Annotated in this window: 61 protein-coding genes, 1 pseudogene and 1 riboswitch (2 of these 63 cut by a window edge); of the genes and pseudogenes, 48 read left to right on the forward strand and 14 right to left on the reverse strand. The window is 50.9% G+C overall.

Translation table 11 applies throughout. From position 1 onward, the window contains the following. Positions 1-106: the end of a helix-turn-helix domain-containing protein gene (locus ACQY6I_RS18490; protein WP_428242986.1), read on the forward strand. It extends 194 nt beyond the left edge of the window; the window shows 106 of its 300 coding nt (coding positions 195-300); its start codon lies off the left edge, out of view; the stop codon is at positions 104-106. A gap of 24 nt (positions 107-130) precedes the next feature. On the opposite strand, the gene ACQY6I_RS18495 is transcribed toward ACQY6I_RS18490, so the two are convergent. Continuing rightward, positions 131-445 carry a hypothetical protein gene (locus tag ACQY6I_RS18495; RefSeq protein ID WP_428242987.1) on the reverse strand — a complete coding sequence of 105 codons (315 nt, stop codon included), beginning with the start codon at positions 443-445 and terminating at the stop codon, positions 131-133. 57 nt (positions 446-502) lie between these two features. Here ACQY6I_RS18495 and ACQY6I_RS18500 point away from each other — a divergent pair, with 57 nt between their 5' ends. The 21 genes from ACQY6I_RS18500 (at position 503) to ACQY6I_RS18600 (ending at position 13671) form a co-directional block, all read left to right on the forward strand. Further along, a complete protein-coding gene (locus ACQY6I_RS18500) occupies positions 503-1432 on the forward strand; it encodes a hypothetical protein (RefSeq protein WP_428242988.1) in 930 nt (309 codons plus the stop codon). Positions 1433-1434: 2 nt separating this feature from the next. Continuing rightward, positions 1435-3159, forward strand: a complete 1725-nt coding sequence (locus tag ACQY6I_RS18505; protein WP_428242989.1) for a hypothetical protein — start codon at positions 1435-1437, stop codon at positions 3157-3159. Beyond that, the gene (locus tag ACQY6I_RS18510) at positions 3159-4316 is read left to right on the forward strand and encodes an ExeA family protein (RefSeq protein WP_428242990.1); all 1158 of its coding nucleotides are present in this window, start codon (positions 3159-3161) and stop codon (positions 4314-4316) included. The genes ACQY6I_RS18505 and ACQY6I_RS18510 overlap by 1 nt, the downstream gene beginning before the upstream one ends. 12 nt (positions 4317-4328) lie before the next feature. Further along, positions 4329-4535 carry a hypothetical protein gene (locus ACQY6I_RS18515; protein WP_428242991.1) on the forward strand — a complete coding sequence of 69 codons (207 nt, stop codon included), beginning with the start codon at positions 4329-4331 and terminating at the stop codon, positions 4533-4535. Then, positions 4535-4813: a hypothetical protein gene (locus ACQY6I_RS18520; protein WP_428242992.1), complete on the forward strand. Its 279-nt coding sequence runs from the start codon at positions 4535-4537 to the stop codon at positions 4811-4813. Before ACQY6I_RS18515 ends, ACQY6I_RS18520 begins: the two co-directional genes overlap by 1 nt. Then, positions 4810-5502, forward strand: a complete 693-nt coding sequence (locus ACQY6I_RS18525) for a hypothetical protein (protein WP_428242993.1) — start codon at positions 4810-4812, stop codon at positions 5500-5502. The genes ACQY6I_RS18520 and ACQY6I_RS18525 overlap by 4 nt, the downstream gene beginning before the upstream one ends. 42 nt (positions 5503-5544) lie before the next feature. Next, positions 5545-5757 carry a hypothetical protein gene (locus tag ACQY6I_RS18530; protein WP_428242994.1) on the forward strand — a complete coding sequence of 71 codons (213 nt, stop codon included), beginning with the start codon at positions 5545-5547 and terminating at the stop codon, positions 5755-5757. A 186-nt stretch (positions 5758-5943) separates the two neighbouring features. Further along, the gene (locus ACQY6I_RS18535) at positions 5944-6555 is read left to right on the forward strand and encodes a DUF3164 family protein (protein ID WP_428242995.1); all 612 of its coding nucleotides are present in this window, start codon (positions 5944-5946) and stop codon (positions 6553-6555) included. 1 nt (position 6556) lies between these two features. Continuing rightward, the gene (locus ACQY6I_RS18540) at positions 6557-7213 is read left to right on the forward strand and encodes a DUF2786 domain-containing protein (protein ID WP_428242996.1); all 657 of its coding nucleotides are present in this window, start codon (positions 6557-6559) and stop codon (positions 7211-7213) included. Positions 7214-7246: 33 nt separating this feature from the next. Beyond that, entirely contained in the window at positions 7247-7498 is a 252-nt protein-coding gene (locus ACQY6I_RS18545) for a hypothetical protein (protein ID WP_428242997.1), read from the forward strand. Then, entirely contained in the window at positions 7488-8090 is a 603-nt protein-coding gene (locus ACQY6I_RS18550; RefSeq protein ID WP_428242998.1) for an HNH endonuclease signature motif containing protein, read from the forward strand. Before ACQY6I_RS18545 ends, ACQY6I_RS18550 begins: the two co-directional genes overlap by 11 nt. A 1-nt stretch (position 8091) precedes the next feature. Further along, a complete protein-coding gene (locus tag ACQY6I_RS18555; protein WP_428242999.1) occupies positions 8092-8553 on the forward strand; it encodes a gp16 family protein in 462 nt (153 codons plus the stop codon). Continuing rightward, positions 8537-8887 (forward strand): Mor transcription activator family protein, encoded by a 351-nt coding sequence (locus tag ACQY6I_RS18560; RefSeq protein WP_428243000.1) that lies wholly within the window; start codon positions 8537-8539, stop codon positions 8885-8887. Before ACQY6I_RS18555 ends, ACQY6I_RS18560 begins: the two co-directional genes overlap by 17 nt. 215 nt (positions 8888-9102) lie before the next feature. Continuing rightward, positions 9103-10080, forward strand: a complete 978-nt coding sequence (locus ACQY6I_RS18565) for a hypothetical protein (protein ID WP_428243001.1) — start codon at positions 9103-9105, stop codon at positions 10078-10080. 11 nt (positions 10081-10091) lie between these two features. Next, complete coding sequence (locus ACQY6I_RS18570) at positions 10092-11012, forward strand: hypothetical protein (RefSeq protein ID WP_428243002.1); 921 nt, start codon at positions 10092-10094, stop codon at positions 11010-11012. Positions 11013-11023: 11 nt separating this feature from the next. Then, positions 11024-11446: a hypothetical protein gene (locus tag ACQY6I_RS18575; RefSeq protein ID WP_428243003.1), complete on the forward strand. Its 423-nt coding sequence runs from the start codon at positions 11024-11026 to the stop codon at positions 11444-11446. Next, the gene (locus ACQY6I_RS18580) at positions 11443-11775 is read left to right on the forward strand and encodes a DUF2190 family protein (protein WP_428243004.1); all 333 of its coding nucleotides are present in this window, start codon (positions 11443-11445) and stop codon (positions 11773-11775) included. Before ACQY6I_RS18575 ends, ACQY6I_RS18580 begins: the two co-directional genes overlap by 4 nt. Positions 11776-11778: 3 nt before the next feature. Next, positions 11779-12282, forward strand: a complete 504-nt coding sequence (locus tag ACQY6I_RS18585; RefSeq protein ID WP_428243005.1) for a phage protein Gp36 family protein — start codon at positions 11779-11781, stop codon at positions 12280-12282. Next, the gene (locus tag ACQY6I_RS18590) at positions 12282-12713 is read left to right on the forward strand and encodes a phage tail terminator protein (protein ID WP_428243006.1); all 432 of its coding nucleotides are present in this window, start codon (positions 12282-12284) and stop codon (positions 12711-12713) included. The genes ACQY6I_RS18585 and ACQY6I_RS18590 overlap by 1 nt, the downstream gene beginning before the upstream one ends. 8 nt (positions 12714-12721) lie before the next feature. After that, the gene (locus ACQY6I_RS18595) at positions 12722-12913 is read left to right on the forward strand and encodes a DUF7210 family protein (protein ID WP_428243007.1); all 192 of its coding nucleotides are present in this window, start codon (positions 12722-12724) and stop codon (positions 12911-12913) included. Next, positions 12913-13671 (forward strand): hypothetical protein, encoded by a 759-nt coding sequence (locus ACQY6I_RS18600; protein WP_428243008.1) that lies wholly within the window; start codon positions 12913-12915, stop codon positions 13669-13671. Before ACQY6I_RS18595 ends, ACQY6I_RS18600 begins: the two co-directional genes overlap by 1 nt. A gap of 55 nt (positions 13672-13726) precedes the next feature. Here ACQY6I_RS18600 and ACQY6I_RS18605 read toward each other — a convergent pair whose 3' ends face one another. After that, on the reverse strand, positions 13727-13963 hold the full coding sequence (locus tag ACQY6I_RS18605; RefSeq protein WP_428243009.1) for a hypothetical protein: 237 nt from the start codon (positions 13961-13963) through the stop codon (positions 13727-13729). On the opposite strand from ACQY6I_RS18605, the gene ACQY6I_RS18610 reads away from it, so the two are divergent. Genes ACQY6I_RS18610 through ACQY6I_RS18640 form a run of 7 tightly spaced genes read left to right on the forward strand, consistent with a single transcriptional unit; the run spans position 13962 to position 25679 of the window. Beyond that, complete coding sequence (locus ACQY6I_RS18610; protein WP_428243010.1) at positions 13962-17804, forward strand: phage tail tape measure protein; 3843 nt, start codon at positions 13962-13964, stop codon at positions 17802-17804. The genes ACQY6I_RS18605 and ACQY6I_RS18610 overlap by 2 nt on opposite strands. Continuing rightward, on the forward strand, positions 17791-18171 hold the full coding sequence (locus ACQY6I_RS18615; RefSeq protein WP_428243011.1) for a hypothetical protein: 381 nt from the start codon (positions 17791-17793) through the stop codon (positions 18169-18171). Before ACQY6I_RS18610 ends, ACQY6I_RS18615 begins: the two co-directional genes overlap by 14 nt. Next, the gene (locus tag ACQY6I_RS18620) at positions 18172-21690 is read left to right on the forward strand and encodes a hypothetical protein (protein ID WP_428243012.1); all 3519 of its coding nucleotides are present in this window, start codon (positions 18172-18174) and stop codon (positions 21688-21690) included. After that, positions 21690-22799 carry a hypothetical protein gene (locus ACQY6I_RS18625; protein ID WP_428243013.1) on the forward strand — a complete coding sequence of 370 codons (1110 nt, stop codon included), beginning with the start codon at positions 21690-21692 and terminating at the stop codon, positions 22797-22799. The genes ACQY6I_RS18620 and ACQY6I_RS18625 overlap by 1 nt, the downstream gene beginning before the upstream one ends. Beyond that, positions 22799-23545 carry a hypothetical protein gene (locus ACQY6I_RS18630; protein ID WP_428243014.1) on the forward strand — a complete coding sequence of 249 codons (747 nt, stop codon included), beginning with the start codon at positions 22799-22801 and terminating at the stop codon, positions 23543-23545. The genes ACQY6I_RS18625 and ACQY6I_RS18630 overlap by 1 nt, the downstream gene beginning before the upstream one ends. An 8-nt stretch (positions 23546-23553) precedes the next feature. Further along, on the forward strand, positions 23554-25443 hold the full coding sequence (locus ACQY6I_RS18635; protein ID WP_428243015.1) for a hypothetical protein: 1890 nt from the start codon (positions 23554-23556) through the stop codon (positions 25441-25443). A gap of 2 nt (positions 25444-25445) precedes the next feature. Further along, a complete protein-coding gene (locus ACQY6I_RS18640; RefSeq protein ID WP_428243016.1) occupies positions 25446-25679 on the forward strand; it encodes a hypothetical protein in 234 nt (77 codons plus the stop codon). A gap of 517 nt (positions 25680-26196) precedes the next feature. On the opposite strand, the gene ACQY6I_RS18645 is transcribed toward ACQY6I_RS18640, so the two are convergent. Further along, on the reverse strand, positions 26197-26676 hold the full coding sequence (locus ACQY6I_RS18645) for a DUF3368 domain-containing protein (RefSeq protein ID WP_428243017.1): 480 nt from the start codon (positions 26674-26676) through the stop codon (positions 26197-26199). Continuing rightward, positions 26677-27729: a helix-turn-helix domain-containing protein gene (locus ACQY6I_RS18650; RefSeq protein ID WP_428243018.1), complete on the reverse strand. Its 1053-nt coding sequence runs from the start codon at positions 27727-27729 to the stop codon at positions 26677-26679. It abuts the gene before it with no gap. Positions 27730-28282: 553 nt separating this feature from the next. On the opposite strand from ACQY6I_RS18650, the gene ACQY6I_RS18655 reads away from it, so the two are divergent. Continuing rightward, positions 28283-28420, forward strand: a complete 138-nt coding sequence (locus ACQY6I_RS18655; RefSeq protein ID WP_428243019.1) for a hypothetical protein — start codon at positions 28283-28285, stop codon at positions 28418-28420. Positions 28421-29313: 893 nt separating this feature from the next. Here ACQY6I_RS18655 and ACQY6I_RS18660 read toward each other — a convergent pair. From ACQY6I_RS18660 to ACQY6I_RS18690, 7 genes are all read right to left on the reverse strand, one after another. After that, the gene (locus ACQY6I_RS18660) at positions 29314-31239 is read right to left on the reverse strand and encodes a DUF2357 domain-containing protein (protein WP_428243020.1); all 1926 of its coding nucleotides are present in this window, start codon (positions 31237-31239) and stop codon (positions 29314-29316) included. Further along, on the reverse strand, positions 31173-34313 hold the full coding sequence (locus ACQY6I_RS18665) for a DUF3427 domain-containing protein (RefSeq protein ID WP_428243021.1): 3141 nt from the start codon (positions 34311-34313) through the stop codon (positions 31173-31175). The genes ACQY6I_RS18660 and ACQY6I_RS18665 overlap by 67 nt, the downstream gene beginning before the upstream one ends. Positions 34314-34323: 10 nt before the next feature. Further along, positions 34324-34656: a MarR family transcriptional regulator gene (locus ACQY6I_RS18670; RefSeq protein ID WP_428243022.1), complete on the reverse strand. Its 333-nt coding sequence runs from the start codon at positions 34654-34656 to the stop codon at positions 34324-34326. A gap of 334 nt (positions 34657-34990) precedes the next feature. After that, entirely contained in the window at positions 34991-35482 is a 492-nt protein-coding gene (locus ACQY6I_RS18675; RefSeq protein WP_428243023.1) for a hypothetical protein, read from the reverse strand. Positions 35483-35521: 39 nt separating this feature from the next. Beyond that, entirely contained in the window at positions 35522-36391 is an 870-nt protein-coding gene (locus ACQY6I_RS18680; protein ID WP_428243024.1) for a DUF927 domain-containing protein, read from the reverse strand. Continuing rightward, entirely contained in the window at positions 36388-36795 is a 408-nt protein-coding gene (locus ACQY6I_RS18685; protein ID WP_428243025.1) for a DUF927 domain-containing protein, read from the reverse strand. Before ACQY6I_RS18685 ends, ACQY6I_RS18680 begins: the two co-directional genes overlap by 4 nt. Then, positions 36782-36958 carry a helix-turn-helix transcriptional regulator gene (locus tag ACQY6I_RS18690; protein ID WP_428243026.1) on the reverse strand — a complete coding sequence of 59 codons (177 nt, stop codon included), beginning with the start codon at positions 36956-36958 and terminating at the stop codon, positions 36782-36784. Before ACQY6I_RS18690 ends, ACQY6I_RS18685 begins: the two co-directional genes overlap by 14 nt. 513 nt (positions 36959-37471) lie before the next feature. Here ACQY6I_RS18690 and fic point away from each other — a divergent pair. Continuing rightward, positions 37472-38575 carry a protein adenylyltransferase Fic gene (gene fic / locus ACQY6I_RS18695; RefSeq protein ID WP_428243027.1) on the forward strand — a complete coding sequence of 368 codons (1104 nt, stop codon included), beginning with the start codon at positions 37472-37474 and terminating at the stop codon, positions 38573-38575. Positions 38576-39311: 736 nt separating this feature from the next. Further along, positions 39312-39680 (forward strand): DUF4143 domain-containing protein, encoded by a 369-nt coding sequence (locus tag ACQY6I_RS18700; protein ID WP_428243065.1) that lies wholly within the window; start codon positions 39312-39314, stop codon positions 39678-39680. 34 nt (positions 39681-39714) lie between these two features. On the opposite strand, the gene ACQY6I_RS18705 is transcribed toward ACQY6I_RS18700, so the two are convergent. From ACQY6I_RS18705 to ACQY6I_RS18715, 3 genes and pseudogenes are all read right to left on the reverse strand, one after another. Continuing rightward, a complete protein-coding gene (locus ACQY6I_RS18705) occupies positions 39715-40650 on the reverse strand; it encodes a hypothetical protein (RefSeq protein WP_428243067.1) in 936 nt (311 codons plus the stop codon). Between the two features lie 9 nt (positions 40651-40659). Beyond that, positions 40660-40722 (reverse strand): annotated as a pseudogene (locus ACQY6I_RS18710) (SEC-C metal-binding domain-containing protein); the annotation flags it as partial. A gap of 256 nt (positions 40723-40978) precedes the next feature. Next, a complete protein-coding gene (locus tag ACQY6I_RS18715; RefSeq protein ID WP_428243028.1) occupies positions 40979-41377 on the reverse strand; it encodes a hypothetical protein in 399 nt (132 codons plus the stop codon). A gap of 256 nt (positions 41378-41633) precedes the next feature. Next, positions 41634-41827, forward strand: a riboswitch (cobalamin riboswitch). Between the two features lie 36 nt (positions 41828-41863). Here ACQY6I_RS18715 and ACQY6I_RS18720 point away from each other — a divergent pair. The 16 genes from ACQY6I_RS18720 to cobN all read left to right on the forward strand — a co-directional run. Then, positions 41864-42046 (forward strand): CbtB domain-containing protein, encoded by a 183-nt coding sequence (locus ACQY6I_RS18720; RefSeq protein ID WP_428243029.1) that lies wholly within the window; start codon positions 41864-41866, stop codon positions 42044-42046. Between the two features lie 72 nt (positions 42047-42118). Next, a complete protein-coding gene (locus tag ACQY6I_RS18725) occupies positions 42119-42880 on the forward strand; it encodes a CbtA family protein (protein WP_428243030.1) in 762 nt (253 codons plus the stop codon). Next, positions 42864-44555: an AAA family ATPase gene (locus ACQY6I_RS18730; protein ID WP_428243031.1), complete on the forward strand. Its 1692-nt coding sequence runs from the start codon at positions 42864-42866 to the stop codon at positions 44553-44555. The genes ACQY6I_RS18725 and ACQY6I_RS18730 overlap by 17 nt, the downstream gene beginning before the upstream one ends. Beyond that, positions 44552-46099 carry a cobyrinate a,c-diamide synthase gene (locus tag ACQY6I_RS18735; RefSeq protein WP_428243032.1) on the forward strand — a complete coding sequence of 516 codons (1548 nt, stop codon included), beginning with the start codon at positions 44552-44554 and terminating at the stop codon, positions 46097-46099. Before ACQY6I_RS18730 ends, ACQY6I_RS18735 begins: the two co-directional genes overlap by 4 nt. Continuing rightward, entirely contained in the window at positions 46089-46706 is a 618-nt protein-coding gene (locus ACQY6I_RS18740; protein WP_428243033.1) for a hypothetical protein, read from the forward strand. Before ACQY6I_RS18735 ends, ACQY6I_RS18740 begins: the two co-directional genes overlap by 11 nt. Positions 46707-46729: 23 nt before the next feature. After that, a complete protein-coding gene (locus ACQY6I_RS18745) occupies positions 46730-47839 on the forward strand; it encodes a cobalt-precorrin-5B (C(1))-methyltransferase (protein WP_428243034.1) in 1110 nt (369 codons plus the stop codon). Beyond that, positions 47836-48591 carry a precorrin-6A/cobalt-precorrin-6A reductase gene (locus tag ACQY6I_RS18750; protein ID WP_428243035.1) on the forward strand — a complete coding sequence of 252 codons (756 nt, stop codon included), beginning with the start codon at positions 47836-47838 and terminating at the stop codon, positions 48589-48591. Before ACQY6I_RS18745 ends, ACQY6I_RS18750 begins: the two co-directional genes overlap by 4 nt. An 11-nt stretch (positions 48592-48602) precedes the next feature. Further along, a complete protein-coding gene (locus tag ACQY6I_RS18755; protein ID WP_428243036.1) occupies positions 48603-49634 on the forward strand; it encodes a sirohydrochlorin chelatase in 1032 nt (343 codons plus the stop codon). A 10-nt stretch (positions 49635-49644) separates the two neighbouring features. After that, positions 49645-50286 carry a precorrin-8X methylmutase gene (locus ACQY6I_RS18760; RefSeq protein ID WP_428243066.1) on the forward strand — a complete coding sequence of 214 codons (642 nt, stop codon included), beginning with the start codon at positions 49645-49647 and terminating at the stop codon, positions 50284-50286. Next, positions 50286-51560 (forward strand): precorrin-6y C5,15-methyltransferase (decarboxylating) subunit CbiE, encoded by a 1275-nt coding sequence (gene cbiE / locus ACQY6I_RS18765; protein ID WP_428243037.1) that lies wholly within the window; start codon positions 50286-50288, stop codon positions 51558-51560. Before ACQY6I_RS18760 ends, cbiE begins: the two co-directional genes overlap by 1 nt. Continuing rightward, positions 51550-52275 carry a precorrin-2 C(20)-methyltransferase gene (cobI, locus tag ACQY6I_RS18770; RefSeq protein WP_428243038.1) on the forward strand — a complete coding sequence of 242 codons (726 nt, stop codon included), beginning with the start codon at positions 51550-51552 and terminating at the stop codon, positions 52273-52275. The genes cbiE and cobI overlap by 11 nt, the downstream gene beginning before the upstream one ends. Then, on the forward strand, positions 52272-53057 hold the full coding sequence (locus ACQY6I_RS18775) for a cobalt-precorrin 5A hydrolase (protein ID WP_428243039.1): 786 nt from the start codon (positions 52272-52274) through the stop codon (positions 53055-53057). Before cobI ends, ACQY6I_RS18775 begins: the two co-directional genes overlap by 4 nt. Further along, positions 53054-53836, forward strand: a complete 783-nt coding sequence (cobJ, locus tag ACQY6I_RS18780; protein ID WP_428243040.1) for a precorrin-3B C(17)-methyltransferase — start codon at positions 53054-53056, stop codon at positions 53834-53836. Before ACQY6I_RS18775 ends, cobJ begins: the two co-directional genes overlap by 4 nt. Further along, positions 53833-54621 carry a precorrin-4 C(11)-methyltransferase gene (gene cobM, locus ACQY6I_RS18785; RefSeq protein WP_428243041.1) on the forward strand — a complete coding sequence of 263 codons (789 nt, stop codon included), beginning with the start codon at positions 53833-53835 and terminating at the stop codon, positions 54619-54621. The genes cobJ and cobM overlap by 4 nt, the downstream gene beginning before the upstream one ends. Positions 54622-54640: 19 nt before the next feature. After that, complete coding sequence (gene cobW, locus ACQY6I_RS18790; protein WP_428243042.1) at positions 54641-55738, forward strand: cobalamin biosynthesis protein CobW; 1098 nt, start codon at positions 54641-54643, stop codon at positions 55736-55738. Next, positions 55738-57311, forward strand: the 5' portion of a protein-coding gene (gene cobN / locus ACQY6I_RS18795) for a cobaltochelatase subunit CobN (RefSeq protein WP_428243043.1). The gene runs 2293 nt beyond the window's last position; the window shows 1574 of its 3867 coding nt (coding positions 1-1574); its start codon is at positions 55738-55740; its stop codon lies off the right edge, out of view. Before cobW ends, cobN begins: the two co-directional genes overlap by 1 nt.

Raw genomic sequence — 57311 nt, forward strand, 5'->3', positions numbered from 1 at the left:
CAGCGTGCGCGTGGCGCAGCGCGCGATGGGCGTACTGCAAGAATTTGACCGTGCACAGCAACGCCTTGGCGAGCTGCGCACCCGCATCACCACCCCGATTAATTGAGGTGAATTATGACTAAACAAACACTTATTCAGACAGATCAGGCTTATACCAAGGATGAGATGGGTCTCGGTTTTGGCCGTCCTTATGTTGGAGATAGAAAAAATCATAAAGAACATCATCAGCCATATTCTCAAGTTGAAACGCAACCTGGTCATCCACATCCGCATTGCGCTCCAGTTCCTCCACCGCTCTGCGCATCATCGCCTGCAATATCTGAAGATCAATGTGTCCACTCTTCGAAAGCTCGCGAGCCAATATGCGATAGCTATAAGCCAGCGCCAGGCTTAGTTGTTTTTGCGCGTAAATTTCTTCGCGTAATGCTTGGAGTTCGTCGTTCATGAAAAACCTCTTATGTCCATTAAATCGTGATTAACCCTAACGAATCGAGGATAACACATGCCCCGCAAAGCAACCCCCCAAGGTATTGAAGCCGAAGTCATCGCCGCAGGTGATGATATTAGTCATGTCGGCGATGCCGCCAACGAGCTGGTGCTGGCACAGCAGCGCATCAACGAAAGCGCTGTGGCCCTGGCACACCAGCTCAAGTATGACGGACCATTGACGCCCGATGCGCTGGAAACCGGGATCCGGGACAGTCAGCAGCGCGTCAGCCTGGAGCTGTTCAACATCGGCCAGCGGTTATTGCTGCTCAAAGAGCAGTGTGCTCATGGCGAGTTTATGGAACGTATCGAGCGTTTAGATCTTTCTTATCGTATGGCAGCAAAATTTATGCAGGTCAGTCTCAAGTTCTCAAATGTGCCGTCAACGGCACATTTGCAGAAGCTCGGTAAAACCAAGCTGATTGAACTGTTAGCACTGGATGATGAGGAAGTTGAAGCACTGACAGAGGATGGCTCTGTGCGTGGCATCACCCTGGATGAAATAGACAGCATGTCATGCAGTGAACTGCGCAAACAGTTACGCGAATCCCGCAAACAGGGCGAAGCCAAAGACAAGTTACTGGCCACCAAAAACCAGAAGATTGACGAACTGTTTCAGGCCAGCCAGACCGACTTAACCTCAGCGGACGAACACCTTCAGCAACTGCATACCAAGTTAGCCGGGCTGACCGGCAAGATCAGCGCAACATTGCTCACTGACGTGCGTAGAACGATGACCGAGATTACCGATCACCACACCCTGCACGGTGGTGATTCCGGCCAAATCATGAACGGACATTTGCTGCAAATCAGTTGTGAAATTGCCGACCTGCGCGATGGCTTTGCCTTACACACCATGGCCGATGGCCGGGCGGAATGGGAGGGCTATGATGGCGAGGGCGATGCCCACCTGCAAGATGACCTTCTGGGCGAGCAGGAGGCTTAATCATGGGGCTGTCGTCTGAGGTACTGGTAGATGCCTGGCGTCAGGCGGAAGCCGCCGGTCATGGTAAAAAGCAGGACATACTGAAGGCAGCTGCCAAACGCCTGGGTGTCTCGTTGTCTACGCTTTACCGGGAACTGGAAACCGCTGGCCTGAAAAAGCCACGGCAGCAGCGGTCAGACGCTGGTGACTTTGTGTTAAGCCGTATCGAAGCACAGGTGTTGAGTGCCTTCCTGATGCAGGCGTACCGCGCCAATAACAAGAAACTGTGCTCAATCGCCAATGCCCTTGAAGTGCTCCGTAAGAACGGTGAACTGATCGCGGGCCGAGTGGATGACACCACCGGCGAAATAACCTACCTGTCAGAGAATGCCTGTTCCCGTGCTCTGCGTCATTACGGACTGCATCCTGAACAGTTACGCCGCCCATCGGCCAGTATTCGTCAGCGCAGTTTGCACCCGAATGATGTCTGGCAGATCGATGCGTCGATCAGCACGCTGTTTTATGTACCGGAGTCAGGTCTGGCGGACATGGCACCGGGGGAGTTTTACAAGAACAAACCCGGTAATTTTGAGAAGATCAAGCGCCAGCGGCTAACCCGCTATGTCGTCACCGATCACACCAGTGGCGCGGTGTTCTGCTGGTATGTTGCTGGCGGCGAATCGATTGCAAACCTCGGTGAAAGCTTGCTCGAAGCCATGCGTGATAAACCCGGCGAATCGCTCTATGGCGTTCCGTTTCATCTGTATTACGACCCCGGTTCAGCGGCGACCAAAACGTTTAAACGCTTCCTGTCTGCCTTGGGCGTAATACCGGTAGTGCATAGTGTCGGAAATGCCCGTGCCACTGGGCAGGTTGAAGTGACACACAACCTCATCGAGACTCAGTTTGAAGTCGGTTTTAAATACACTACCGTGCCCGGTATCGACTGGATCAATACCAAGGCCCGCCAGTTCTGCCGCTGGTTTAACGCTAAACGGGTGCACTCCCGCCACGGTAAAACCCGGCTGGCCAAGTGGATGGAGATTGCCCAAGAGCAGTTGCGTATCGTTGATATCGATCTGGCCCGTGAACTGCTGAACCGTGAACCGGTGCCGGCGAAGGTATACGACGATATCCGCATCCAGTTTAAAGGCCAGCGTTACGATGTGTCAGGCGTTCCCGGTGTCTGCATCGGTGAAAAGCTGCCGGTCACCATCAACCCGTTGATACCGGGACATGCCTGGGTCGTGTTGTACGAAGATGGGCATGAAGTCCTGTTCCCCATTGAGCCCGTGGTGTTGGATGACCATGGCTTTGAAATTGACTCCCCGATTATTGGCCGCGAAGTCAAAGCCCCTGCTGATACCGTACTGGACACTAACCGCAAGGCCATTCAGCGCCTGATCTACGAAGTGGATACCGATGAAGCCGCCCAGCAGGCCGCCAAGGCTCGCAAGGTGCCGTTTGGGGGCCGCATCGACCCGTACAAACATTTAGATGACCTGCCCGATGTCAGCGTGCTGCCGCGCCGTGGCACCGCCCATCTGATCAACAAAGACCAGCGCATCGTTGAGCAGTTACTGACCCATGCCGAAGCCGCGCTGCGCCTGAAACCCCGCCTGCACTGGACTGCAAAACACTACACCGCGCTGACCCAACGCTACCCCGAAGGTGTACCGGAATCGGCGCTCGATGAACTGCTGGCTGAGTGGTCTCACACACCCGTGCAACAGGGAGGTAACCGCTGATGTTGAATCTCAATACCGCACTGGAAACACTGTCCATAACCCGCACCGAGCTGGCCCGTGAAATCGGCATTAGCCGATCCGCGATGAGCACACTATGCAATCACGGCAAATGGCCGGCCACGTTAGATCAACAGGATTTGCAGCAGCGTATTACCGCGCTGCTGCGTGAAAGAGGTGCCAGCGCGGCAACGCTGGCGGCCCTGTTTGAAACCGCGTCCACGCTCACCCAAGCAGCTGACGCAATCACACCCAAGGAACTTGATATGCTACTGCGAAAACAACCTCTGTATCCAGCGACCAAGAAACACTTTCGCTTATTCACTGATCCTTTCGGTGAACTCACCGACTCGGCTCAGGTCTACGACACGCCAGATGTCCGCTATGTGCGACTCGCCCTGGCCCAGACGATTACCAGTGAACGCTTTATTGCCGTCTGTGGGGAATCCGGGGCCGGCAAAAGCACGCTGCGCCGTGACTTACTTGATCGCATTCAGCGTGAATCGCTGCCGATTTTAGTGATCGAACCATACGTTTTAGGGCTTGAAGACAACGATAAAAAAGGCAAAACACTCAAAGCGACCGACATCGCTGCCGCCATCATTCGCAACGTTGATCCGCAAGCGCGTATCTGTCAGACCGCTGAGGCCCGCTATGCACAATTGCACCGCGTATTGCGCGAGTCACGCCGGGCGGGTAACCGACATGTATTGATCATTGAAGAAGCACACGGACTGAGCGTTCCGACCCTCAAACATCTCAAAAGATTCTACGAGTTGGAAGATGGTTTTAATCGGTTGCTCAGTATTGTTCTCATCGGTCAGACGGAGCTTGAACAAAAACTCGCAGAGAACCGGTCAGAGGTCCGAGAAGTTGTTCAACGTATCGAGTTAATTACGTTGGATCCGCTGGACGCCCACCTTGAAGGTTATCTCAAGCATCGGCTTGAAGCCGTAGGTAGCAGGTTGGACGACGTGATGGACAAAGCCGCGATCGATGCCCTGAGAACAAAATTGACAGTGCCATCGCGTGATCGTCACAGCCGTTCAATCAGTTTGTTGTATCCGCTGGCGGTCGGTAACCAGCTTATTGCCGCGATGAATATGGCAACAGATATCGGCGCACCCAAGGTCACAGCCGACATCATCAAGGCCGTTTAGCCGGAGGGCATCATGATGCTGACTGATGAACTACTCGAAACGTTGGCGGATGAATTTGTAGAACTCGAACTGAGTAAGCATGGCATCAGTTTGCCTCAGTTCCTGCTCAACCCGGCCCGCTTTCGAGAACAAGCCAAAGACAAACACACGCAGCGCACCGGTGCTGCGGTCGATGAACGCATGTTTCATCTGCGCCATCCGCGCAGAAGGAGTCATTAATGAAATCTCATATTGCTACGCAGAACTACAAAATGGCTTGCGGATTGTCTGCTGCAATGTCAGCAGTCGATCATCTGCAAAAACATGACGTGGAAATTCTGGAAGTGGGTATCAAAGACGGCAATGCATACATTATCAGCAGTGATGCCCGTACTTGCCCAGATATCAAAATAGTCAGTGAATACCGGGCGTTGGGGTTTATCAGATACCGTGCAGAACTCTGCGGCTGCCTGGTGCAATGGCAGGAAAATTACCTCACCGATGGAGATGCCGCATGAACGCACTACTGAAACGACTGCCGGCACTGATGCTGTTGATAGGTGCGATCACCATCATGCAATCACACGCCATTGAGTTCTGGAGCCAGTACACCGGCAAGTTGGGTGTGGTCTGGTCGCTCATGTTAGAGGGCGCTGCTCTGTGGCTGTGGGCGCAGCGCAGCATCAGCCGCAACCTGATGGCCCTGGTTGCCAGCGCTCTGGTGCTGACTGGCCCGCTGTATCAGGTCAGTGCCCCAGCCATTGCTCAGTGGCAACAATCCACGGCCCAGCCGGAACTGCTGCACAAACGCGAACAGCAATTGCAGGATCAACGCGCCACCTTGACCGCCAACCTGGCCACCTACAACGCCAACTCAGAAAGCCGTATCGGTTGGGCGGGTCGTATTGACGACGCCAATCAGGCGTTAGCGTCCGTGAATGATCAACTCCATGCCCTCTATGCCGAACAGGCACACACGACACCGATGCCGTGGCAATCGCTCGCCGTGATCGTCATGCAGGCACTGGCGTTGATGCTGTTTCAGATCCTGATTGTGCTGTGTATCCGCGCGATCACTGCACCGGTGCCGAAGTCATCACAGCAACAGCAACAGCCACTGGCCGCGACCGGTACCGCTGTTGACCGTGCGATTCAAGTGGTAAAGCACAACGCCAAAGCCAAAAAAAGCCAGAGCGCTGCGGCGTAGTCATTCCATTTAACCTGGCACGTAAAAATAGAGGACCGCCCTATGAGTAGCTGGTATCAACGCAGCATGAGTTTCATCCGGCAGCAAAAAGCTGAACATCCTGAGATGCCCCATGCAGAACTCAGAAAACACTGCTCAAAGCATTATCCATTCAGTGAGCGACGCGGTTATGCCTATAAAGCGTTTTTGCACGCCATGCGGGATGTGTTCGGACAGCAGCGCAAAGCCAAAGGTAACCAACATGAACTGCTGTGAACTTGAATCCGTACAGAATTTTAAGCGCCTCAACATTGCTGCGATTAACACCCTGCAAGCAGGCCCTTTGAAGTTGTGGTTGGCGGCGCTATTCGGCCAAGTAAGCAAAATTACTGAAGATAAAACAGTCCACAGCTTGCGCATATGGCGCGGGCGTGAATATTACATAAGCAAAGAGAATATCTTATGAACAACATTATTGAAGGTTACATGCGTAACCATCGCGGATGTTTAGTCCCCGAAAACCAGATACGAGAACAAGACAAGCTGCGCGATGCAACTGTGTCCGATCTGGCTCGCAAGGCAATCTGGCTCAATGAGCAATTGAGCAGCTTCAAGCAACAGGCACTGAACGATATCGCCGATCTGATCCAGATTGCCGCCGATAAATGGCAGGTCGATCTGGCCGGCAAAAAAGGCAATATCACCCTGACCAGTTTCGATGGTGAGTACCGCATTCAGCGGGTATACGCAGAGCGCATTGTATTTACCGAGGAGATAGCGGCGGCTCAGGCATTATTTGTAAATTGTCTGAACCGATGGAGTGAGGGTGCGAATAAATACTTGCGAGTCGCAATAGATAGATCGTTCCGTACCAACAGCAACGGTCAGATCAAGACATCTGAATTACTGGATCTGCTGCGTTGGGAAGTTGATGACCCTGAGTGGATCAAAGCCACCGATGCACTCAAACAATCCATATCAGTTAGCGGAAGCACAGTTTATGTCCGTGTGTATCGGCGTAAGCCGAATACCGATGAATATCAATTGATCAATCTGGATCTGGCGGGTGTGTGACATGACAGTCTCAAATAAAAAAATACTCGACAAAATCCGCAAATGTCTGGCACTGGCCAAGAGCAGCAACCCGCATGAAGCGGCGGTCGCCTTGCGCCAGGCTCAAAAGCTGATGCAGGCTCACAATGTCTCAGAGCAGGACGTGGATCTGTTGAACGTGCAAGCGTTTTGCACCACGGCAGGCCGGGCTAAAAAACCGGCGCGTTGGATGCACGGACTCGTTGCAGTAGTGTGCAAAGCATTTGAGGTTGAAGCGATTTTTCAATCACTATATGAGGGCGGTGCCGCTGTGAAATTTATTGGCATCGATGAGAAACCAGAGGTGGCCGGGTATGCGTTTGATGTTCTGTATCGCCAACTTGTACGGGATCGTAATGCACATATCAAACAACAGTCACGGTGCAAACCCGCTACAAAAACGCGCAGAGGTGATCTGTTTGCGGAAGCCTGGGTAGGCGCGGTGCACGATCACATTGTGAAGTTTGCACAACCAATCCCAGACGCACATAAAACATTGATTAAAAGTTATCTGGATAAACGTCACAGTAACAGGGTCGATGCAATTACTAAAAAACACACGGCGAAAAGAAACGATTGGCAATCAGAAATGGCCGGTTATAAACAGGGGAAAAAATGCACAGTTGAATCGTGGCGTTAACGGTACTCAGCGCGAGGCTTTGGAGAATCTGTCATGAAAAACAAACTATCTGACTTAAATAATCATCTGTTTGCACAGCTTGAACGCCTGAGCGATGAAAGCCTCAAGGGTGAAGAGCTGGAGCGTGAAATCAACAGAAGCAATGCAGTGACCACTGTTTCACGCGAAATCATCAGCAACGCTAACACGGTATTGAAAGCGGAACAATTACGCATTGAGTGCGGTCAAGTCGGGCGTTTCAGTGGTGCAATCAAAAATCTGTTGGGTCACGAAAATGGCAATTAAATGGACTGAACAGATGCTGGATTATATTCGCCGACAGGCACCCAACCATAGCCACCGGCATATTGCTGATGATCTGTCGTGCATGACTGGGCTGGAAATCACGGAAGGCATGGTGAGATCGACTACGAAGCGCTATAAAATTAAAGGGCGTGACTGTCGTTTTCGGCACGGTAGTATCCCTGCAAATAAAGGGCTGAGTATTCCATCCCACACGAATTCTGTAGCAACACAGTTTAAAAAGGGTAGCAAGCCAACGACTTGGTTACCCATTGGTTCTGAACGCATTGCCGATGGCTATGTACAGGTCAAAATGACCGACACTGGCTATCCACCCAGGGACTGGGTAGCAAAACATCGACTGATCTGGGAGGCACACAATGGCCCTTTGCCCGATAAAACCATGCTTCGATTTATCGATGGTGACCGGACAAACATTCGTCTGGATAATTTGCTGGCAGTCACGCGTCAGGAAAATGCAGTCATGAACCGCTGGTTAAGAGTCAATGATATGCCGGAAGGTGGGCTGATCAGTCTCCACTTGATGGCCAAAATCAAGATCAAAGCAAGTCAGCGGAAAAAGGAGTTCAGTTGAGATGAGTTCCAAAGCCCACAACCTGAAAGCCCAGATCCATATCGCAAAAACCCAGCTCGGCATGGATGACGATGTCTATCGTGCACTGCTGGAGCAGACAACGGGTAAACGCAGTTGCCGTGATATGACCGCGCGTGAGTTGTTAAGGGTCATTGAACAGCTCAAGCGCAAAGGCTTTCGTCCGAGACGTAAAAACAGCTCTTCGGACAAAGGCCCACGCTCATCAACATTCAAAAGCCAGGGCGATAAAATCCGCGCCCTGTGGCTTGATATGTTTAACCAGGGGATCGTCCGCGATGCTTCTGAAACCGCACTGCGTAATTACATTAGACGTATGACGCGGGGCAAATATGCCGCCCCGCAATTCTGCGATGCCAAAACGGCTTCTCACATTATTGAGGCGTTGAAGCAGTGGCAGAAGCGCTTTAAACCCGAAGGGGGTCATCATGAGCGAGACGCGTAAAATGATGCGTGATGCGCCAGAAATGTTATACAACCTGTTTGATGCGGCGACTCGCGCCGCACAACAGGCTGGCTTAAATGACGAACAGGCTGACCAGCTTGCGATTCAAATTATTGATGAACTTGAGGAGCACTGGGCAGGGTTACAGCTTTATTTCGCGAAAGGGACTCGGATGCGTTTGCGCCAACGTGACCTTGATATCTACCGAGAGTTTTCAGGACACAATCATGCTGAACTCGCAGCAAAATATAAAGTCTCCATCGTGTGGGTATATGCGATTGTGAAACGAGTAAAAGACGCAATTCACGATGACGCACAGCAACCGCTGTTATAGCGTCGCACATGCTGACAGCTACCAATGCTCATGATTTTTCAGAACTCGCGTATAAACAGCGTTATGACGCGTCAAAGAGCATAATTATTCTGCTGCTCTGAACTGCATTCTCTTCCCGCCGATCAATCCTTTCAAAATTCGTTAAACGGCTTTAAAAGACGCACGATATTTTTGTGCGGATACTGGCATCACGTTCAAACAAAGTGATGCGATGCATGGCAACTATTCCACTATTCAAAACGGGTATACATACAGACATGAACGGCAATACGCTGTCGTTCAGTGAAGATGATCTTACGCTGTCTGCCGCCGCTTACAATCCGTCGATTCACGAAGCTCCATTAGTTATTGGTCATCCTTCCCATGAGGCTCCTGCCTGGGGCTGGGTGAAAAGTCTTGATGTCAGCGCTGGCAATATGATCGCCATTGCTGACCAGGTGAATGCCGATTTTGCCGAGCTGTATAAAAACGGTTCGTATAAAAAAGTCTCTGCCTCGTTCTATCCGCCGCACAGCAAACACAACCCGGTGCCGGGTGTGTATTACCTGCGCCATGTCGGATTCCTGGGTGCGCAACCACCCGCGATAAAAGGATTAAGGGCTTCTGAATTCAGCGAAGCCGACGACTGCATCACCATCGAATTTTCCGAAACATCCGAAACCACTCAACCGACCGAAGAGGACACTACCGTGACGCCGGAAGAAGCTGCCGCGCTTGCTGCGCAAAACCAACAATTGCAACAGCAGTTAGCTGCTGCCCAAGCAGAGGCCGATAGCGCAAAAGCGACTGCGGCTAAAATCGAAACCGACCGCAGACACGAAAAGAACCTGGCATTTGCGGAAACACTCGCGGCTGAAACCCGTATTTCCAAAGACAGTGTGCCGGTGTATGCCCAGGCGTTGACCGAATTGCAAAACCTCTCTGGAGATGTAGCTAACTTCGGTGAAGGTGACGCTGCGAAACCGTTGCATGAAGTACTCGCCGCATCCCTGAAAGCCATGCCGCCGCGTGTCGAATTTGGAGAGTTCGCTACCAAGGACAAAGTCAAGGACGACGACAAGGACGAAGACGCCGTGCAGTACGCCGAAAACACACCGCCGGAATCCATTGCACTGGATAAAAAAATCCGCGCATACATGAAAACCAACGGTGTCGATTACACCACTGCGGCGCATGCCGTAGCGAACAAGTAGGAGCCTGACTGATGCCCCGTTTATCTAACCTGAGGATTCAAGATCCCGTTCTGACTAACCTAGCCATGGGTTACCGCAATAACACCTATGTCGCCGAGGCGCTGTTTCCACTGGCCGAAGTCGACAAAGAAGGCGGCAAGATCCCGAAATTTGGCAAGGATCATTTCCGTCAATATGCGACTGAACGGGCCTTGCGCGCCAAGTCCAATCGTATTCAGCCGAGTAACATTGGCAGTGTCGATGTCGTCCTCGATGAACACGATCTGGAATACCCGATTGACTACCGCGAAGACAGCGAAGCGGCGTTTCCGCTACGCGCCCATGCCACCAATGTGGTGACTCAGGGCATTCAGTTACGGCGGGAAAAGTACTGTGCCGATCTGGCTCAGAGCACTGCCAGTTATGCCGCGAGCAATAAAATCACCTTGTCCGGCACGGATCTGTTCAGTGATTCATCGTCCGATCCCGAAGGGATTATTGATGATGGCAAAGAAGCTATTCGCCAGATGATTGGCCAGGACCCCAACACCATGGTCATTGCAAAAAACACATGGCGGGTATTGAAGCGTCACCCCGCTTTACGCCAGTTGTTATCGACTTCGATCAAGCGCCTGCTGACGCTGAAAGACCTTCAGGACATTTTCGAAGTTGAAAACATCGTGATCGGTTCTGCGGTCACCGCAGATGACAGCGATACGCTGAGTGATATCTGGACCAAGAGCATTACGCTGGCCTACGTACCCACCCAGCAGGCCAATATGAACCGATCCATGTATGAGCCGAGCTATGGCTACACCCTGCGCCGTAAAGGTTCGCTGGTCGTAGATACTCGTACCGAAGACAACAAGATTGAACTGATTCGTCAAACGGATATTTACAGGCCCTATTTGCTCGGTGCCGATGCCGGTTATCTGATCAGTAATACCCATTAACCGGAGGCATCATGACTCAGCAAACCAAAACGCTTGAATCATTGGATCTTTCCAGTCTGGCGCCGGAAGTCGGCACCTGGGTGGCGGTGATCAATGAGCGTGTTCAAGCGCGAACCCTGAAACTGACCTCCGCTGGCGTGCCGGATATTCCAGCTCTGGAGGCGGCCGTCGAACTGCCTGACGGTGAGAAAGTAAAGCTCACTGCAAAACTGCGTGACGAAGCCTGGAACGCATATCGCGAGTTGACAAAAGCTATTCCAGCACCGGATCAAAAAATCGATGAAGTCGGAGATGAGTATCTGGTACTGGAGCCTATTAAGCATGACGGAGATTTGTATCCTCCTGCGTCATTTATCTATCTGAGTGAATCCGCTGCAAAATCCCTGCTGGGTTGCGGTGCGATTCGTCATGAACCACAGGAGACCCAATCATGAAAACTCATTCTCCCATTTTAGTGATGTCGATCACCGCGTTATCCGACATTGCACAGCGCCGGTTTGTCGGTCTCGGCGGTGATGTATGTGCCGCCGGTGCGAAGGCCCTGGGTGCGACCGAATTTGAGGTGGCCGCAGGTGAACAAGCCTCTGTTAATGCGATAGGCGCGATACTCATCGAGGCAGCAGGCGCGATCAGTGCCGGGGCTGAAGTCGAGTCCGATGCCAACGGCAAAGCCGTAACCTTAAGCGCGGGTATCAGTAACGGTTATGCGCTGGATGCTGCAACCGCAGATGGTGACATCATCCGGATTGTGAGAGGGATTTAAACCATGACCGCCTATGCCACCGTTGCCGATTTAGCAGCCGTTGCTTTAGACGGTTGGGAAGAACTGGCCCAACGCACCACCCGTGACCCCAGGGTCATCGGTGAGCTTCTGGAGCAGTTGTACAACGGCGAAACACCCACAGCGGATGCGGATGTAACGGCACTGGCAACGGCGGCGCTGACCAAACTGGAAAGCACTCTCGACGCGGTCAGCCGCTACGCAGACACGTATCTCAACCAGCGTTATCGCGATGCGATTCCGTTGGCGCAAGAACTGTATGCGGATACCGGTTTGCCATTCGCCGTCGCTAGCATCGCCATGGGAAGGCTTTATGGCGTGAACCAGTCTGACGAGCTACGCAAAACCATTGCTCAAAGTGAAAGCTATTTACGTGACCTGGCCAGCGGTGTCGCCTCGCTGAACTATCAGCAAGCCTCAACACCCGAAGCACCCGGAAAGATGCACGTAAAAGCAAAATCCAGTGCTTTCGATTGGAGCGGTTACTGATGTTCGGCGATATCGAAACCGCAATTGTCGAGCAGTTAAAAAGCAAGCTCGATAGAAGCACGTACGTGCTGACTAGCCGCGAGTTATCGGAGATCGACGAAGAACGCCAGCCCACTCCTGCCGTGCATGTGATTTACAACGGCTACCGGGTCATCGAATCGCGGGCTGATGGATCAGCCGCCAGGATAGAACAAAACTGGCTCGCAGTGATTGCAGTGCGAAACCAGCGACAACCCGGCAGTGGCTCAGCGGCGAGGACCGATGCCGTGAACTTATTAACACCAACTGCAAACGCGCTGATGGGCTTTAAACCGGATGTGGCGAGTAAGCCATTGCGCCTGACAAACGCACCGGCCGCCGGCAATGCCAGAGGGTTCATGTATGTCCCGCTTGCATTTTCCGTCGAGACCATTCTGAAACAAACAAACTGAGGTGGAAAATGACCACTAAAAACACACAAATCGAAGTGACGCTGAAAAAAGCGCACAAACATGCCGGCAAAGCATTTACCGCCGGTGACAAAATCCAGGTCGGGCCAGTCGCCGCAGAATGGTTGTTTGGTCAGGGCATCATCGACAATCCGGCCAGCGCCATGGCAGCCAGCGCCGAGACCAAAAAGGAGACTAAATAATGGCACGTGTAGCGGTGTACAAACCGTACCTCGGCAGTGGCCAGGTGTATTTAACCGATCTGTCGGTGAGCAATGGCCCAAGTTATGAAATCGGCAACGTCTCAGAACTGAAACTTTCCGTTGATGAAGAGGTCATCGATGAAAAAGACCGCAGCCGATCCGGCGGTGGTACCTGGGCCGAAGTGCGCCGTATTAACTCGGTGACTGCGAGTTTTACCATGCACGATTTGAATGCCGACAACCTCGCGCTGGCAACCAAAGGCACGGTCACCATCATTGAATCGGGTTCAGTGACTGATGAAGCCGTCACCGCCTGGGCCGGTGCGCTGGTACGCCTTGCGAATCCCGCGCCAACCTCTGTCGTGGTGACCAGTGATGACGGCAATACCACCTATACCGAAACCACTGATTACGAGGTGCGCAATGAGGGCCTCTTTATTGTGTCCAGTGGTGCCATTGCCACGGCGGCAGCCAGTGCATCAGTGGCGCTGAAGGTGAACTACAGCTATGGAAAGTATCACCAGGTGGAAGCACTGGCAGGCAGTTCTACGTACTGGGGTTTGACCTTCGGTGGCATGAACGAGGCTGACAGTGACAAACCCTGCATCGTGGATTTGCACAAAGTGAACATCGGTGCGGCGTCTGAACTGAGTTTGATCGGCGATGAACTGGGCACGATTGCGGTGGAAGGCAAGCTGCTGAAAGACACTTCAAAAGGCAGTGCTGAGTCCGCGTACTACCGCGTTCAGATGGTGTAAGGCGCGGGTCTTCAGGGAGGAATAAAGGCGGCTCGGATGGCCGCCTTTTTTAAAGTTATTTACCGAACAACAGGCGGATCAGTTTGATGAAGATTGCAGCAATAAATGCGAACACAGCGATAAACAGAGCAGCAATAGTTACCAAGCCAAGACCTGTGATGAACATGTTTTCAGTATCCACGTTATTTACTTCCAAATAAATCATAACGCTGGGGAAAACAATGATGCCGAAGAGCACAAGTAGACGTCCAAACCACTTATCACTAGTTTTTACTTTATGAGTATTTTCCATGACTAAAGATCTCAATTTTTCACTGACACTCAGTGTAGATAAAAAAGACGGCGAATCCAACCTTCAGGCATTTAATCGCACGTTCAAAGCAGCGATGCAGGATATTGGTAAAAGTGCTGAAGACATTGATGCGTTCAGCGGGCTGGTAGCGGATTTGGTCCAGGGTAAAAGAAGCGTCGAAGAACTCGATGCCGAAACTCGACAACTCTACAACACCTACAAAGAAGGCGCCCAATTAGCGGCGGATAAAGACATCCTTGGCCTGCGCGCTCACGCGGATATTCAGCAGGAAATTGACGCCACCCGCGCCGCCTATGAGCGGTTAAAAACATCGGGCACATTGAGTCAGCAGGAACTGGCTCAGGCTGCATTGGTGACCGAAAACCGCATCCGTGATCTGAAAAAACAAACCAATGGTTGGGTGGAATCATTGGAGGGTGCCAAGGGTTCACTGGCCGCTTTGGCCGGTTCAGCGGCGGGTGTCTCATTACTGGTCGGCCAGGCCATTGATTTTGAATCGGCGATGGCGGATGTGCGCAAAGTGGTGGATGCCACTGATCAGCAATTTGATGACCTGAATGGGCGTATCAAACAGATGTCTACCGAGTTGCCGATTGCCGCCGAAGGCCTTGCTCAAATTGCCGCTGCCGGTGGTCAATTGGGTGTGCCGATTGATCAGCTTGATCAGTTTGTGGAACTGGCGGCCAAGGTGTCTGTGGCGTTCAATTTAACTGCGCAACAAGCCGGTGAGGCCATCGCGAAACTCAGCAATATTTTTAACATACCCATCCAGAACGTCGAGCAACTGGGCGACGCGATTAACGTGCTGGGTAACACCACGGCAGCACGCGAAGCTGACATCCTGGATGTGCTCACCCGCATAGGTGGTACCGCAAGTCAGTTTAAACTCACCGCTGAACAATCGGCCGCATTAGCTGCGACGATGATTGAAATGGGTGCTACCTCCGAAGTGGCCGGCACCGGTATCAATGCGCTGCTCAGCAAATTACAAACCGCCAATGTGCAGGGTGCCGATTTCCAGGCCGCGCTGGAAGGCATCGGCTTATCCGCCACCCAACTGGCCGATAATATTCGCGACAACCCGCAGCAAGCGCTCACCGAATTTTTACGCACATTGAGCCAACTTGATGACCAAAGCCGTGCCGAAACGCTGACCCGACTGTTCGGCCAGGAATACCAAGACGATATCAGCCGGTTACTGAATGGCCTGGATAAATACCAAGCATCGCTGAACCGGATTACCGATGCCGGGAATACCGCAGGTGCGATGCAAAAAGAATTTGCAGCACGGATGCAAACCACCGAGGCACAGATCCAGTTGATGCAAAACGGTCTTAATGAAATTGCAATCAATCTGGGCAGCATTTTCTTACCTGCCATCCGTCAAGCCGCCATCGGCATTGGCAGTGTGTCCAATGCGATTGCTGGTTTTGTCGAAGCTAATCCGGCTATCGCAGCTATTGCAACGTCACTGGGAACAGTAGCGGTGTCAGCCGGGGCACTGCGTTTATTGTTCTTATCGCTTGGCGTTGTGGGTAGTAAGGCGTTTGGAAATATTCGCAATGAAGTGCAATTAACTCGCTTATCCCTTACTGAAATGTCTGCTTCTGTAGGCAAAGTTGGTGCCGCCGTAAGAGTGGTTGGTGGCTTATTTGCAGCGTGGTCTATTGGTAAGGACATCGGTACTCAATTATCAGAACAATTCGAAGTAGTGCGTTTGGCCGGTGTGCGTCTTGCGCAGGGTTTTACCATTCTGATGGAAGCGGCACGTGCGGCGATTGATGCACTGATGCATCCAGGGAGCCTGGGTGAAGTATGGGACGAATTCAACGCGAATCTGAAACAGATCAATCAGACTTACGCAGAGATGTATGAGTATGTCGATTCCGGCCAGGATGTGATTGATAAAAATACCCAGGCCCTAGATGATATGGGTAGTGCAGCCGATAACGCTGGACAAAAACTGCGTGATGCTTTTTCGCAAATTGATCTCACATCAACCGCCGGCGTGCTCGAATTCACTAAGCAACTGGATACCGCAGCTGGTAAAGCAAGCGTACTCAATGAAGAACTGCAAAAGTGGATTTCATCAGCAAATTCGTCAGACCTGAGTAACTTCCAACAGGGCTTAAGCCAGGCGTTTGAGCAAGGCAAACTCAGTGCTGAAGACCTCAATAATTACAACAACCAGGTGTTGCAAGCGAGTTTCAATGCATTGGGTTTAACAGCAGAAACGGCACTCGGAAAAATCAGCCCGGCAGCACTCGAAGCCATCCGCAGTGTCGGGTTGATTGAACAGACGCTGGATAGTCTGTCGATCACCGGCGCGCAGCGCATGCAGGCACTCGAACAAGCCATCACTGCCGCCATCGGCAAAGCCGACTCCACCACCGCCGTCGATGCACTCAGCGCAAAAATCTATGACCTCGGTGATGCCGGTCAACTCAGTGCTGCGCAGATCAAACGCCTCAACGATGCAATCAACGCCCAGACCGAAACGATCCATCAAGCCACACCTGGCATTCAATCGATAGAAGAAGCGATGAGCCGACTCGGCTTGACCTCCTCCGCTGAGCTGCAAAAATCCGCAGATGCTGCAAAAGCGGTTGTCGATCAGCTCAAAGAGATGAAAGCCCCGGTTGAAGATCAGAAAGCTGCATTCGTCGCATACGCCCAGAAAGCCGTTGAGGCTAACAACGGTGTCGTCAGTGCCGAGCTGGATGCACAAGCAGCAGTGGCGGGTGTGCGTGACCAGGTGCAGCAATTAGCCAGCGCTCATCAGAACACTGGCCAGGCTGCCCAACAAGCTGCACAGCAAACAACAGTCGCAAGTCATGCTGCCGCTACTGCTGCGACAGAAGCCGCTGCTGCGGTACAGCAAAGTGGCGGTGACTTAAAGAACTTTACCGCCGCGATTGCCGAGTATGTGATCTCGGTGCGCGATGAAATGGCACAGCTATCTGATGCTGCTTTAAATATGTTTAATGGGCTAACTGGTGGCCCCGTCACGCAGTATGCCAGTGAAGTTGATCAGATCCGTCAATCACTCGCAGCTGCACATGAAGAACTCGGCAAGATTGCGTCTGACAATCTCAAAACGTTTGATGCAACAGGCATCACGGGTTACGCAAACGCAATTAATGCAGCACAACAACAAACACTGATCGCGTACAACGAACAGCAACTCAAGCTTGCACAGTTGAACGCGGCCATCGATGACGGCAGCGTCAGTGGTGAACAGCTGGTGCGCCGAGGTGAAGCGGCACTGCGTACATTCACCTTGCTCGATGAACAGCAATTGTCCGGACTGCGTTCTGCCATCGCTGCGGCCAGAAGCGAAATGGAACAACTGGCGGACAGTGCTGAGAGCACTCTGGTGTCATTGCAAAATCAACTGGATCAATTGAAAGGCAATACAGAAACAGTGCAACAGCGCAACTATGAGCAGAAGCGCCAGGAACTACAGCAACAAATTGAGGACGCACAAGCGGCTGGCAATCAAGAAGCTGTTGCAGATTTACGTGCAGCGCTGAAAGTGTTGAATCAGATCCGTGCAGAGCAGAAAGCACAGAACCAGGCTGATAGCAGCTCCTCAACTACGACGACAAATTCAAACACAACGAAGACATCTTCTTCTGGGGGCAACAATGTGTCTGGTAATCAAGAGTCACTGGGAACCGGATCACGTGACCGCTCATCTGAGCAGCGTGCCATCAATATACATTTGAACAATAAAACGGCGACTGTTTATGCAAGTAACAATGATGCAAATAGTCTTGTGAGCATTTTAAAAGAGGCATCGGTCAATGCAGCTCGGTGACATCACATTACCAGATCTGGTTTGGTCAGATGAATTTGACTGGTCTGGCATTGATCAAACCAATGATCGGGCAGTGAACGGCAATATGATCATTAATCAAGCGCAGCTGAATTACGGACGACCGATAACGTTAGAGGGCGGTAGCGATTTTGGTTGGGTGACCCGTGCAGATGTTGTTGTACTACATGCCCTGGCGATGACTACTGATACGCTCACATTGACGCTCTACGATGCTCGGACATTCTCTGTTGTCTTTGATCGTAGCAGCGGTCCAGCAGTGAAGTTTGCGCCGGTCTTAACAACAGTCGATCCCGACGATAACACTCCCTATTCCATTGAATTTATTAAATTGTTAACGGTGGCATAAATGGCAATAGCAAGTACTGATGTAAAACTGATGCAGCCTGAACGCATCACTGATGAGTCAGATGGCGGCGGCCAGATGACTGGTAACGAGATAGTGGACGGCGATGTGAATAACATGTTCGACGATGTCAGCAGGCTGGACAGAACATATGGCCGCGTCAGTCTTCGCAAAGCATTTTTAAAAGTAGATACAGCGAATGCAGATAAGTACTTGGGATCTCATGTGATTCTCGGCAGTCAGCCCGCTGACCCGAACGTCAGCGCACTGATCTTTGATACCGGAAATTTTTATGATGAACGAGCAGCTGCACAAGACGATGTTGAGTCGTATGTGGTGCGTGGCCCTGTGTTACCGCTTTATATTTACGGCGATCAACTGAAGGGCCAGAAAAGTATCATTACGTATCAGCAGCAAACATCGAAGCAGCCGGAAATCGGTGATGTCATCATGCTACGCAATGAAGACGATAATGTTGAGCAGTACGTTCAAATCACAGACATCACTGAGAGCGAAGAAGTGTATACGTATTACCGCTCATACGATGTCACTTATGTGAATTTCACAGTACGTCAGTTGATACTGCAATTGTCTGCGCCGCTCAATTACGACTTTGTGTGCAGTGCCGGTATAAAACCTGTTCAAACATCCGGCACCGCTATTTATTCATCGCAAACGGCTGATTCGGCGAAGTATTACGGCACGACTACGCTGGCGAGTGCGATCACAAAAGGCAACTCTGCTATCTATGTTTCAGGCACCTTTGCGCCGCTATTGCCAACGGCTACGAACGAGACGGTTTACAGTGATCAGAACATCGGTGACACCATTGGCGCTATCATTGCTGGTGGCAGTAGTAAGGTCACACTGCCCACTATCACACTGACCAGTGGTTCTCCGATTGATTTGACATTACCGACCGCGATTGTGTACGGCAGTCTTGAAATCACAATCAACGGCGTGAAGCATGTCGATGATGCCGGAGTGTTGGTGCAGGACGGCACCAGTGCGGAAGGTTATCTGACTGACACAAGCATCGACTATCAAAGCGGTATTATCTCCGGCACGCCGGCCGGCAATTACTCATGCATCATCAAATATCAGCCAGGCACAAAAGTGGTCAATGTGCCGATGACCGGCTATATCGACATCACAGATAGCAACCGGGCGTTTAACTATGTGTTTTCATTATCACCCGTCCCGGTGGCCGGCACGTTCAAACTCGAATACCAATATTTAGACAAGTGGTACACCATCGAAGATGATGGAACGGGAAGTCTTAGCGGCGATGGTTCAGGCACGGTCAATTACGATACCGGCTCAGTGGTTGCCACTCTGTTAGTCCAGCCGGACGCCAGTTCTACCATTTTGTTTCAATGGTCAAACACAAGCCATGAAAGCAAGGGTGATGAATCGTACAGCGGCAAAGCCAGACGCACTCTTAATATGGATATTAATAGTCGTAGTGTGGTGGCGGGTACAATCAATCTGGCCTGGACCAGTGGCGGCGTTGCAAAATCCGCCACTGATGACGGTGCCGGCAATCTCACCGGCGATGCCACCGGCAGCGTGGATACCCTGAACGGACTGATTCATTACGTGACCGATGCTCTACCTGATACAGATACTGATTACACACTGGGTTACGACTACACGAGTGAAGAAACGTACACTGAAGAGGTTGCAGTTTCGGCAAATACGAGCCGCTCAAATTTCACTATCCAGCTGGGCAATGCAGCGGATCTGAATCCCGGTTCTATCAAAGTCACACTAACAAGAAGCTATCCCCGGCAAACGTCCGTCAATACTTCAGGTTCGACAGATTATTATTACTCATCATACGATGAGTCAGTAACGCTCAGAGATGATGCGGACTCGAATATCATCGAGTCACGCACAGGAAATATTGTTGGATCAATTGATTATGTGAGCGGATTGATCAATATTACGGGTACTGCGTTGCTCGACAGTCGTTCATTTATCGAGTATGAATACTATAAAGACGCTGTGATGAATGAATCTGTCAAAAAGAAAACAGTCACACGGAACGAGTTCATCAATGCTCAAACCGTCACAGCGCTCTATCAACAGTCATCAGCCACAGTGATCAGCGAATCCATCACAGTTGCGACCGATGAACAGTATTTCCATTTCTACCTCATCGGACGGGATAAAGTACTGGAAAATTCCGTGCTGTTTACAATCGGCAGTGATGTGTTTATCGACAACGGAGCCGGCAGCATTCTGTATCAGTACAGCGCACTCACCGGAGCAGGGGTCAGTATCGGATCAGTCAATTACGACACGAGCGAAGTGACGATAAGCAATTACGATGGCATGCCCGGCAATGCTGATGTGACTGTTTTGAACACAGTGACAGGTGAAAACTGGATGCCGATCAATTCGATTCGCTTCAGAACAGCCGCAAGCCCATTAAGACCATCCGGCCTGACGCTGAATGCCACGACCTTTGAAAATGAAACCACGCTAACGGCCACAATGGATGACCAGGGCGTTATCAGTGGCGACAGCATCACCGGCGAGGCAAATATGCAAGATGGTATTGTTTCGATTGATTTCGCCGTGCCAGTGATACCTGATCAGACACTCTATAACGCAGTCACTTATAAAACCGTACCATTGGATGCTGATGTACTTGGTCTTGATCCCGTTAAATTACCAGCAAACGGCAAAGTGCCGATCATTCGCGATGCAGATGTGATTGTGATTACAAACACTCAGTCAGACGAATATGCCACTTATGCCGCTGATGATGTATTGGATGCCGCCAGAACAGATTTAGCGGAAGCATGGCTGGAAGATGCGAGTGAAACTGCCGTGGATACCACGCAATATGTTGTTGATTTGGAAGCCGGAACGATTACATTAAATTCTGATTTCGTCTTTCAAGATGCAAATGCAAATGCACTGACCGGGTCGTTGTTTTTCAAGCATCGTGTTGAGGATATGGCGCTCGTTACTGAAGCTCGTATCGACGGAAAATTAACGCTTGCTAATTCCGTATCACACGATTACCCAACAACAGATACCTGGGTGGCCACTGCTCTGATTTTTGGTGACCTGCAAGGCCGGGTCACCGGCTGGAAAGAACTGAAAACAGCACCGTCTGGTTTTGAGTATGACGATGAAGCGGAAGAACCGGATGCCAGTTATAACCTGGTGGATTACCCCGTGGCCATCGACAGCCAAGGAGCTGTTCCTGATGTATGGAAGATTCTATTTACTAGCAGCACAGCTTTCAGTCTTTATTCAGAGAACAGAGGTTTAATTGCTTCTGGAGACACTGGAACTGACTTATCGCCAATCAACCCTCAAACTGGGACACCTTATTTTACTATCCTCTATGGCGGATGGGGTGGTTCATGGTCTGTAAACAATGCAATCATGTTCGAGACAAAATCCGCTGCCGCGCCTTTCTGGGTGATCCGTACCGTGTTGCCCGGTTCAGCAACTGTTGATGATGACAAGTTCAGTGTTCTATTGAGAGGAGATGCTGACTAATGAGTACAGTTTACAGCATGAAAGATACAAACGCTCCTCAGGCCCCGGCATATTCAGTCTCCAGTTATTATGGTATGAAATATTTTCGCTCAATACTCGTAGCGTGTCTCGTCGATGGGTACACAGGCAAATCAGCGGCCGGATGGTCAGTCGTTTACGATGACATTGATGATGAGACTGCAATGCGTTTTGCGTTAGCAAATGCCAACGGAGACGTTATAGAGTTTGTTGGCGTAGGTAGTTACGGCTATGCGGTGTTCTTGTGGTCAAACATCACAACATCAGGAACAGGTTTAACAATGAGTAGCGGTAGCGGAAAAGCAAAAATATATGGATACACCGCCCCCGATCTTAGTGACGGAAATTGCGCGGGCATTAACACTTATTATTTGTCTCAACATTCACATAGTAGTAACTCAAACCGATCATCTTGGGTATTGATTGCAGATGAATATACATTTTGCTTCATGCCAATATATGACGCATACAATGGCACCGGTTCATTGTTGTCTAAAAATATTTCGATGATTTACTGCGGCGCGGTCACAACACCATGGCGCGGTTATGGCCAAGCTGGTAACTTTCATTTGCTATGTCCATTGTCAAATATCTCCAGTTTGACTAACGGACCATCAGTCAACAACTATCCGTACATGTATGACACACTAAATCATTCTGCTCTTGAGACTGCAGGTGGGTCGCCATTCAATAGTAGTAATCATGAATATTACGGGAACTACATGGAGTTTACTGACTCGTGGACCAATTCAACGTTAGATGTTACTCAAGAAAATGTATTTTCGTTCTATCCGATGCAACCACTGTTCTTGCTGTACAGCGGTACTGATTCGAATTGCCCCGGATTCGCTGGTGAGCAGAGTGTTAATATTTACAATGCGGAACTGTATGCAAAATATCGTTTTATCTATACCGCTGGCGACTCAAACGATGGCTTAGTTTCGGATTGGATGTTTAATTCTCTCGGTCACACAATGTGGGCAGATCCGATGGATCTACGAGAAGATGGATATTTGTGGTTTTGGCAGCGATTTGCTGCAATTAACTCAGTACCGCTATTTGGCATTACAAACCATCCGGACTATGACTAATGGCTATCTTTGAAAGCTCAACAGATTTTGCAGCTTCCCCATCCGGTGTTTTTGTTGATGTTAAAATGTATGACAGCAACACCACAAAATGCGACATGAATCTCATGAGAGTTGGATCTACTGAAGTTGTTACAACGCTAGCAATATATCCGACAACGAAAAGATATTTTTCCAAGTCATTATTTAAAATGGCATTTAGTTTAGTCGGTGTTCGAGATGATCATGACAAGTGTTTGTTCGTTTTGAACACATCATATGATGAGTTAGCACTAACGAATGTTCTACCGATTTATGCGGCGGATGAGAGTGGCTCGTCTGATGTTCCAGGTGCGAACATCTATAGCGTTTCGGGTAGAGTATCGATCGACAATGTAGCAAACGCACGCACAATCAGAGTATTGGATATATCAAACGGAAAAATAGTAGCTGAAACTGTCAGCAATTCAGGTACAGGCCAGTTTAGTGTGTCGTGGAATGCTCATACTGCAAATGATGTACTTGTAGTCGCGACAGATAATTATGGCGATGAATGGACCGCTAGCACGTATTATTCTGATGGAGATATCGTCAGACCTACCAATCCCAGTGGCTATGTTTACACGGTTGAAAATCCCGGTACCAGCGGCAGTACTGAACCGGACTGGAACACCGGTTCAGTCACAACGGATGGTGAGGTAACTTGGTCAGTCGCGGAGTTTTTCCGTCCTGTTGCGAGCGGCCCGATTACACCTGAGCAGATAACATAGGTGTCTAAATGACGTATATCGTAGAGAGCAGCAACGCGATTAATCTGGTTCAGAACTCTGATTTATATGTGCCCGAAGCTGCCGATGCCGTCGTTCTGAATTTTAGCTACGATTACGTGTGGACAGTACCGGTTAACAGGCCAACAATCAGTGTCACAGTCAGCGCCGGATTTAATTCAGGAAAACCTACTGATAAATCACTCACAATCCGACATGGCGTTGGCGACATAAGGGATATAACCACAGATGTGTCATTCAATCGTGCTGATGTAGCAGATGCATGCAAATCACTGGTTTGGTCAAAAGTACCCCACAAAGACCAGTCATCAACGCTCGCACACAACAATGCAACGGCAAAAGATGCGCAACCCGTTGAACTGGTATGGAGTGCAACTTTCCATCGTGACAGCTCGTCAACGCTTGCATTCTCAACAGCAAAGCCTTGCGATTCATCGATCGAAACTGGATGGAATACAGCGACGATAGTTGATCCCGATCCAATCAATTTGCAGTTTTATTCCGTCGATCTGTACGGCACTGAGTACGACAATACAACCAAGCGCCAGGCATCCATCCAGACCGATAATGCCAGCACGATAACCCTGTCGTTTAGCGAGGGACCCTACACACCAGAAGCGGCGAATGCGATCACCCTGAACCTTGGCTATGTGCCACCGATGCGCAGAAGCCAACGCCGCGACATCAGCCGAACACTCAATGCAAGCCAGGCACCGAAAAAAGATGCATCATTATCGATTGTCTGGGGGCTTGGCAAGTCAGTCTGGCATGACTACAACTTACGATACCCCGTTGAACCGAACGACGACAGCGGCAGCGGCAGCGGTGGCAGCGTTGATCTGGACATCAGAGAGGTCTATATCATTATGAATACAGCAAATGTGGTTGTACTTCCTGACCGCACTCCCATTGATTTGATCGATATCTCCATCGAATATGATATCGACTCTATCGCGTGGACATTGTCTGCAACCGTTAAAAGCACTACGGCAATGAATCTGATTAAGCCGACCACATCTGGGGCGACGGATATCGAGGTTGATATCAATGGTAATGTGTGGGTCTTTATGATCGAGTCATATACAGACACTCGTGAGCTACATCACACGTATCGCATCAGTGGTGCGAGTCGAACTAAGTACTTGAGCAGTCGTTATGCCCCAGCCCGCACAAAATATGAGGCCACGGCAGTATCAGCGGCACAGATGGCGCAGGAAGAAGTGGCTAATACCGGATTCATGCTGACATGGCCAACCGGGACTGATGCTGATCAGTCTGATTGGACGATATCAGCCGGGCTATACAGCTATGATGGATTATGCGCAGCCGAAGTACTGCGTAAGATCGCGGATACCGTAGGTGCGGTGCTCATTGCAAGTCCAGACAGCGACGAATTGACACTACAACCACGATATAAATCCCCATATTGGGAGCTTGATGATTACACGGAAGAACACGCTATCTATGAAGGTATGATCAAACAGTATACGAGTGAGTTCTCACCCGGCCAGGAGATTGATGCAGTACTGGTGTCCGGCGTTGAATCCGGCTTGGCGTTAACCATTGAATTAACCGGCTCTGGTGGTGTAAACCCAGGCGATCCAGTCTTCGAAAGCTGGATCACAGAACAGGCTGCAAACATCGCTCGCGGGCGCAAATTGATTTCTGAGAGCGGTAATAAGCTGATCGATACGATTACTGTCATCATCGGTGAGTCAGGACAACAGCCAGGTCTGCTGCTGCCAGGCAACGTCATCAGCGTCACTCACGATGATTCAAGCAACGATTTTAAGGGTATCATCCTGTCAACCAGTATCAGCGCTCAACGCAATGGCGGTGCAGCGGCATATCAGACGGTTAAGATCGAGAGAGCAGCATAATCATGGCAAGTGTCAATCCGTGGGTGAGTTTTCAGCAAGTCATCGACAAGAGCGCTCAGAGTGTTGTCACGATATCGGCAAACAACGGTGACGGTACAAGTACTGCGACAACAGCATCAGGTGGCACGATCATCGTAGAAGGCGAATCAGTATCGGCTGGTAGCCAGGCATTGATAAAAGATGGCAGGGTTATCAGACAGGTTCCAAGTCTGACGACAGGAACAGTTGAGATATGAGTAAGACTCTGCAATTCGATTGCACACAGTGCAAGTATGTATGATGTCATTTATTGCATAGATCAAGCGCAATTTATCGCGGTCGGCTTCAGCTGGCAGGCCTTGGTTGGTGTATTGGCATTGCCTTACTCGAACAGCCTTATGGCGCAGGATACGCACTTACTCGGCATTGCCTGATGGTATTCATGGTACTCGCTCCTTGGCTGACGTTAAAACTCACGTTCTACATGATTGTCAGCCTAGGACGTAAACTGGGTCTCATCCCGCCTGCACGCCCAGCGTACAGCCTAGGTTATGAAGAATCGCTCTATTGGTTCAGAGTATTAGCCTTCTTCGATGGCAAACGCAGCCGTATGCCGAAAAAGCCAATCAGGAGAAACTAACAAGCTCCCCCATTTGCTCACTTACCGTGGGCAGTTGGGACAATAGGGCAACACTTGATATGCCGAGTTTTAGAGGGTGCATAAGAGGAAATTAAACTGCCCCAAGGAATGGGGCAATCGGGGCTTAGCAAAGTTTATAATTGAGATAAACGCTGTTTTGCAAGCGCCCAAGGTAAGCGACGACCAGCTTTTGCCATTTTATCGTAGGCAGCTTGAGCTTCTTCAACTGACAATACACCATGAGTAACGAGCTGCTCGACAACCCATAGCGTTCCTTGAACCAATATCGCTTCTTTTTCCGCTGCTTTTCTAAGTGCCATATCCCCAGTCAGCAATGGACACTGTTCTTGTTTCGCCAACGCAAGTGCAAAGCAATCGTTCATGCTAGGGCCAGCATACTTTTGCCTCAGTTCAAATGAGTACATCATAGACTCAGGGCTTAACTCACCCAACAACAAGCCTAACTCGAGTAAATAGCCATGTTGATCGCTTAGCTCCTCGTGAAATAACACATCTGGAACTTTGAACTGGTAAGGCAAATTGAAAAAGACGCCTAATAATTGGCCTTCTTCGAGATCAATGAGAATATTGGCATCACTGATCAACAAATACATTTAAACAGCCTCAGCCAACATTTGACGCTGCTTATGCAATGCCATTACTGACATCTGTAACAGCTCTGCGGCTTTCGATTCACTAACAATCCCCTCTGCCAATGCACGATAAACCAACTGCTCAAACAATAATGTCTGTTCTTGTGGATAAGGATTCCCAGGTTCCTGCTTACGCCAACCGTTTTTTGAGAACTGTATAAATATTTGGCGTTTTTTCTCTTCGGTGATCACACCAAGGTCGGCACTACGATACAAGCAAGCCGCCATGCTTAGGCCATATTCATGTTTCAGGAAATACAGCTCTTTGGGGTCTAAGTTCGAACGTTGCTCTCCTAGATGCTGAAAAAGGCCTACTTCAGGCAGTAAAAACGCAGAAGCAAAGCGGTTGCAGGCCATCTCTTCGTCAATGGATTCATCTAGTAAGCCATGTAAAACAAGGTGGCCAAGTTCATGCGCCAATGTGAACCGCTGGCGGCAACCAGGCCAATGAGAAGACACAACAACAATTGGCTGTCCTGATATTTTGGCTTGTAACCCATCAAATTTATCGGCTTGGGGTACGCTACTGACAATCACCAGAATACCTTTAGACTCAAGCAAGTCGATTAAGTCTGGCAATGGATTCATACCCAACTGCCAATCAGTACGGACTTTGGCGGCAACCTGCTCTACTGCGTCTAAAGTGCTTACAACAGGAACGTCGGGGTGGTAGTTAAAACTCGCTATCGGGAAGTTTGGCCATACATTTTTAAGCGCTAACCAGCGCTCAGCTTGGTCAACCACATCGGACTCAATCTTCTTTAACAACTTAGCTGAAGCTGAGGCTTTTTTACGATACTCCACCTCACCCAAAGTCACCTGTGCTGGGCGAAAGAAGTATTCAGTACGAACCGACAAAGCCTTCGCCAATTTAAGTAAAACTCCCGACGAAGGCATACTCTGGTCGTGCTCGTATTTTTTAACCATGTTGGCACTAATACCAACTTGCTCACCCAAGGCCTGCATCGACAGGCCAGCGGCTGCACGGGCTCGTTTTATGCGCTCTCCAATCATACAGACCTCTGGTTTATAAAAACTAAAATTATTTTAAAAATATAAACCAAGTTGGCGTTTTTGTCGATTGGTTTTACAGGGCAATCATTCGCGTGTTCGCGCACACACTTCCCCATGCCTTATACCCATACGCCAAAACCACTATCCGTTTGGCTTTTGGATCGAGAAGCCAAACAGGGAAATTAGCCCATTTACTGTTTGGCGTCTCGATTGAAATCCAACGCTGGCAGGCCTTGCCAGTACTGGCTCAAAGCAAGGTTTGGCACTTTTTTCGCCCTAAACCAATCTCGAATCCAAAGTACAAACCGTTTGATTTTTTAAACCCAGAATGCAAACGATCGTTTGGCGTCTCGATTTTTTTGCACTACTTGAATGCCGCCAAACAGCGCTGTATTGGACTATGTATATCAAACAGTTAGCCGCTCACAGATCATCAGGACAAACTGATTTGACTGGTTAGTTTGATTGCCATTTCTTTCATCTAATTCACCACTGAGTCTGCACCCGACCACTGAAAATAGACGGCATGAAGAACCAAAAGGTGATAAGTGACGTGTTATGGGCAAGTGGCAACGATTGGGATAGAGAATGGATACAGCAGGTGGTCGCTTTACTGGTTGGGCATGGCGCGCTTACCCTCTACCCAGCATTAAGCCAGTGCGAGAATGCAGCCGAACGTTTAACCCGATGACTGGCCTATCAGTTACCGCGGGTTAAACAAGCGCACCCAGGCTGCCCGATTCACCAATGGCTGAACAGCATTGGCGCAAAAGAGGTCGTAGAAAAATGGCAGCGCCCCGAGCAATGGCCAAACCTATATTGGCAGCCTTTACCTGAGGTTGATGGCCATGCACAAGGCGGGCTAGTTTTGTTGCCGGCACATTTATTACCGACAGATAGGAATGGCACGAGTCAAACCAACACATTGCACGCAAACGCGCCCGCCAACGCCTGTATCTTTTGATGCATTACGCCTTTATCTAAAACAGGAAAACGCGCTACCTTACACCCCAAACAGCAAAATCGCGCCTTTTGCCTGCCCAGTTCGCCGGAGCAAATGGGTAAATCGTGCACAGGTTTATTACTGAGTAGTTTAAGAAAAGCCAGCGGAAAACGAAACGGCAACATGATCAGCCACCAGATCAACCTAGCACTGCTGCACCACCTTTGTGGACCGGAGAATGATGTGTGGTTGGAAGCTAATTTTGGTGCCGTAACTGATTACAGTAGCAAAAATTAGAAGCCTTAAAAAAGAGTAACCCCTCACAGGGCGCTGTTCTAACGGGTAGCGGGAGGGGTGTTGTTGGTGCGATTTTAGTATCAAAAGCGCCAAATAGCTCGATATTATTTGATGTCGCTTTTACTTAGCAGTTGTTCGGAATAACCGAACAACTGCATTTTCGGCCAATTCATCTTCTGCATAATTAATAACACTCGCTCACACCATTGCCTCTTCGTACACTTTTTCAACCTCGGTAAACTTAGTGACGCTCTCTAGGCGCGTTAAGGTTGTGAGTTTCATCGAGTTTTTCATTGGACGATGCGGCACGTTGGTCACTGGCGTTTGCAGTGACAGTGGTTTGCCTAACTCAAATAAATAATACAAATCAGCAGAACCTGACTTCTTACCCGCTTATTCTTCGGTAATGCGTAGCGTGGTAACACTGTGACTCGTTTAACTGGCCAGAGCTTGTCAATTTGCTTGGTTGAACTTTGGGTGTCAGAAGTAGACGCCAACGCTAAATAGCGAATTTCCTCGGCAATATGCTGCTTAAATTTCTGCAAAAACGTACTTTGCGGCAGGTGATACCACTGCGCTGTACCTTGCTCAAATTTTTCAAAGTAGCCATTATCACGGCCGCGTTGCCCACCCAATGCTACTGTCATCGTCAAATCAGGGTACAGCACTTGGCGCATGCCATAATAAGGTATGCGTGCAGCGTCTTGTACGTAGAGCCTTTCCGCCATGCCAGCCACGGGATACATGGTTTCATTGTTTTGCCCTGTTTGTGTATTCGGTGCTGTACCAATTTGGGCTTGCAAGAACTCTAGCAACCACTGGTGACCGGAATAACTGCTCTTAGTCTGAGTAGGATCAGTTTGACTAAGTTCGTTTTGGCTAGGTAACAGGGCAAACGCGCCAATACCCACTTCTTCTATCGCGGCTGCGTAGGGGTTGGGTTTTGCGGCTTGATCAAAAAAGCCTGGGTATAAAGCAAACGCACCAAAAACTGGGCGGCTTTTTTGGGCAGGTTGGCCAGCGTTTCCACTTGATGGTGATTTAGAATCGTGAGGTTCTGATAAACGAATTAAAGCATCCCGATAACGGTGCATTTGGTTGATAGCATCGTCTGGTACGTAATCCGTACTTTCAATATCTTCATTACTGTCATCAAAGCGGTTTTTCTCGGTTTTAATACGGTACTTGGCATCAAACAGCCAAACAAACTGCTTTTCTTCTGATGAGTCTGGTTTTGTTAAATGGGCGCTTTTAGGCAGTGTCACTTCCAACACAATATCCGGCTCTTGTTTAACCAAGTACGAACGTATTAATTGGCCCTTTTTGGTAAATTTCGGCTCGTGTGCCAGCCTAGCAGTCACGCCATCACTGCGTTTAAAACGAAAAGCACCGGCAAACCCATCTTTTAGTTGGTACTCAAGAAAGTCATTTTGGGCGAGCTTCGTTGCACTGTTTTTCACAAATTCAAAGCCGAGATCCTGCTCTAAAATCTGTTTCAAACACAAAAAGCACCACACTTCGTAAATCTCAGCCACTGATTTCATTGAAATGCTCGACTGATTGCCAAACACATCTAAATAAAATTTCAGCTCCTGCCAAATACGATACACCGCGCTGTAACCGGTTTTTTGCTGTAGCACTAACGACTCGCGGTTTAACCCTGTGTATGCACCCACCTCTTTTAAAAAACTCTGACCTAACACTTTTTGCAGCGGTTGTTGCCAACTATGTAGCTCATTTAAAAATGAATCCGACAACCATTGCCGTTCTGGTGCTTGGTTACTTTGCCTAAGCTTTTGTTCAAACTCCGCTAATTGCCGCTTGCTTTTACTGACCGCCATTTTGATAAAACGGTTTTCTGGGGTATCCACACTCAGTCGCTTTTTTTCAACCGCATAGCGCTTATCGTACTGGCCATTCGCAAAGTCTTGCTTGACTTGCTCCGCTAACTTATGAGGCAGGCGGCCTTTTAATTTGGCCGCTTTGATATTGGCTACCGTCGGTTGCAAACGGCTATGCGGAGCGGCACAAATCACTTTTAAGCCTTGCTCAAAGCGCTCCCTTAACGCGGCAAAATTAGCCAACCACATGAGTGGAAAATGCCCGCGTTGCTGGCTAGTCGCTGCGTCTTGCTCGGTTTTCTCGACCAAGCTAAAGCGCCAAAGTGGGTAAACTTTGTCGATGGCTGAAGTCATGATGATAGTTAACCCACTGCCAACTTCGCGGCTTGTTGCCACATAAAGTGGGGCATAGGCTCTTTTAACTGCCAAGTAATGTTCATTGGTTGTGCCTCTGTATGCGATACATAGTCAACTTCACCATAATTCACAAAACCCATAGTGCGGCCGTATTCATCTTTGCTTTGCTCACGCACAAATAAAAAAAGACGCTTACCCATTTTTTGATGCTGGATGTATTCCAAACCACGGCCTCGATCAGGCCTGGCACTATTTTGCGACTGCCAGTGAAAGAGGTGTTCGTTTATTGCGTAATCGTGGTACATAGTGGTGGGCGAAAATTGCTTTTCATTTTTGTCCAAGGTGACAAACATCAGTTCAATATTTTGATCTTTCAGCACAAACACACCTTCGCGTGCTGGCGGTTGGCGCTCAAACGTGGTCGCTCCAAATGCCACCAATATTTGCTCACGCGCATAACGTGCATGCAGCCTTAATGACACCTCAGGCAAAGCATGGATTGTCGGTTGCTCATGCTTGGTTTGTGCAAGTTGCCAATTAACAACATCCAGTAACTCTGCTTTTAACTCGCAAGCATTCAGTTTCGCTAAGCTTTGATCAATGGAACCGAATCCACATTCAGGCCCCGTTTTCTGCCAAAAATCGTAATGACACATTAAAGCATAACGATGACCAGCATCTTCAACAGCGAAGTTAGTTTGGCAAAGCTGTTTTAAGAAACTTAAATAGGCATGATCATCACAGGTCAAAATTCGATTATGAATGGCCTTTCTAAGCATTTTCGGCAGATCTTCATCAGCTGAATTTTCGTTGATTTCATCCTTAGCTTGCTGAACCAACTGCGACCAACTCCCTCGCTTATAAAGCTCATTCAAGTCGATATGCGGATTTAAGATTAAGAAGTTCGACAATGTTAACGGCAGTGTGGAATGCTGAGGATATTGGCGGATCATCGCGACTAAGCGCTTCAACGTTAATGAGGCTTGACGAATATTGCTGAGCACCATTTCTTGCGTGCGCTTACTCAGCTCAATGCGACAACCCAGTGGAGCGTGAGGGAACCCTTGCTTTATTTCTTCGCTGATCGCGCGATGACTTTTACCGACTAAGGCTCTAAATTTATTTGCAAAGTCATATTCAGGACGTGAATTGCCAACAAAATCCAGTACAGTGCAACACTCTTTACCGTCAGCTAAGCGTAAACCACGGCCAAGCTGTTGCAAGAAAATAGTTAAGCTTTCTGTCGGCCTTAAAAACAGCAAGGTATCCACTTCCGGAATATCAACACCTTCGTTGAAAATATCAACCACACAAAGCACGTTAATACTGCCAGAGCGAATGGCCTGCTGCTTTTGTTGCCGCTCATTACTGTTGTCGCTGGTCAGTACATCCGCTTTAACCCCCTTAAGTAAAAGTTGCTGCGCCATGTACTGGGCGTGCTCTTTACTCACGCAGAAGGCCAAAGCTTTCATTTTGCTAATATCGGTGATGATCTCCTGCAGACTCAGCAAAATCTTATTGAAACGAACTTGGTTGTGGGTGTAAAGCTGGGTCAGCTGAGCGATATCGTATCGCCCACGACTCCACGGGATAGTTCGAAGGTCAGTATCATCATCAATACCAAAATACTGAAATGGGCAAAGATGGCGACGGTTAATGGCTTCCGGTAAACGAATTTCAGCGGCAATCACACCACCAAAATCCGCTAAAATATCCCCACCATCATGGCGCTCTGGTGTGGCGGTAAGGCCGAGTAAAATAGCAGGGGAAAAATGCGCCAGCAGTGCGCGATAGCTAGTCGCAGCAATATGATGCACCTCATCAATCACAATGTAGTCATAATAGTCAGCCGTTAGGTTAAGCTGTTCCAGCTGATTGTTCAGGGTTTGAATGGAAACAAACAACTGCCGATAATGCTCTGGCGTATGCCCGCCCACCCACAACTCACCAAAAGCACTATTACGCAATACGCCTCGATACGCCGCTCTGGCTTGTTTTAATATTTCTTCTCGGTGAGCGACAAATAAAAAATTTGCTTGCGGCTTAGCTTTGATAAAACGAGCAAAATCAAAGGCTGAAATAAGGGTTTTTCCGGTACCCGTTGCCGCAACCACTAAATTTCGAAAGCGCTGATGCACACTGCGTTCAACAGCCAATTGTTCCAAAATGTCACTTTGATGCGGAAAAGGCGAGATATCAAAGAAATGGGTAGGGCTGGCTTCATAATCACCACGCTGCTGACTCAAGGCTCTTTTGAGTTTCTCGCTACTATTCGTGTCCCCGCTAAAAAGTTCGAATTCGTTGGATGCCCAATAGGTTTCAAAGGTGCTCAATGTTTTATTGATAATGTGTGGGATTTCTTGCGAGGTGATTTTTAAATTCCACTCTAAACCATTGGTTAACGCTGAATGGGAAAGATTGGACGATCCGATATAACCAGTATCGTAGCCCGTCTTGCGCACAAATAGGTAGCTCTTTGCATGTAAACGTTCACGCTCAGTGTTGTAACTCAGCTTCACCTCGGTATTCGGTAGGCTAGCCAAATATTCCACCGCTTTGGCATCCGTAGCTCCCATGTATGAAGTGGTAATGATTTTTAGCTCGCGACCGCTAGAAGTAAATTCCTCTAACTCTTTGCGAAAAATCCGTATCCCTGCCCACTTAATAAATGACACTAACCAGTAAATTTTATCCGCTGACAAAATTTCTCGCTTCAATTCAGATTCAAACGACAATCCCGCATTACTGCCACAAAACAGCTCGCTTTGGCTTAGACCTGTTAAGGGGAAAATATCGTTTATGTAATTTTTTAAATCGGCTGAGACAGGATTTTCAAGATCATAGAGCGCAGTCAGAATTTTACCTTGACTAGCAAGTAAATTATCTTCGATAAAATCGCCATCTTGTACTTGTGTTTTTAGCCACAGTAACAATTGATTGGATAAAGCAATTTGCTGTTGCAGACGATCATCACTTGAGGGGACAGACTCAATCGCATACTCAAGAATGTGTGATAAGAAACGGGATAGCCAGACGGATGCTTCACTGCTATTGAGCTCACGTTCGCCAACATAGAATCGCTCTCGGTCAATCCGACTGGCAATCAGCTTTGTTATTAACTGCTCATAAATTCCAACTTGCTGCATGATATTCCTTTTATTCTAATGGCTGAATCAATAACAACATCGATTGATATTGAAGTTTTACCGCCAATCCATTTTGTGATTTCGTCATTTCAACCAAGTTGTACTTGCCCAATGTTTTCAACGTTCTCGATACATTACTGACCGCTCGGCCTGTAAGCGTGGCCAGCTCAGTGACCGATTGCGGCTGTTGCTCGGCGATTACTTTTAACAGCTGCTGGTTTTCTTTCGACAGCACATTGGCAACAGATTTAAGTGAGTCGAACCAGATATCAACAGGGTAATCGGGGGCAGGTATTTGCCCTTTAATCCCAATCACGCAACGCGATTGTTTTGCGTTTTTCATTGCTTTACTCGCATTTATTTACTCACATAGCCTACTCGAATCGCTTGCTCACACTCTCGACTCTTTATTAAGCCAGCGCCAGCGAATTCGTAAAACAGCGTTTGAAAAATCAAAAAACTGTACGCTTATACATAAGCTCCGCATCTTATCAACTACTGATAATATCACAAGATTATTTTCCACCATTCAGTGCAATGGCAATCGCCAATCAAAGTAAGTACACAACCAGTACACTAGCGGTCTTGTCAGCTTTAGACTTTTAAACTAGCCAAGCCTTTAGGTTGACAGGCGGTGCACTGCAAGGCGACAAGCCCACGCAGGGGTCATTACCTTTTTAGTCATCCAAAATGCTGCCTTTTACACAATACATGCGTGGGCGGGTGTTGTCGGGCAGGCTGACTTTGCGCTGTGGGCGGTTACCATCGGGGATTAGGTAGCCTGCGGCCATCAGCGCTTTGGCGGCGCGATCTGGGCTTAGGCCTTCGGTGGCTTCACGCCAGCCAGTTGGGTAAAACAGGTAGAGAGTTTGTGGGCCGCTGGTGTCTATCCAGCCTGCTCGTTGACGTACTTGGCTGCTGTAACCCGTTTGTTTAGGCGTAAAGCGGCTTTCGCCATGCTGTTCAATAAAACTGCGCACCTGACGAACGGCTTGTTGGTCTTCATTGGCGGCCACACCGCCGCGGGCAAGTATCCATTGATTAAGCTGGCTTAAACAGGCAGCTTCGACACTTTGGGCAGGCCAATCGAGCACCTTGGCTTGAATCGCTAACAACCCTGCGCTGGACAGTAAGGCAAACTTTTCGGCGACCCGGCGCACTTGGCGCACTTGGCCGTCTGCACCGGTTGGTAAGCCAGCTAAAAAACATTAGCGTACGTTTTGGAAAACCGGGCGAACCTGCGTGCTGTGCTGCGTTAAAAATTTTAACCAATCCAAGGCCGGGCTGCCATAATGTTGGCGACTTTGCTGTTTTAGGTGATCGGCTAAATCGGCGGCGTTCATACCATGGCTATGGGTAAACACGCCCATTTGCGCTCCGGCATCGGCACTGAGATCAATCACGCGCACTTGCTGGCCCGCTTTTACGCGTTTACCGACACTGGCCAGATGGCTTTCAAGCGTCACTTCACCAGTGGATAAAAACACCAAGCGCCAACGGGCGGGTAAACGCATTTCACCGTATTTACCTGCGCGGGTTTTACCTTGGCCATTGGCAAGCATATAAGCCACATCGCCTGCCTCTTTGGGGTCAACTTCGCCCATTTCGTCGAGCGCCGGCAAGGCATCGTTATGCGCTAACGCTGTGCCTTCCAAACCATTGGCCGTGGCCCGCCAACTATGGCGTAGCTGATTAGGCTCGCCCCACACCGATAATGCCGGATACAGCGCTGCAGTTTTACCGGTACTGCTGGCACCGTAGAGGTGTAAACCAAAACCATCAACCCCGCACAAGTGCAACAACAAAGGGACTGCCGTCGCTCTTGTGCATCCATGCACTCGCGACATACCGTTCGTCCTGAACATAAGTGCAGCGCAAACACCAGCAATTAATAGCGGGTTATCCAGACAATAACGGCCAACGTGCTGCCGCCAACTATCGCTACTACCTTGTTGGATAAAGCCTCCTATCGGGTGCATGGTTTGCAGCACCATGCGCGGGTTGTTGCTGTGTTTGCTTGGGTAAAAGGTGAGGCGTGGATGTACATAAGCGTTGTGATGCCAGCCAATGCAGTTCACGCTGATGGCTTTTGTGTAGCCAGTTCGCCCATTTGTTGAATAAACAGCGAGAGCAACTGCCGCGCTTTGACACTGTTGCTTAGCCGCATGCCTCGGCTGAGTAGTATCCGGCGGTACTCGCTGCCATCTCCGGCCAATAGTTCTGCGGGCATGGCCCAATAGCGATGGCGATTGTCATCGTCTAACCAGTGTAATAAATAGCCGTAGTTGTCCCCTTGCGGATTGCGGGTATGGGCAGCCACTTGCAGCCAAGAGCAGATTTTAACGGGGCTATCTTGCCCTGCTGGTTGCATCACCAGCCAGTTTTGCGCGTTATAGGCAAAACCAGCCGGTAATGTTGGCGCGTTGTTACCCATCTCACTGGCAGGTAACGAGGTTGATGCTGATGGTTTATCCACGGCCATAAGCAGCACCGATACGGCGAGTTTCAATCCACTGGTCGATATCGCTTTCTAACCAGCCTACGGCACGCGCGCCAATACGAATAGATCGCGGAAATTCTCCGTTGGCCATCAGGGCATAAATGGTGCTGCGGCCAAAGCCTGTTTTGGCCTTGACCTCGGGCAAGCGCAAAATCCGCTGCTGATGTGGTGGGTGATTGGGTAGTTGGGTTCATCGTTTCTGTTTTTTTCCAAAATAAGCCTCACTGATCTGGTAAGTTCAGATAGGAGTTTGCCCCACAAGTATTAAAGAGTTAAACGGACGCAGTAGGCAGATAAATGCCCAGATCATGCAGCTTTCTGAGGGTATAGGTAGCTACTTGCCCCAGTTTGTAGATAGTGCCCCAAGTAATAAATGCCTTGAGGGCAGGGTTAATGAGTGGCTAAATGGCGTGAATTAAGGCTTTGCCCAAACTGCCCCAGTTGCCCAAGGGATGGCGTATTACTTTAAAACTTCCTACCCAAAACCCAGTTTTGTGAGTCGTATTGATTGAGTCTTGATATGTCGAGTGTATCGACATACAAGAAAGTCATGTCGAAAAAACAGTAAAAAATCGACATACAAAATTGATATGTCGATCTAATCGACATAAACTGACCCAATAGTTCATTTATGTCGATATAAACTGGAAATTTAAACATGACCTGGCAAGCAGAGCAGCCTTACAACCAATTACCCACATTGCCGCCAAATCTAAATTCCATAGAAACGAAGGCCGTTCTGAAAGCCTGTATTTCTGCACGCGCCGCTGTAGCAGAATTAAAAAAGGCAGGGGAACTCATACCTAACCAAAGCATGCTAATTAACTTATTGCCTTTGCTGGAAGCAAAAGACAGTTCAGAAATTGAAAATATTGTCACCACTACCGATAAGCTTTTTCAGTATGCGCTAGAAGATAAAGGCGCTGATCATGCAACAAAGGAAGCTTTACGCTACAGAACAGCGTTATATCAAGGTTATATACAACTTGAAAGAAAGCCGCTTTGCACAGCGACTGCCATTGAAGTATGTAGTACGTTAAAGCATTCCGAAATGGATATTCGTAAAGTACCGGGGACTTTTATAGGCAACCAGACGACTGGAAAAATTATCTATACCCCGCCTGCGGGAGAGAACGTTATCCGCGACTTGTTAACTAACTGGGAGCGATTTCTTCATGATGACGATGATATAGATCCATTAATAAAGATGGCTGTTAGCCATTATCAATTTGAAGCTATACACCCATTTTATGATGGGAATGGTCGAACAGGACGTATTTTAAATGTTTTGTACCTTATTGAATGCGGTCTTTTAACGCTACCTATTTTGTACTTAAGCCGTTTCATCGTTCATAACAAACAAGACTATTATCGCCTATTGAACCAAGTGACCAAAGATCAGAATTGGGAAGATTGGCTGTTATTTATGCTAAAAGGTGTCGAGCAAACTGCCATATGGACTAGTGATAAAATCACAGCGATTAGGGCACTTATGGAAAGTACAACCGATTACATAAAAACACAGCTACCTAAAATATATAGCTATGAGCTTGTTCAGCTTATTTTTGAACAACCCTACTGCCGTATCAATAATCTAGTTGAACGTGGCATTGCAAAACGCCAAACTGCTTCAACGTATTTAAAGCAGTTAGCGAATATTGGTGTGCTGCAAGAAATAAATTCCGGTAAGGAAAAATTATTTGTACACCCGCGATTGATGACGTTAATGACAAAAGATAGTAATAGTATCAATGCATTTTGAGCGTAAAAAATGGCAAAGCTATATTGACAGAAATCGTGCTCGATAAAGCCTTTCAAAACTGCTATTTTTAAGTACTAACAGCAGCATAAAAACGGCACTGTTTTTCCATTGCTAACCATTAAGAATTAGTAAAAGCCATAGGCAAGTGGTGGGCAAACAGGCATTTTTGAACGGTTCCTTTTCGGTAAGCCATTGAGTTTGTTAGGGTCTTCGCCGCTACTCAATGAGCAGATCCAGAATATCGAATAGATTCTTAGGTAGAAAGTTACCTGGCCAAGAATGTCTAAGCAGCCCTGTCTTTCCTGGTGAATAGCCTTGTAAATACAGGGCTTTTTTATTTTTCCGTCCAAATCGGTTTTGCAGATGTCCGTTGAAATATTTCCGTTAAGTGGTGAGCCGTTATTTCACCCCCTCTCCGTTACTTCAGCCACAATGAAGTAGATATGGGAAAACTAACGGCAAAACAGGTGATTGCATACAGCAAAGCCGAACCGAAAAATACTCAGACAGCGATAGGCCATACTTTTGTGGGCATAAACAAGAGCGACTGTCTCAGCTAAAGCGAACCAATCCTGGCTGTCATTATCAAACCTCACTATGGACTTCTCAGTGGCAAGCGCCTCACAAATATCCACAACGAATTGTTCGAGTTGATCGGCGCTACTGTCGTTGGGGTAACCGCTGCTGGTCGCTCAGTGGCTCTCTAACCTCCTTTAGTGCTTCAACCACTTTAATAATCTGTTTACGCATAAGGCTACTCGGCCTTTTTTACAGCGGTGCGTTTTGGCTTAGGTTGCTTTTTAAAGGTTATGTAGCCGAAAACTTTGTGCAGCAGGAACTCACCGCCATTGGCATTGACCCCAGCTACTCCTGGCATGATGTCCACGCTGAAATCGAATTCATCATTACAACCGATGGGGGCAATATTGTCCCTATAGAGGTAAAAAGCGGTAAACGCACACGGGCTAAATCGTTGGCACCCTACATAGAAAAGTGCGCGCCGGACAAAACGTTTAAGTTAACCGGCACACAAGGCTCTTCCACATCAGAGCACAGCAATATTGTGATGCCTTTGTATTACACTCAGTATCTGCTTCTGAGGTAGTAGCGTACTTTCATCAAAATCGTGCAAGAGGACCTCATTGTGGCTGGATATCAAACTGAAATGTTTGCGTGAACAATGGCTGTAGCTGTGCTTTTCGCGCGATAGCCTCGCCATGGTCGTAACGTTTTGGATCAACAATGATAAATCCCCAGAATTCTAAAAAGTGATTTACAAAACGCGATTCAATCAAAATGTCCAACCTGTTTTCTGGCGGGTAGTGATTGTCAGGCGCAACTTGCTGCAACAAATCCGGAAAGGCCCTTTCAACCTCATCGACTAACTGATCCACACTGGCATGGCTTTGTAAGCGCCACACCATAAACAAGCAAATGGGTCTTAAATCGACATCCTGTTCATAGCCGTCTAAGTAACTCCAGTTATACTTGGTAACGGCAGCTTCCAGCATTGGCTTGAAGAATGCCCGAATACCTTGGCTTTGATAGTGTTTTTGAGCGGTTTTTTTAACATGGTAACGACCGCTGCGACGATAAATGATTCCAGCGATTTCGGCTAAAATGCGCGTATAGTGCAGCGCATTGAATTTATCTTCGTTGCTTCCGGCAAACTCACTGAGGCTGATATCTCTTTCATATGTGGCAATCGCAAATTCCGGCAATAACTCGCTGGCTTGTTTGACCAGTTTTGCCGGCAGGTTACCTTTGCTGGTTGCTTTAAATGATCCATCGTTTTGCATGGCTTCATCGAGGATGAGCGTTAAATAACGCATGACCGGACTGGACGAAAAATCCTCTGGCGTACATATGGTGACCCAATTTAACTCATCCATCGGCTTATAAAGCCAATTGAACATTTGGGTGGGCGATAAACCGCAAAAATCTGGGTTAGGGCGATTGTTACGCTCTTCCACTTTAAGTTGCATAACCGCATTCAACTCATCAAGCGTCAAATTGGGGTTCATGGCAACCATCTGCTTAACGTCATCAAATACTTCAGCATGTTGTTTTGACACGCTGTTTATACAACAACGTTTGTACTTTTTGCCGCTACCACACGGGCAAGGATCATTTCGACCGGGTTTCATAGTTAAACCCTCTTTTCTGATTGCTACCTTCGCCTCTCCGACTCAACGGCGTCGGTACAACATTCAATGACCATCTTATAGTTCATTTCTGAGTACTTCATTAAGTGCTGACTGGTGCAATATACCGACCAAAACCTGATACAACAGAAACAATGAAGCTACATAATAGGAAGGATCTAAAGGAAAAGGGCAACCTGAACAGCTGATCACCATCACCAGAGAAAGTGATCAGCATTTGCCCGGATGGGGAAATCCGTTAAAAAGACCGCAAAGAACGCAAAAACAGACCCAGACCACCCACGGTTAAAACCAGTATCACGATCAGATCAAATGCGCTCATGGGACGTATGCGAAAATGAATAGAGGCGATGACACCGAAGATCATAGCTGCAATTGAGCCAATCGCCAGCAACCAACCAAGCAGGTTTCTGCTGCTGAAAAATATCATCCCCACGCCAAACATAAACGGTATCAGGATCATGCCACTGGTGACCGAAAGCCCACCAAAATAACCAACCCGGTATAACGATGTGCCAAACCCGAAGCTGGAGGTCACGGATATGGCGTTGAGCAACATATATCCACCACCACACAGCATGATCAGACCGATAAAGAACTGTCCTATTCCACCTGAAGTACCACCTGCACCCTTCATAATCTCGTTTCCTTGAATGTGTATTGATTGAATCAACGACCTCTTACCGGCCGGCGGGCTGAGTATGGTCAAAAAAAGTCGATGCATCAACCGCACGAGTGCCTGGCTGAAACGACCATCACAGATTTTCAGGCCAGATCGAAACCGGAAATACACCATTGAGCAGCTACTCACCCGAAAGTCTGTCTTCCTGCCTGTCTGAGCACCTCACTCCATTCCCCCACCAGGCTTGCCTCCCCATGGTATTACCGCTAGCATTGCCGGCAATGAAGCAGGTGCCCTTACAAGGGTTAAACGGGAAGTATGGTGGACTATTACCGTCATCCATCGCTGCCCCCGCATCGGTAAAAAAGAGTAGTTTGCAGACGCCACTGGATAATTCCGGGAAGGCGCAAACGATGGCCATTGCCCTCTTTCAGCCCGAATACCGGCCTGTTTTTTAACCAATATGATCAGGTACGGTGGGTGCCAGAGGTAATCAAGTATATGTCTACGCTCAGTCTTTCCCAGCGGCAGGTGTTGCAGCCGGCCAAACTCTCACTGCCACAGTTAATCACCCCCCTGGCAGCCGGTTTTCTGGCGGTAATGACCGTTGGTTTTATGCCATTGAAACAGGTCCATAACGCCCGTCACAACAGCCGACACACATTCGCATTTCCCAGCCACTGATCCCAACATCGGTGGTGTACTCATTCACTCTTTTTATCCCGGCACGAGCATGGCCGGTAGCAGGTGTCATTAATGCTGTTTAGACGGATTATTCTGACGGCCGTTTTGATTGGTTTGCTGTGCGGTATAGCACTGACAGCCATGCAGTCCGTAGAGATATGGCCGGTGCTCAGTTCAGCCGGGCAATATGAACAACCTGCAGCAAATCATACTGATATCTCTGTCGCCCATATCGACAACAATCCCGAACACGCACAGGGCCACAACGTCTGGTCATCGGAAAACGGCTGGCCACGAATTTTGTCCAGTAGTCTCTCCAATTCCCTGCTCAGTATCGGCTTTGCCGCTTTGCTGCTGGCGCTCATGGCCTTGCTGCAACTGACCGGTATCACCCGACTGAATACTTGCAGGGGTTTGCTCTGGGGCTTGGCCGGGTTTAGCGCATTTTTTGCTGCCCCCGGACTCGGCCTGTCACTGGAAATTACCGACACCCTGGCGGCTCCCCAGGGCCTGCGACAGATGTGGTGGATATTCACGACCCTAATGACCTCAACGGGCATCGGGTTGCTGGTGTTTTCACCCTGCCGTGTCAAAGTTATGGGGCTGGTAATGCTGGCTCTGCCATATCTGGTTGGTGCTCCGCATCACACCAAAGCACAGTTTTCCACCACAGACAGCCACATCATCGTCATTCTGCACCATCTGCAACAGCGACTCTGGTTGATGACAGGCGTGACCCACTTCATTTTCTGGTTGTTACTCGGAAGCTGCTGCGCCTGCGCCATCAACCGCTGGATCCTCAAGGATATCGATTACCATGCTGCCCAAGCCTGACTATCCCTTCTCTGCCGTCACCGGCCATGAACGCTTTAAGCTGGCGCTGATACTGGCGGCCATTAATCCGGATATCGGTGGAGTACTGATCAGTGGTCCGCGTGGTTGCGGCAAATCGACTCTGGCCCGTGCACTGGCTGCGGTCATGCCCGAACAGCCAGCATTTGTCACTTTACCCCTTGGCGCCAGTGAAGAAATGGTGACCGGGACACTGGATCTGCAACAGGTACTGCAACAGCAACAGGTGACATTCCAACCCGGCGTACTGGCACGTGCCCATGGCGGTGTGCTGTATGTTGATGAGGTGAACCTGCTGGCCGATGCGCTGGTGGATCTGCTGCTGGATGTTGCTGCCAGTGGTATCAACCGGGTCGAGCGTGATGGTATCAGCCACGCGCACGATGCCCGGTTTCTGCTGCTAGGTACCATGAATCCCGATGAAGGCGAGCTACGACCGCAACTGTTAGACCGCTTCGGGCTGATGGTCGAACTGAACAACCCCCATTCCATTGATGAACGCCTTGAAGTGGTAGAACGACGTCAGTCATTCGAGCAATCACCGGAAGCATTTTGTCACCGTTTTGAACCCATGCAGCAGCAGCTGACACAACGGATCCGCCAGGCCCGATTACGGCTGCTACAGGTGTTGTGCGAAAAGACCATGCAGCGACAGATTGCCGAACGTTGCCATGCAGCTGCAGTCGATGGGGTTCGTGCAGACATTGTCTGGCATCGCGCGGCCATTGCCCATGCTGCCTGGCATCAACGGGATCAGGTCATTGAATCAGATCTGGATGCAGTGGAAGAGCTGGTACTGGCACATCGCCGCTCGGATCATTCACAATCGCCGCCAGCACCACCGCCATTTCAACGACCACCCGGCAGCCCTCCGGCCACAGACGACAAACGTCCTCAAGACAGCGGCCAATGGGGACAGATGCCTCCACAAAACCAGAACATGCAGGCAATCAATGCACTGCCACAGCATTCTGCGCCTGACACCAATACTACCCGACACTCGGTGCAGTCAGTCCAGGCACAGACCTTGAACAGCAAAGCCCGTGGCCCTCATGTTGGCCGTGGACGCCAGCAGCCAAACGCCGGCCGCGCTCCCAACTGGTTCACCACGTTGCTGGCCAGCGCCGGTCACTGGCCACCACGGCAACTACAGTTTCGGCCACGCCGCGAGGGTCGTGCCATTCTAAATCTGATCCTGTTGGATACCTCCGCCTCCACTTTGAAACAACAATGGCAGGCCCAGGCCAAAGGTGTCGTTGCGCAACTGGCACAACGCGCCTATCTGGCCCGCGAGCAACTTGCCATCCTTGGTTTCGGCAACGACCGGATAGAGCCATTGCTGTCACACCGACGGGCTCCCAAACAGTTACAGGCGCTGATCAACCGCATCAGTGCCGGCGGTGGAACGCCCATGCGGGCGGTACTGTTACATGCTCAACGATATCTGTTGCGCATGCTGAGACATGAGCCGGACCTCCAGACTCATGTTTATCTGATCACCGATGGTCGCAGTCGACAGCGTCTTGACGATATTCATCTGCCCGGTCACTGCACTGTCATCGACATTGAACAGAGTGCTGTCAAACGTGGGCGTGGTGCCGCTCTGGCAGCAGACCTCAAAGCTCATTACCTGCCTCTGGCCGGAGTTTCCTCATGAAAACATCAGCGCAATGTCCGGCTCTGTTTTTAACGGCACCGGCGTCCGGTCAGGGAAAGACCACTGTCAGTGCGGCACTGGCGCGTTATCTGCGCGACCAGGGAAAACAGGTAAGGGTGTTCAAAACCGGACCGGATTATCTTGATCCACAGATTCTGGAACAGGCATCCGGACAACCGGTCGAACAACTGGATCTTTGGATGGCCGGACCGGATTATTGCCGGCAGATGTTATTCAACGCCGCCCACGAAGCCGACTTTATTCTGATCGAAGGTGCCATGGGCATGTTCGATGGTGAGCCTTCGAGTGCCGACCTGGCCGCGCTGTTCGGCATTCCCATGGTCATCGTCATGGATGTCAAAGGCATGGCCCAGACAGCGGCGGCCGTGGCCAGCGGCTTGGCGCGATTCCGTGATGATATTCACTGCGCCGGCCTGATTGCCAACAACTGCGCCTCCGAACGCCACCGGCAATTGATTGTGGATGCCCTACCCACCGACCTGCCACTGCTCGCCACTCTGGCCCGTGACCCTGCTATCAGCCTGCCCGAACGTCATCTGGGACTGGTACAGGCCAGTGAAGTCCGGGATGAACTGGAACAGTGTTTCAACCACGGCGTTCAGGCGCTGCTGGCCGGAGGTATCGACCATGCCACCCTAATACACCCGGTCAGCTTCACCGGTACCACTCTATCTTCAGACCCCCATTCAAACACTCATTCAAAGGACGCCCACTCGAACGAGTTGCCGGGACACCCACTCAATCAGATTGATGTGTCACAAGAACCCCACTCAAAACACCACCTGAATACATCTGACGGGACACCCACCGCATCAGACAGAACACCCACTACAACCGTGTTCACAGAACCCCATTCAAGGGACACCCACCTGAATGAGGTGCCGGGACACCCACTTGAAGGAGTACGCATCGGCATTGCCCGCGACGCGGCGTTCAGTTTTATCTACAGCGCCAATTTACGCCAGCTGACGGCACTTGGAGCGCAATACGAGTTTTTCTCACCGATACAGGATCAGACACTGGCCAATTTCGATGCGCTGTGGCTGCCGGGTGGTTATCCGGAATTGCACGCCAAAGCACTGGCCGCCAATGAGGCAATGAGAACCGCCATCCAGCGGTTTTTTCAGCAGGATAAACCCATCCTGGCGGAATGCGGCGGCATGTTGTATTGCCTGGAGACCCTGACGGATCTCGACCAACAGACGTTTCCAATGCTCGGGCTGCTCAGCGGTCAGGGCATGATGCGTGGAAAACGGGGCTGCCAGGGTATGCAGACGGCGGTATTGCCGGAAGGCGATATTCGCGGCCACGCTCATCATCGTTCCCGCAGCCAGGGAACCCCGGAACCGATCAGCTATGGCCGACGTCAGCGCCACCCGGCACCGGGCGAAGCCATTTATCGCAGTAGAGGCCTGACGGCTTCCTATCTGCATCTGTTTTTTCCATCCAATCCGGTGGCCATCGTGCAATTGTTGTTACCTTCGGCCTCCCGTTCCACGCAGGGGTTTTATCATGCTGGTTAGTACTTTGACGACACTGGCCGCAGGCCTGCTATTGGGTATTTTGCATGCATTCGATCCCGATCATGTGGTGGCCGTTTCGGCCATGAGCGCGGAAAAACCTGGTCTGCGTCGCAGCCTTCGCTATTGCTCGCACTGGGCCATTGGCCACGGCGGAGTGCTGCTGATCTGCACCGTGCTGTTGTTTGGGCTGGGCCTGCATTTACCGGAACGCCTGCTGACGACGGCGGAAACGGCCGTTGGCGCGGTGTTGATATTAATCGGGCTGCTATGTTTCTGGCGCTTTCATCGACAGCATCAAGGCATCACATCCGATACCAAAGGTCGTAAAACGCCGACGCTGGTAGGCATGCTGCACGGTCTGGCCGGCAGCGCGCCAGCACTGGCACTGGTTCCGGTCATGAGTCAGGCGCAGTTTATCGCCGCCCTCGGATATGTACTGGTTTTTTCCGCCGGAGTGTTGTTGTCCATGCTGCTGGTGGGCCTTGGACTGGGGCTGCTGCAACATAGCCTGCGGCAATGGAGCCTGCAACTGTTTCATGGCTGCCGTTACGCCATCGCGACCGGATCGGTATTGCTCGGTGGCTATTGGATGGTCCACAGCTTTTAAAAAACTGACAAACGGTATGTGGCATGTGGCCCGAAAGCAGCGAACAACCTACCCGACTCCGAACCGGTTTAACCACCGGTTGTTGTGCCACCGCCTGTTGTGTGGCAGCGGCACAACTGCTGCTGCAACCTCAACGGCCAGCAGCTTCGACGGTTTCGGTGAAGCTGCCTCGCGGGCGCTATGTCGATCTGGCCATCGTGGCACAACAGCGATTGAGTACCGAGCAGGCCATTGCCACCACCATCAAGGATGCCGGCGATGATCCCGATATCACTCACGGCGCACGGATTTCCGTCACGCTGGTATTGGTGGCGGAAGCCGGTGTGGCGTTTCATGCCGGCCAGGGAGTGGGCACCGTGACCCGGGACGGACTGCCACTGACCATCGGTGAACCGGCGATTAATCCGGTGCCCAGGGCAATGATGACAGAACATCTGCTTCAAGCTGCTGAGAACAGCGGTTATCAGGGTGGCTTCAAGGTCACCGTGGCTGTGGAAAACGGTGAGATGCTGGCGCACAAGACGATGAATCCACGATTGGGCATTTTGGGAGGGCTGTCGATCCTCGGCACCACCGGTATCGTCCGACCGTTTTCCTGCGCGGCCTATATTGCCTCGATCCATCAGGGTATGGACGTGGCGGCCGCCAACGGCATCGATCATATCGCCGCGACCACTGGCAGCAGCAGCGAACAGGCCATTCGCGAACATTATGGCCTGAGCGAGATGGCGCTGGTGGAAATGGGGGATTTCGCCGGCGCGGTCCTGAAATATTTAAAACGGGTGTCATTTGCGCGGGTCAGCCTGTGTGGTGGTTTTGGCAAGATCAGCAAACTGGCCAACGGGCACCTGGATCTGCACAGCCGGGCTTCGGCAATCGATTTTGAACACTTGGCCAATCTGGCACAGACCGACGGTGCAAACGAGGCATTGTGTCGCCGTATTCGTTCTGCCAACACCAGCATTGAAGCCTTGCAGTGCTGCCAGGATCACGGCATCGACCTGGCTCAGGCCGTCTGCAACGCGGCCTGGCGAAAGGTTCACGCGATGGTACCTGCCACAGTGGCCGTAGAAGTCTGGGTAACGGATCGCAGTGGACGATTGCTGGCCTGCGCCAGAGGAGACGAAATATGACCGCCCGTCTGCTGATACTCGGTGGCACCGCCGACGCCCGCCGGCTGGCAATGAAACTCAGCGCCCGGGGAATCCAGTTGATTTACAGCGTGGCCGGTCTGGTTCGAAAACCGGATATCGACTGCGACATCATCTCCGGCGGTTTTCGTCAATTGGGCGGACTAAGCACAGTGATTCGTACTCGTACTATCAGGGCGGTGCTGGATGCCACCCATCCGTATGCCGAGCGTATGAGCCGGCAGGCACTGCTGAGTGCACGGGAGTGCGGCATTCCCTGCTGGCGTTTGCAACGCCCGGCCTGGCAACCGCAGCCGGGTGATCATTGGCAGCAATATGCTGATTGGTCAGGGTTATTGCCCGCATTGGCCAACAAACATTCGGTCTTTTTGAGTGCCGGACAATTGCCGCCTGAGAGCCACGAGACTCTGGCGCATTATCGACAATACGGACAACAGCAGCTACTGCGCACAGCAGCCACACCTGCCATGCCTCTGCCCGAGGGTATGCAATGGCTCAAAGCCATTGGGCCGTTTGCCCTGACTGAAGAACGACAACTGCTGATACAGCATCAAATTGACGCCATCGTCAGCAAGAACAGCGGCGGTGATGCCACCGTCGCCAAACTGACGGCAGCGCGTCAACTGGGTATTCCGGTACTGATGCTGAAACGTCCCGGGTTGCCACCGGCAGACCGGGAATTTTTTCAACCGGATGAGGCATGTGCGTTTGTGTCTCACTGGTGCACACAATAAGAGGAACTTTTATGACCACTTCCACTGACAAACCAGCCATCCTGTTTGTAGGCCATGGATCACGCGATGTCGAAGCCGTGGACGAATTCCACCAACTGGCCGGCCACTTTCGTGAGCGCTTCCCTGACCGGCTGGTGGAGACCGCATTTCTGGAGTTCGTACGGCCGATCATCGCCGAAGGGGTAGATACCCTGAAGAGTCAGGGCGCGCGTGCTATCCAGGCCATTCCCGGCATGCTGATGGCGGGCGGTCATGCCAAAAACGATATTCCCAGTGAGCTGAATGCTCTGCAACAGGAGTTCGGTCTGAGTATCGAATACGGTGCCGAACTCGGCGTCAATGCCAATATGCTACAGGCGGCCCAGGCCCGTATCGAAGAGGCCGAAGCAGAGCTCCAGGCCCGTATCGGCAGCGCTTATCAACGCAAAGACACCTTACTGGTAGTGGTTGGCCGGGGCGCTTCGGATGCCGATGCCAACTCCAATATCAGCAAAATCACTCGTTTTCTCGAAGAAGGCATGGGGTTCGGTTGGAGTGCCACCTGCTACAGCGGTGTCACGACTCCATTGGTGCCGGAGTGCCTGGAACGGGTACATGGCCTGGGATTCAAACAGGTCATCGTGTTTCCCTATTTTCTGTTCACCGGTCGGCTGGTGAAAAAGATCTATGCCTGGGTCGATGATTATGCTCAGGCACATCCTGAGATTGCGGTGGTCAAGGCATCTTATCTGAACGATCACCCAAAAGTGATCGATACCTTTGTGGAAAAACTCGAAGAGATAGAGGCCGGTAATCCAAACATGAACTGCCAGCTCTGCCAGTACCGGGTACAGATTGTGGGCGCAGAACACAAAGTCGGGCAGCCCCAGGAAAGCCACCACCACCACGTTCAGGGAATCGGCACCGATGCCGACCATGGCCATCATCATCATCATCATCATCATCATCACCATCATCATGGTCACAGCCACGATCATGACCATGACCATGACCATGACGGCCATGATCACTCCCATACTCATGACCATAAACACGGACACTGAGACAGTGACAATCTCGTTTGAATACGAAGCGGATCCCCAGCGGATCGAGCAGCAAAGCTTTGCCATTATCCGTGAACTGACAGAACTGAACGGGTTGAGCGATGAGCAACAGCAGGTGGTCATGCGCATCGTGCACAGCACCGGCACGCCTGAGCTGGCATCTCAGGTACGTTTCAGTGCTGCCGCCTGCGAAGCCGGCCTGCATGCACTGGCGCGCCAGCGGCCGATTCTGTGTGATGCGGAAATGGTCAAACAAGGACTGACCAAACGCATGCTGGCAGAGGAACCACTGTGTTTTCTCAACGAGCCGGCGGTGCCGCTATTGGCCCAGGAACACCAGGAAACCCGCTCAATGGCAGCGCTGCGTTTCTGGCCGTCGTTTCTCAACGACGCCATAGTCATCATCGGTAATGCACCAACGGTATTGTTTCGGCTGTTGGAAATGCTGCAGCAGGGCGCGCCGAAACCAGCTCTGATCATCGGCATGCCGGTGGGATTTGTCGGTGCTGCCGAATCCAAGCAGGCTTTGTGGGATTGCCATCAAACCCTCGGCATTGACTGCATCACCCTGCTCGGTCGCCAGGGTGGCAGTGCTGTGGCAGCAGCAGCCTGCAATGCTCTGCTGCGTTGCCAGCGAGGAGAGTGGTACTGATGACGATAGGTATTCATGTGATCGGCCTGGGGGTCAATCAGAAAGCGGAGCTGAGCCGTGCGGCTCAGTCAGTATTGGATCAGGCTGGGGTGGTGTTCGGCTCGGAACGACAACTGGCAACCATCAAACACCTGCTCGGTGAGCAGCCGGTACAGCCATTGCCGCCTCTAGCAGAGCTGGCCGCGCAGCTCAATGCAGCAATGCAACAATACCCGTCTGTGGTGGTGCTGGCTTCTGGCGATCCCTTGTTTTATGGCATCGGCAGCTGGCTGAAACGTCATTTTGAAGCACCACAACTGGCTTTTTATCCTGCGGTTTCCAGTCTTCAGGCTGTGTGCCATGCCCTTGGTCTGGCACTACAGGACGTCGACGTAGTCAGCCTGCACGGTCGACCGGTGGAAAAAATCCGTACCCGGCTGTGCCATAACCATACGTTACTGATTCTGACCGATCAGCACAGCACGCCACAACGCCTGGCTCAGGAATGTCTGGCAGCAGGATTTACCGAATCGGAGCTGATCGTATGTGCATCCATGGGCTACCGCAAACAGAAGATCCAGCGTTTTCCGGTTGCCAAACTGGCGCGGATGCGACGCAAGTTCGATCCACTGCATGTCAGCGTGATCGAAGTCCGCGGACAGGGCGGTTTTCTGCCAGCGTTTCCGGGCATTGCCGATGAGCACTTTCATACCGGCGTCGAAGCCGGCAAAGGCATGATCACTAAACGCGCGGTGCGATTAAATATTCTGTCACTGCTACAACCGTGTGCCGGAGATGTCATCTGGGATATCGGTGCCGGCTGCGGCTCCGTGGCAATAGAACTGGCGTACTGGACGCCCCAGGCAAGAGTACTGGCCGTGGAACAACATGCGGAACGACTTCAGTGCCTGGAAATCAACCGTCAGCGCTTTGGCGTGGTGGACAATCTGAAAGTGGTGGATGGTCGCGCGCCGGCAGCACTGGCCGGACTGGACGCACCGAACAAAATTTTTATCGGCGGCAGTGATGGCGAGCTGCCCACCCTGTTACAGACACTTTGGGAAGAACTGCCATTACACAGCATGATCGTCGGCTGCGCCGTGACTGAGACCAGTAAAGCCTGGTGGCTGGGTTTCTGGCAACAACGCCAACAGGCTCAGGATGCCGGGCTGGAGACTCTGCAGGTGGCAGTCAGCGCCGGCAGCACTCTGGCGAATCAATTGGTGTACCGGCCCAATCTGCCGGTCAGCCTGTTTCGTTTCATTAAAACCGGAGCCGCCGATAATGTCGCATGAGACTGCTTGTTTCTATGGTGTCGGCGTCGGTCCGGGAGATCCGGAACTGCTGACGCTGAAGGCATTGCGCCATATTCAGCAGGCCGATGTCATCGCTTATATCGCCAACCCTGAAGGTCATTCGCAGGCGCGCCAGATCGTCGCGGAATTTCTCCGTCCGCTGGAAGGTGCCATGACTGAATTACCGGTGGTACTGACCATGAGCGATGAACGCAGTGCTATTAACCGGGAATATGATGCCGCCGCCGCGACCATTTGCCGGCATTTGCAGGATGGTCACTCGGTGGTGTTTCTGTGTGAAGGTGATCCACTGTTTTTTGCCTCGTTCAGTTATCTGCTGGACCGTATAAAACCGCAGTTTGCCTGCGTCGTAGTACCCGGTATCAGTTCACCACAGGCCGCTTCTGCACGACTACAGCAGCCACTGACCATACTGGCGGAGTCCTATGCGGTGATCAGTGGCCGCCACGATGATGAGCAAATTCTGCTGACACTGACACAGTTCGACAGCGTGGTGATTATGAAGGCCGGCCGCAGCCGTCAACGGCTGTTGGCGTTATTGCAGCAGAGCGGTCGCAGTGCCGATGCCCGGTATCTGGAATATATCGGCCGCCACGATGAACGGGTGGTGGAAGATGTCCACACTTTGGCGAATGAACCCGGGCCGTATTTTTCCTTGTTTGTCGTCACCCGTCAGGAGCGCCTGTCACGATGATACGGATTATTGCCCTGACCGACACCGGTCACGATCTGGCCAGGCGCATTCAGACTTACTGGCCTGACAGCCGGATCGATTACCGCCCCCAACCCTTTGCCGCAACAGTCCAGCAGGCGTTTGTGAAGGGGGAGCGCCTGATCATGATCTGCGCCATGGGCATTGCAGTCAGAACGCTGGCACCGGTGCTGGCGGACAAACATCAGGACCCGGCGGTCCTGGTACTCGATGAACACGGACAATTTGTGGTACCGCTGTTGTCCGGACATGAAGGCGGCGCGAATGAATGGGGCCGGCAACTGGCCGGACAATTGAGTGCCCAGCTAGTGCTGACTACCGCCAACCCCTACCTAAAACCCGTTTATACCGTGGGTATGGGCTGTGAACGCGGTTGTTCTGTGACCGAAATCACAGAACTCTTCCACTATTGTCTGAATCAGGCCGGACTGACAACGGCCAAAATTGCAACTATCCACAGTATTGATATCAAGGCGGATGAGACCGGTTTCATTGAATTTTGTAATCATGTTAACAAAAAATTTCAAACCTGGAGCGCGGAGCAGCTAAACACGGTGAAATCACAGCTCAGTACACGTTCAGACTATGTTTTCAGGGCTGTTGGCGTTTATGGCGTGGCAGAATCGGCTGCCCTCTACGGTGCCATGACCATGACTGGCAGTGCTGCCGAATTGATTCTCAATAAACATAAAAGTCAACGCGCCACCTGCGCCATCGCGCGCAGTTATCCCCGAACTTATCCACAGGAATATACACAGACATGAAACAGTTATTTGTTGTGGGCGCCGGTCCTGGAGATGAGAACTGGATCACACCGGCTGCGAGTCAGGCCATTCAGGCCAGCAGTGATCTGGTCGCTTATGGTCTGTACCTTGAGCTACTGGCCCAACAGGTCAATGGTAAGGTTCACCACGAACTGCCACTCGGTGCAGAAACCGAACGCGCCGAACTGGCCCTGAATCTGGCCGCCAGCGGTCGCACGACCGCCCTGATATCCAGCGGCGACATCGGCATCTATGCGATGGCAACCCTGGTATTCGAACTGCTCGATCAACAATTGCAGGGCCGCCGTGACCAGCCGCAATGGCTCGATGTGGAGATTGAAGTCATTCCGGGTATCAGTGCCATGCAGGCGGGTGCCAGCCGGGTGGGGGCGATGCTGGGTCATGATTTCTGCACCATTTCCCTGTCAGACCTGCTGACCCCGTGGGAAACCATCGTAAAACGAATCGAATGCGCTGCGGCTGGGGACTTTGTGGTGTCGTTCTATAACCCGGTCTCGAAAAAACGCAACTGGCAACTCAACCATGCCCGCGACCTGTTATTACAGCAGCGACCAGCCACCACGCCAGTGCTCATTGGCCGGCAGCTGACCCGCAGCGACGAACAGGTCCGCATTACCACGCTGGCCGAACTCGACGCCGCTGATGTCGACATGTTCACCCTGGTCAGCGTCGGCAACAGCGAAAGCCGGCACATCATCAATGGCACCCGCGAATGGGTTTACACCCCTCGAGGCTACTCACGGAAACTGACCACATGACCGTTTATTTTATTGGTGCCGGCCCCGGCGACCCGGAATTGATCACCGTCAAAGGCCAACGCCTGATACGTCAGTGTCCGGTCATTCTATACGCCGGTTCACTGGTGCCACGGGAAGTTCTGCAACCGGCAGAAGCCGTGGCAGAGAAGATCATCGACACCGCGTCACTCGATCTCGACAACATCATCGAACATATCCGCACGGCCCATGCCCAAGGTCAGGATGTTGCCCGCGTACATTCCGGTGATCCGTCGGTATACGGCGCTATCGGGGAACAGATCCGCCGGCTTGAAGCGCTGTCCATCGACTATGAAATCGTCCCCGGTGTCACGGCGACCTCAGCGTCGGCCGCCTGGCTGGGCCGGGAACTGACCCTGTCGGGAGTTTCCCAGACTATCATCATGACCCGCTATGAAGGCAAAACTCCGTTCCCGGAACGGGAGCGGTTGCCACAACTGGCGCAAAGCGGTGCGACTCTGGCAATTCATCTGGGGGTGACCCGGATTCATAAAATTGTCGAAGAGCTGATCCCTCATTATGGCGAAGATTGCCCGGTCGCGGTGTGCTATCGCACTTCCTGGCCGGATCAGGACAAGGTCATCGGCACCCTTGGCAACATCGTCGAACGAGTACGGGCCAAAAAATTCACCCGCACCTCGTTGATTCTGGTCGGCCGGGTGCTGGCCACCGATGAGTTCCGCGATTCATATTTATACGACCAGGACCAGGCTCACATTTATCGGCCAAAAGTGAAACCAACAAATCCCAGAACTGTTAAACGCTGAACCATTACCGGAGCTTTGCATGCAACTGAACAAAATTCCCGCGACTATCGTAACCGGCTTTCTCGGCAGCGGTAAAACCACCCTGCTGTCAAACATTCTGCAACAGGCCGCCGGTAAGCGTATCGCCGTCATCGTCAACGAATTCGGTGAACTGGATATCGACGCCGAACTGCTGCGCAGTTGTCCGTTGGACTGTGATGAACCCGGTGAGGTTAAGGGTGAAAACGGCATTTACGAACTGGCGAATGGCTGCATCTGTTGCACCGTGGAGGAGGAGTTTCTGCCCGTCATGAAGCAACTGGTGGCACGGCGCGATGACATCGACCACATCCTGATCGAAACCAGCGGTCTGGCGTTGCCAAAACCCTTGGTACAGGCCTTCAACTGGCCGGAGATCAAACAACATTGCACCGTCGATGCGGTGATCACTCTGATCGATGGCCCGGCGGTGACGGCCGGACGTTTTGCCCACGATGAACTTCAAGTCCAGGCCCAACGCCTGGCCGACGACAGTCTGGATCATGACCCTTCGCTACAGGAACTGCTCGATGATCAGCTCAGCGCAGCTGATCTGGTGCTGGTCGGCAAAAATGATCTGCTGAGCGACGATGAACGCCAGCAGGTACAGGCCATTGTATCCCGCAAAGTGCCGCCGGCCGTCAAAACCGTTTACATCAGTAACGCCAATTTTGTGAATGCTGAGCTGCCGTTGGAACAACTACTCGGCATTGCCGCAGCGACTGAGGAGCGCATTACTGAGGTCCATAACCATCACGATCATCATCATGCCCATGGCGAACACCACGAACATGCACACGACCACTTCGATTCTCTGGTGTTGAGTCTCGGCGAAGTCGATACCCAAGTACTGCAACACCAATTGCGGGAACTGCTGGCAACCCAGAACATTTTCCGTATCAAGGGATTTGCCGCGCTGCCGGACAAACCCATGCGTCAGGTATTACAGGCCGTAGGCCAGCGCCTGGATGTGCACTTTGACCGTCTTTGGCGGACCGATGAACCGCGCCGAACACAGCTGGTGATCATTGGTAAAGCACTGAATCGCGATACTCTGCTGGCGGCCCTGTCTCCGGCAGAACAGGTGAGTGTCGACTGATGCATTTGTTCGCTGCCAAACCCGGTGGATTTGTCGACGACGAGGGCATTATCGACCTCGATCAGAGTCCGGCAGACATGGTCATCCTGTCTGCCGCAGACAGTAGTCTGTCGGCCCTGGCGATGGCAGCGGAGAGTTTGCCCGCAGATTTCCCCAGCGTGCGGCTGGCCAACTGGATGAACCTGCTGAAACCGGCAGCCTTCGACCTCTATCAGGATAAGGTACTGGATCATGCTCGCGTGGTCGTGGTGTCACTGCTGGGGGGGTCGGGTTACTGGCCTTATGGCTATGACCAGTTACAACACTGGGCACAGCAACGGCCACAACGCGTGCTGATCATGGTGCCCGGCGATGATACGCCTGATCAGACACTGTTCGATGCCGGCACCGAGGCCATTGAACACAGCTCCCGGGTGTGGCGCTATCTGCGCGAAAGCGGAACCCGCAACAGCCTGCAATTGTTTCACTACCTCGCCGCTCATTATTTTGACCAGCCGGTAACATGGCTACCGCCTGAAACACTGCCCGGGTGCATGATTTATCCGCCAGACAGGCTCTCGCTGACGGCTCAGTCGTTTACTGAAGAACCGGCCAAAACAGATGCCAACCTTGTGCTGACTGAGTGGCGCAGGCGCTGGCAGACGAAACACCCGGTCGCACTGCTGCTGTTTTATCGCAGTCATCTGCAAAGCGCGAACACGGCCATGTTTGATGAGCTGATAACTTGTCTGGAGCAAGCCGGCATCAATATTCTGCCGGTCTCGGTGGCGTCTTTGAAAGACGACGGGACACTACAACAGATCAACCACTGGATTGAGGCGGTGAATGCCAGCCTACTGATCAACACTACCGGTTTTGCCATCAACCGTGTGGACAGCGCCGATCAGGCCGCCGGACCATCTGCCTTTTATTCCCCTTTCGCCGGTCAGTTGCCGGTGCTGCAATTAATTCTGGCGAGCAACGACGAGGCCGACTGGCAGCGGCATACCCAGGGGTTGCGGGCCCGCGATCTGGCCATGCAGGTGGTGCTGCCGGAGATGGACGGCCGTATCATCACCCGGGCCATCAGTTTTAAAACCGAAAGCCATTACAGCCGGCGCTGCCAGACCTCGGTGGTGCGTTATGCCCTGCATCCGGAACGGGCAGCATTTGTGGCACAACTGAGCCGGCGTTTCTGCGCCCTGCGGCAAACGCCCAATCCAGACAAGCGCATTGCCCTGATCCTGGCCAATTATCCCACCAAGGACGGCCGTATCGGCAATGGTGTCGGGCTCGATACACCGGCCTCGGTCATTACGCTGTTGCAGGCCATGGCCAAAGCCGGCTATCCGGTTACGGATATTCCGGTTGATGGCACGGCGCTGATTGAAACTCTGCTTGGCGCTGTGACCAATAATCCCAATACCCTGCACACTCTGCCTTGCTGGCAGAGCCTCGATCTGCATGATTACATGGTTTATTTCCGGCAACTGCCAGAGACCTGTCAGCAGGCCGTCTGGCAGCGCTGGGGTGGCCCGGAACAGGATCCCAAGTGTCGCAACAACCACCTGATGCTGGCCGGAATCCGACTGGG

This window comes from Gynuella sp., assembly GCF_050297175.1.
Lineage (GTDB): Bacteria > Pseudomonadota > Gammaproteobacteria > Pseudomonadales > Natronospirillaceae > Gynuella.

Bases quoted from the DNA above. Each gene is read 5' to 3' on its own strand.
- ACQY6I_RS18540 (WP_428242996.1), top strand. From the start codon at position 6,557: ATGACAGTCTCAAATAAAAAAATACTCGACAAAATCCGCAAATGTCTG.
- ACQY6I_RS18595 (WP_428243007.1), top strand. From the start codon at position 12,722: ATGACCACTAAAAACACACAAATCGAAGTGACGCTGAAAAAAGCGCAC.
- ACQY6I_RS18590 (WP_428243006.1), top strand. From the start codon at position 12,282: ATGTTCGGCGATATCGAAACCGCAATTGTCGAGCAGTTAAAAAGCAAG.
- ACQY6I_RS18725 (WP_428243030.1), top strand. From the start codon at position 42,119: ATGCTGTTTAGACGGATTATTCTGACGGCCGTTTTGATTGGTTTGCTG.
- ACQY6I_RS18645 (WP_428243017.1), bottom strand. From the start codon at position 26,676: ATGTATTTGTTGATCAGTGATGCCAATATTCTCATTGATCTCGAAGAA.
- ACQY6I_RS18580 (WP_428243004.1), top strand. From the start codon at position 11,443: ATGAAAACTCATTCTCCCATTTTAGTGATGTCGATCACCGCGTTATCC.
- ACQY6I_RS18500 (WP_428242988.1), top strand. From the start codon at position 503: ATGCCCCGCAAAGCAACCCCCCAAGGTATTGAAGCCGAAGTCATCGCC.
- ACQY6I_RS18715 (WP_428243028.1), bottom strand. From the start codon at position 41,377: ATGAAGGGTGCAGGTGGTACTTCAGGTGGAATAGGACAGTTCTTTATC.
- cobJ (WP_428243040.1), top strand. From the start codon at position 53,054: ATGAAACAGTTATTTGTTGTGGGCGCCGGTCCTGGAGATGAGAACTGG.
- ACQY6I_RS18730 (WP_428243031.1), top strand. From the start codon at position 42,864: ATGCTGCCCAAGCCTGACTATCCCTTCTCTGCCGTCACCGGCCATGAA.
- cobW (WP_428243042.1), top strand. From the start codon at position 54,641: ATGCAACTGAACAAAATTCCCGCGACTATCGTAACCGGCTTTCTCGGC.
- fic (WP_428243027.1), top strand. From the start codon at position 37,472: ATGACCTGGCAAGCAGAGCAGCCTTACAACCAATTACCCACATTGCCG.
- ACQY6I_RS18735 (WP_428243032.1), top strand. From the start codon at position 44,552: ATGAAAACATCAGCGCAATGTCCGGCTCTGTTTTTAACGGCACCGGCG.
- cobI (WP_428243038.1), top strand. From the start codon at position 51,550: ATGTCGCATGAGACTGCTTGTTTCTATGGTGTCGGCGTCGGTCCGGGA.
- ACQY6I_RS18775 (WP_428243039.1), top strand. From the start codon at position 52,272: ATGATACGGATTATTGCCCTGACCGACACCGGTCACGATCTGGCCAGG.
- ACQY6I_RS18685 (WP_428243025.1), bottom strand. From the start codon at position 36,795: ATGGCCGTGGATAAACCATCAGCATCAACCTCGTTACCTGCCAGTGAG.
- ACQY6I_RS18510 (WP_428242990.1), top strand. From the start codon at position 3,159: ATGTTGAATCTCAATACCGCACTGGAAACACTGTCCATAACCCGCACC.
- cbiE (WP_428243037.1), top strand. From the start codon at position 50,286: ATGACGATAGGTATTCATGTGATCGGCCTGGGGGTCAATCAGAAAGCG.
- ACQY6I_RS18745 (WP_428243034.1), top strand. From the start codon at position 46,730: ATGTGGCCCGAAAGCAGCGAACAACCTACCCGACTCCGAACCGGTTTA.
- ACQY6I_RS18605 (WP_428243009.1), bottom strand. From the start codon at position 13,963: ATGGAAAATACTCATAAAGTAAAAACTAGTGATAAGTGGTTTGGACGT.
- ACQY6I_RS18625 (WP_428243013.1), top strand. From the start codon at position 21,690: ATGAGTACAGTTTACAGCATGAAAGATACAAACGCTCCTCAGGCCCCG.
- ACQY6I_RS18600 (WP_428243008.1), top strand. From the start codon at position 12,913: ATGGCACGTGTAGCGGTGTACAAACCGTACCTCGGCAGTGGCCAGGTG.
- ACQY6I_RS18495 (WP_428242987.1), bottom strand. From the start codon at position 445: ATGAACGACGAACTCCAAGCATTACGCGAAGAAATTTACGCGCAAAAA.
- ACQY6I_RS18505 (WP_428242989.1), top strand. From the start codon at position 1,435: ATGGGGCTGTCGTCTGAGGTACTGGTAGATGCCTGGCGTCAGGCGGAA.
- ACQY6I_RS18535 (WP_428242995.1), top strand. From the start codon at position 5,944: ATGAACAACATTATTGAAGGTTACATGCGTAACCATCGCGGATGTTTA.
- ACQY6I_RS18550 (WP_428242998.1), top strand. From the start codon at position 7,488: ATGGCAATTAAATGGACTGAACAGATGCTGGATTATATTCGCCGACAG.
- ACQY6I_RS18530 (WP_428242994.1), top strand. From the start codon at position 5,545: ATGAGTAGCTGGTATCAACGCAGCATGAGTTTCATCCGGCAGCAAAAA.
- ACQY6I_RS18755 (WP_428243036.1), top strand. From the start codon at position 48,603: ATGACCACTTCCACTGACAAACCAGCCATCCTGTTTGTAGGCCATGGA.
- ACQY6I_RS18750 (WP_428243035.1), top strand. From the start codon at position 47,836: ATGACCGCCCGTCTGCTGATACTCGGTGGCACCGCCGACGCCCGCCGG.
- ACQY6I_RS18670 (WP_428243022.1), bottom strand. From the start codon at position 34,656: ATGAAAAACGCAAAACAATCGCGTTGCGTGATTGGGATTAAAGGGCAA.
- ACQY6I_RS18515 (WP_428242991.1), top strand. From the start codon at position 4,329: ATGATGCTGACTGATGAACTACTCGAAACGTTGGCGGATGAATTTGTA.
- ACQY6I_RS18565 (WP_428243001.1), top strand. From the start codon at position 9,103: ATGGCAACTATTCCACTATTCAAAACGGGTATACATACAGACATGAAC.
- ACQY6I_RS18635 (WP_428243015.1), top strand. From the start codon at position 23,554: ATGACGTATATCGTAGAGAGCAGCAACGCGATTAATCTGGTTCAGAAC.
- ACQY6I_RS18560 (WP_428243000.1), top strand. From the start codon at position 8,537: ATGAGCGAGACGCGTAAAATGATGCGTGATGCGCCAGAAATGTTATAC.
- ACQY6I_RS18720 (WP_428243029.1), top strand. From the start codon at position 41,864: ATGTCTACGCTCAGTCTTTCCCAGCGGCAGGTGTTGCAGCCGGCCAAA.
- ACQY6I_RS18570 (WP_428243002.1), top strand. From the start codon at position 10,092: ATGCCCCGTTTATCTAACCTGAGGATTCAAGATCCCGTTCTGACTAAC.
- ACQY6I_RS18545 (WP_428242997.1), top strand. From the start codon at position 7,247: ATGAAAAACAAACTATCTGACTTAAATAATCATCTGTTTGCACAGCTT.
- cobM (WP_428243041.1), top strand. From the start codon at position 53,833: ATGACCGTTTATTTTATTGGTGCCGGCCCCGGCGACCCGGAATTGATC.
- ACQY6I_RS18650 (WP_428243018.1), bottom strand. From the start codon at position 27,729: ATGATTGGAGAGCGCATAAAACGAGCCCGTGCAGCCGCTGGCCTGTCG.
- ACQY6I_RS18555 (WP_428242999.1), top strand. From the start codon at position 8,092: ATGAGTTCCAAAGCCCACAACCTGAAAGCCCAGATCCATATCGCAAAA.
- ACQY6I_RS18615 (WP_428243011.1), top strand. From the start codon at position 17,791: ATGCAGCTCGGTGACATCACATTACCAGATCTGGTTTGGTCAGATGAA.
- ACQY6I_RS18640 (WP_428243016.1), top strand. From the start codon at position 25,446: ATGGCAAGTGTCAATCCGTGGGTGAGTTTTCAGCAAGTCATCGACAAG.
- ACQY6I_RS18585 (WP_428243005.1), top strand. From the start codon at position 11,779: ATGACCGCCTATGCCACCGTTGCCGATTTAGCAGCCGTTGCTTTAGAC.
- ACQY6I_RS18575 (WP_428243003.1), top strand. From the start codon at position 11,024: ATGACTCAGCAAACCAAAACGCTTGAATCATTGGATCTTTCCAGTCTG.
- ACQY6I_RS18610 (WP_428243010.1), top strand. From the start codon at position 13,962: ATGACTAAAGATCTCAATTTTTCACTGACACTCAGTGTAGATAAAAAA.
- ACQY6I_RS18630 (WP_428243014.1), top strand. From the start codon at position 22,799: ATGGCTATCTTTGAAAGCTCAACAGATTTTGCAGCTTCCCCATCCGGT.
- ACQY6I_RS18620 (WP_428243012.1), top strand. From the start codon at position 18,172: ATGGCAATAGCAAGTACTGATGTAAAACTGATGCAGCCTGAACGCATC.
- ACQY6I_RS18520 (WP_428242992.1), top strand. From the start codon at position 4,535: ATGAAATCTCATATTGCTACGCAGAACTACAAAATGGCTTGCGGATTG.
- ACQY6I_RS18740 (WP_428243033.1), top strand. From the start codon at position 46,089: ATGCTGGTTAGTACTTTGACGACACTGGCCGCAGGCCTGCTATTGGGT.
- ACQY6I_RS18665 (WP_428243021.1), bottom strand. From the start codon at position 34,313: ATGCAGCAAGTTGGAATTTATGAGCAGTTAATAACAAAGCTGATTGCC.
- ACQY6I_RS18525 (WP_428242993.1), top strand. From the start codon at position 4,810: ATGAACGCACTACTGAAACGACTGCCGGCACTGATGCTGTTGATAGGT.